Source organism: Pedococcus sp. P1_H8 (assembly GCF_056405175.1).
In genome coordinates this window covers 165,501-222,057 of the sequence record NZ_JBFUCP010000006.1, presented here as the reverse complement: position 1 = coordinate 222,057, position 56,557 = coordinate 165,501, and the positions used below count along the sequence as shown (strand labels likewise).

Annotated in this window: 52 protein-coding genes, 2 tRNA genes, 1 pseudogene and 1 riboswitch (2 of these 56 only partly in view); of the genes and pseudogenes, 31 read left to right on the top strand and 24 right to left on the bottom strand. The window is 70.8% G+C overall.

The window, feature by feature from the left end:
• Positions 1–128 carry the 3' portion of a MarR family winged helix-turn-helix transcriptional regulator gene (locus tag AC1DYG_RS10775; RefSeq protein ID WP_477639848.1) on the top strand. The gene continues 412 nt to the left of window position 1, outside the view, so only the last 128 of its 540 coding nucleotides appear in the window; the start codon falls outside the window, past its left edge; its stop codon occupies positions 126–128.
• Between the two features lie 18 nt (positions 129–146).
• On the opposite strand, the gene ndk is transcribed toward AC1DYG_RS10775, so the two are convergent.
• Complete coding sequence (ndk, locus tag AC1DYG_RS10770) at positions 147–575, bottom strand: nucleoside-diphosphate kinase (RefSeq protein ID WP_477639847.1); 429 nt, start codon at positions 573–575, stop codon at positions 147–149.
• Between the two features lie 43 nt (positions 576–618).
• On the opposite strand from ndk, the gene AC1DYG_RS10765 reads away from it, so the two are divergent.
• The gene (locus tag AC1DYG_RS10765; protein ID WP_477639846.1) at positions 619–1,326 is read left to right on the top strand and encodes a DUF998 domain-containing protein; all 708 of its coding nucleotides are present in this window, start codon (positions 619–621) and stop codon (positions 1,324–1,326) included.
• Here the strand turns inward: AC1DYG_RS10765 and AC1DYG_RS10760 are convergent.
• Positions 1,226–1,624, bottom strand: a complete 399-nt coding sequence (locus AC1DYG_RS10760) for a DUF4233 domain-containing protein (RefSeq protein ID WP_477639845.1) — start codon at positions 1,622–1,624, stop codon at positions 1,226–1,228. The genes AC1DYG_RS10765 and AC1DYG_RS10760 overlap by 101 nt on opposite strands.
• A gap of 228 nt (positions 1,625–1,852) precedes the next feature.
• Here AC1DYG_RS10760 and AC1DYG_RS10755 point away from each other — a divergent pair, with 228 nt between their 5' ends.
• The gene (locus AC1DYG_RS10755) at positions 1,853–1,984 is read left to right on the top strand and encodes a hypothetical protein (RefSeq protein ID WP_477639844.1); all 132 of its coding nucleotides are present in this window, start codon (positions 1,853–1,855) and stop codon (positions 1,982–1,984) included.
• A gap of 30 nt (positions 1,985–2,014) precedes the next feature.
• Here the strand turns inward: AC1DYG_RS10755 and AC1DYG_RS10750 are convergent, their stop codons facing one another.
• Together AC1DYG_RS10750 and ileS are read right to left on the bottom strand one after the other, a co-directional pair.
• Complete coding sequence (locus AC1DYG_RS10750) at positions 2,015–3,400, bottom strand: bifunctional folylpolyglutamate synthase/dihydrofolate synthase (protein WP_477639843.1); 1,386 nt, start codon at positions 3,398–3,400, stop codon at positions 2,015–2,017.
• Between the two features lie 20 nt (positions 3,401–3,420).
• Positions 3,421–6,795, bottom strand: a complete 3,375-nt coding sequence (gene ileS / locus AC1DYG_RS10745; RefSeq protein ID WP_477639842.1) for an isoleucine--tRNA ligase — start codon at positions 6,793–6,795, stop codon at positions 3,421–3,423.
• A 368-nt stretch (positions 6,796–7,163) separates the two neighbouring features.
• Positions 7,164–7,290, top strand: a riboswitch (cobalamin riboswitch).
• 103 nt (positions 7,291–7,393) lie between these two features.
• On the opposite strand from ileS, the gene AC1DYG_RS10740 reads away from it, so the two are divergent.
• The 8 genes from AC1DYG_RS10740 to AC1DYG_RS10705 all read left to right on the top strand — a co-directional run bounded on the left by AC1DYG_RS10740 (position 7,394) and on the right by AC1DYG_RS10705 (position 17,194).
• On the top strand, positions 7,394–9,007 hold the full coding sequence (locus AC1DYG_RS10740; protein ID WP_477639841.1) for a hypothetical protein: 1,614 nt from the start codon (positions 7,394–7,396) through the stop codon (positions 9,005–9,007).
• A complete protein-coding gene (locus tag AC1DYG_RS10735) occupies positions 9,007–9,852 on the top strand; it encodes a hypothetical protein (RefSeq protein ID WP_477639840.1) in 846 nt (281 codons plus the stop codon). Before AC1DYG_RS10740 ends, AC1DYG_RS10735 begins: the two co-directional genes overlap by 1 nt.
• Before the next feature lie 6 nt (positions 9,853–9,858).
• Positions 9,859–10,950 (top strand): energy-coupling factor transporter transmembrane component T, encoded by a 1,092-nt coding sequence (locus tag AC1DYG_RS10730; RefSeq protein WP_477639839.1) that lies wholly within the window; start codon positions 9,859–9,861, stop codon positions 10,948–10,950.
• A complete protein-coding gene (locus AC1DYG_RS10725; protein WP_477639838.1) occupies positions 10,947–12,659 on the top strand; it encodes an ABC transporter ATP-binding protein in 1,713 nt (570 codons plus the stop codon). The genes AC1DYG_RS10730 and AC1DYG_RS10725 overlap by 4 nt, the downstream gene beginning before the upstream one ends.
• A complete protein-coding gene (locus tag AC1DYG_RS10720; RefSeq protein ID WP_477639837.1) occupies positions 12,659–13,501 on the top strand; it encodes an ECF transporter S component in 843 nt (280 codons plus the stop codon). Before AC1DYG_RS10725 ends, AC1DYG_RS10720 begins: the two co-directional genes overlap by 1 nt.
• Positions 13,498–14,853, top strand: coding sequence for an FAD-binding oxidoreductase (locus AC1DYG_RS10715; protein WP_477639836.1), 1,356 nt, complete (start codon positions 13,498–13,500; stop codon positions 14,851–14,853). The genes AC1DYG_RS10720 and AC1DYG_RS10715 overlap by 4 nt, the downstream gene beginning before the upstream one ends.
• A gap of 129 nt (positions 14,854–14,982) precedes the next feature.
• On the top strand, positions 14,983–15,519 hold the full coding sequence (locus AC1DYG_RS10710) for an NUDIX hydrolase family protein (protein WP_477639835.1): 537 nt from the start codon (positions 14,983–14,985) through the stop codon (positions 15,517–15,519).
• Between the two features lie 157 nt (positions 15,520–15,676).
• Positions 15,677–17,194: a hypothetical protein gene (locus AC1DYG_RS10705; protein ID WP_477639834.1), complete on the top strand. Its 1,518-nt coding sequence runs from the start codon at positions 15,677–15,679 to the stop codon at positions 17,192–17,194.
• A 37-nt stretch (positions 17,195–17,231) separates the two neighbouring features.
• Here the strand turns inward: AC1DYG_RS10705 and AC1DYG_RS10700 are convergent, their stop codons facing one another.
• On the bottom strand, positions 17,232–17,975 hold the full coding sequence (locus tag AC1DYG_RS10700) for a lysophospholipid acyltransferase family protein (RefSeq protein ID WP_477639833.1): 744 nt from the start codon (positions 17,973–17,975) through the stop codon (positions 17,232–17,234).
• A gap of 143 nt (positions 17,976–18,118) precedes the next feature.
• On the opposite strand from AC1DYG_RS10700, the gene valS reads away from it, so the two are divergent.
• On the top strand, positions 18,119–20,740 hold the full coding sequence (valS, locus tag AC1DYG_RS10695; protein ID WP_477639832.1) for a valine--tRNA ligase: 2,622 nt from the start codon (positions 18,119–18,121) through the stop codon (positions 20,738–20,740).
• Here the strand turns inward: valS and AC1DYG_RS10690 are convergent.
• The 3 genes from AC1DYG_RS10690 to AC1DYG_RS10680 all read right to left on the bottom strand — a co-directional run bounded on the left by AC1DYG_RS10690 (position 20,671) and on the right by AC1DYG_RS10680 (position 23,106).
• Positions 20,671–21,372 (bottom strand): hypothetical protein, encoded by a 702-nt coding sequence (locus AC1DYG_RS10690; protein WP_477639831.1) that lies wholly within the window; start codon positions 21,370–21,372, stop codon positions 20,671–20,673. The two genes, valS and AC1DYG_RS10690, sit on opposite strands and share 70 nt — an antisense overlap.
• 100 nt (positions 21,373–21,472) lie before the next feature.
• The gene (locus AC1DYG_RS10685) at positions 21,473–22,084 is read right to left on the bottom strand and encodes a TIGR03086 family metal-binding protein (protein ID WP_477639830.1); all 612 of its coding nucleotides are present in this window, start codon (positions 22,082–22,084) and stop codon (positions 21,473–21,475) included.
• Positions 22,081–23,106, bottom strand: coding sequence for a sigma-70 family RNA polymerase sigma factor (locus tag AC1DYG_RS10680; RefSeq protein WP_477639829.1), 1,026 nt, complete (start codon positions 23,104–23,106; stop codon positions 22,081–22,083). The genes AC1DYG_RS10685 and AC1DYG_RS10680 overlap by 4 nt, the downstream gene beginning before the upstream one ends.
• A gap of 156 nt (positions 23,107–23,262) precedes the next feature.
• Between AC1DYG_RS10680 and AC1DYG_RS10675 the strand changes: the two genes are divergently transcribed.
• From AC1DYG_RS10675 to AC1DYG_RS10655, 5 genes are read left to right on the top strand one after another with little or no spacing between them, the layout of a single operon-like run.
• A complete protein-coding gene (locus AC1DYG_RS10675; protein ID WP_477639828.1) occupies positions 23,263–23,997 on the top strand; it encodes a DUF4129 domain-containing protein in 735 nt (244 codons plus the stop codon).
• On the top strand, positions 23,994–24,515 hold the full coding sequence (locus AC1DYG_RS10670) for a hypothetical protein (protein WP_477639827.1): 522 nt from the start codon (positions 23,994–23,996) through the stop codon (positions 24,513–24,515). The genes AC1DYG_RS10675 and AC1DYG_RS10670 overlap by 4 nt, the downstream gene beginning before the upstream one ends.
• Entirely contained in the window at positions 24,516–25,505 is a 990-nt protein-coding gene (locus AC1DYG_RS10665) for an AAA family ATPase (RefSeq protein ID WP_477639826.1), read from the top strand.
• Positions 25,502–26,881 (top strand): DUF58 domain-containing protein, encoded by a 1,380-nt coding sequence (locus tag AC1DYG_RS10660; RefSeq protein WP_477639825.1) that lies wholly within the window; start codon positions 25,502–25,504, stop codon positions 26,879–26,881. Before AC1DYG_RS10665 ends, AC1DYG_RS10660 begins: the two co-directional genes overlap by 4 nt.
• A complete protein-coding gene (locus AC1DYG_RS10655; protein WP_477639824.1) occupies positions 26,881–27,402 on the top strand; it encodes a hypothetical protein in 522 nt (173 codons plus the stop codon). The genes AC1DYG_RS10660 and AC1DYG_RS10655 overlap by 1 nt, the downstream gene beginning before the upstream one ends.
• Before the next feature lie 25 nt (positions 27,403–27,427).
• Here AC1DYG_RS10655 and clpX read toward each other — a convergent pair whose 3' ends face one another.
• Complete coding sequence (gene clpX, locus AC1DYG_RS10650) at positions 27,428–28,702, bottom strand: ATP-dependent Clp protease ATP-binding subunit ClpX (RefSeq protein WP_477639823.1); 1,275 nt, start codon at positions 28,700–28,702, stop codon at positions 27,428–27,430.
• Between the two features lie 237 nt (positions 28,703–28,939).
• Here clpX and AC1DYG_RS10645 point away from each other — a divergent pair.
• Both AC1DYG_RS10645 and AC1DYG_RS10640 read left to right on the top strand, forming a co-directional pair.
• Positions 28,940–29,932, top strand: a pseudogene (locus AC1DYG_RS10645) (serine hydrolase domain-containing protein); the annotation flags it as partial.
• Between the two features lie 53 nt (positions 29,933–29,985).
• On the top strand, positions 29,986–30,141 hold the full coding sequence (locus tag AC1DYG_RS10640; protein WP_477639822.1) for a hypothetical protein: 156 nt from the start codon (positions 29,986–29,988) through the stop codon (positions 30,139–30,141).
• Positions 30,142–30,240: 99 nt separating this feature from the next.
• On the opposite strand, the gene AC1DYG_RS10635 is transcribed toward AC1DYG_RS10640, so the two are convergent.
• The 5 genes from AC1DYG_RS10635 to AC1DYG_RS10615 all read right to left on the bottom strand — a co-directional run bounded on the left by AC1DYG_RS10635 (position 30,241) and on the right by AC1DYG_RS10615 (position 35,612).
• Positions 30,241–32,049 carry a helix-turn-helix transcriptional regulator gene (locus tag AC1DYG_RS10635; protein ID WP_477639821.1) on the bottom strand — a complete coding sequence of 603 codons (1,809 nt, stop codon included), beginning with the start codon at positions 32,047–32,049 and terminating at the stop codon, positions 30,241–30,243.
• Positions 32,050–32,168: 119 nt separating this feature from the next.
• Entirely contained in the window at positions 32,169–32,870 is a 702-nt protein-coding gene (locus AC1DYG_RS10630) for a hypothetical protein (protein ID WP_477639820.1), read from the bottom strand.
• A 41-nt stretch (positions 32,871–32,911) separates the two neighbouring features.
• Positions 32,912–33,589 (bottom strand): ATP-dependent Clp protease proteolytic subunit, encoded by a 678-nt coding sequence (locus tag AC1DYG_RS10625; RefSeq protein WP_477639819.1) that lies wholly within the window; start codon positions 33,587–33,589, stop codon positions 32,912–32,914.
• Positions 33,590–33,600: 11 nt separating this feature from the next.
• Positions 33,601–34,236 carry an ATP-dependent Clp protease proteolytic subunit gene (locus AC1DYG_RS10620; protein WP_477616765.1) on the bottom strand — a complete coding sequence of 212 codons (636 nt, stop codon included), beginning with the start codon at positions 34,234–34,236 and terminating at the stop codon, positions 33,601–33,603.
• A 125-nt stretch (positions 34,237–34,361) separates the two neighbouring features.
• Positions 34,362–35,612 carry an MFS transporter gene (locus AC1DYG_RS10615; protein WP_477639818.1) on the bottom strand — a complete coding sequence of 417 codons (1,251 nt, stop codon included), beginning with the start codon at positions 35,610–35,612 and terminating at the stop codon, positions 34,362–34,364.
• A 72-nt stretch (positions 35,613–35,684) separates the two neighbouring features.
• Between AC1DYG_RS10615 and AC1DYG_RS10610 the strand changes: the two genes are divergently transcribed.
• A complete protein-coding gene (locus AC1DYG_RS10610) occupies positions 35,685–36,779 on the top strand; it encodes a LacI family DNA-binding transcriptional regulator (RefSeq protein ID WP_477639817.1) in 1,095 nt (364 codons plus the stop codon).
• 37 nt (positions 36,780–36,816) lie between these two features.
• Here the strand turns inward: AC1DYG_RS10610 and AC1DYG_RS10605 are convergent, their stop codons facing one another.
• Together AC1DYG_RS10605 and tig are read right to left on the bottom strand one after the other, a co-directional pair.
• Positions 36,817–37,281: a hypothetical protein gene (locus AC1DYG_RS10605; protein WP_477639816.1), complete on the bottom strand. Its 465-nt coding sequence runs from the start codon at positions 37,279–37,281 to the stop codon at positions 36,817–36,819.
• Positions 37,282–37,398: 117 nt separating this feature from the next.
• A complete protein-coding gene (tig, locus tag AC1DYG_RS10600) occupies positions 37,399–38,775 on the bottom strand; it encodes a trigger factor (RefSeq protein WP_477639815.1) in 1,377 nt (458 codons plus the stop codon).
• A gap of 396 nt (positions 38,776–39,171) precedes the next feature.
• Between tig and AC1DYG_RS10595 the strand changes: the two genes are divergently transcribed.
• Together AC1DYG_RS10595 and AC1DYG_RS10590 are read left to right on the top strand one after the other, a co-directional pair.
• Positions 39,172–40,530: a S53 family peptidase gene (locus AC1DYG_RS10595; RefSeq protein ID WP_477639814.1), complete on the top strand. Its 1,359-nt coding sequence runs from the start codon at positions 39,172–39,174 to the stop codon at positions 40,528–40,530.
• Entirely contained in the window at positions 40,422–41,870 is a 1,449-nt protein-coding gene (locus AC1DYG_RS10590) for a dihydrolipoyl dehydrogenase family protein (protein ID WP_477639813.1), read from the top strand. Before AC1DYG_RS10595 ends, AC1DYG_RS10590 begins: the two co-directional genes overlap by 109 nt.
• Before the next feature lie 116 nt (positions 41,871–41,986).
• Here AC1DYG_RS10590 and AC1DYG_RS10585 read toward each other — a convergent pair.
• Positions 41,987–42,060: transfer RNA gene (locus AC1DYG_RS10585), tRNA-Pro, on the bottom strand.
• Positions 42,061–42,145: 85 nt separating this feature from the next.
• Between AC1DYG_RS10585 and AC1DYG_RS10580 the strand changes: the two genes are divergently transcribed.
• Positions 42,146–42,216: transfer RNA gene (locus AC1DYG_RS10580), tRNA-Gly, on the top strand.
• A 168-nt stretch (positions 42,217–42,384) separates the two neighbouring features.
• Here the strand turns inward: AC1DYG_RS10580 and trmB are convergent.
• Complete coding sequence (trmB, locus tag AC1DYG_RS10575; RefSeq protein WP_477639812.1) at positions 42,385–43,059, bottom strand: tRNA (guanine(46)-N(7))-methyltransferase TrmB; 675 nt, start codon at positions 43,057–43,059, stop codon at positions 42,385–42,387.
• 99 nt (positions 43,060–43,158) lie between these two features.
• Here trmB and AC1DYG_RS10570 point away from each other — a divergent pair, with 99 nt between their 5' ends.
• Positions 43,159–43,665 carry a DUF4395 domain-containing protein gene (locus AC1DYG_RS10570; RefSeq protein ID WP_477639811.1) on the top strand — a complete coding sequence of 169 codons (507 nt, stop codon included), beginning with the start codon at positions 43,159–43,161 and terminating at the stop codon, positions 43,663–43,665.
• A gap of 35 nt (positions 43,666–43,700) precedes the next feature.
• On the opposite strand, the gene AC1DYG_RS10565 is transcribed toward AC1DYG_RS10570, so the two are convergent.
• From AC1DYG_RS10565 to AC1DYG_RS10555, 3 genes are all read right to left on the bottom strand, one after another.
• Entirely contained in the window at positions 43,701–44,798 is a 1,098-nt protein-coding gene (locus AC1DYG_RS10565; protein WP_477639810.1) for a SpoIIE family protein phosphatase, read from the bottom strand.
• A gap of 128 nt (positions 44,799–44,926) precedes the next feature.
• Positions 44,927–45,394 carry a ribose-5-phosphate isomerase gene (locus AC1DYG_RS10560; protein WP_477639809.1) on the bottom strand — a complete coding sequence of 156 codons (468 nt, stop codon included), beginning with the start codon at positions 45,392–45,394 and terminating at the stop codon, positions 44,927–44,929.
• 22 nt (positions 45,395–45,416) lie between these two features.
• Complete coding sequence (locus AC1DYG_RS10555; RefSeq protein ID WP_477639919.1) at positions 45,417–46,034, bottom strand: mycothiol-dependent nitroreductase Rv2466c family protein; 618 nt, start codon at positions 46,032–46,034, stop codon at positions 45,417–45,419.
• Between the two features lie 165 nt (positions 46,035–46,199).
• Here AC1DYG_RS10555 and pepN point away from each other — a divergent pair, with 165 nt between their 5' ends.
• The 5 genes from pepN to AC1DYG_RS10530 all read left to right on the top strand — a co-directional run bounded on the left by pepN (position 46,200) and on the right by AC1DYG_RS10530 (position 52,633).
• Positions 46,200–48,749, top strand: coding sequence for an aminopeptidase N (gene pepN, locus AC1DYG_RS10550; protein WP_477639808.1), 2,550 nt, complete (start codon positions 46,200–46,202; stop codon positions 48,747–48,749).
• A complete protein-coding gene (locus tag AC1DYG_RS10545; protein WP_477639807.1) occupies positions 48,742–49,674 on the top strand; it encodes a mechanosensitive ion channel family protein in 933 nt (310 codons plus the stop codon). Before pepN ends, AC1DYG_RS10545 begins: the two co-directional genes overlap by 8 nt.
• Positions 49,674–50,090, top strand: a complete 417-nt coding sequence (locus AC1DYG_RS10540) for a globin (protein WP_477639806.1) — start codon at positions 49,674–49,676, stop codon at positions 50,088–50,090. Before AC1DYG_RS10545 ends, AC1DYG_RS10540 begins: the two co-directional genes overlap by 1 nt.
• Positions 50,091–50,163: 73 nt before the next feature.
• On the top strand, positions 50,164–51,879 hold the full coding sequence (locus AC1DYG_RS10535; protein ID WP_477639918.1) for a glycoside hydrolase family 13 protein: 1,716 nt from the start codon (positions 50,164–50,166) through the stop codon (positions 51,877–51,879).
• A 442-nt stretch (positions 51,880–52,321) separates the two neighbouring features.
• Positions 52,322–52,633 carry a hypothetical protein gene (locus AC1DYG_RS10530; protein WP_477639805.1) on the top strand — a complete coding sequence of 104 codons (312 nt, stop codon included), beginning with the start codon at positions 52,322–52,324 and terminating at the stop codon, positions 52,631–52,633.
• Between the two features lie 81 nt (positions 52,634–52,714).
• Here the strand turns inward: AC1DYG_RS10530 and AC1DYG_RS10525 are convergent, their stop codons facing one another.
• Positions 52,715–53,416, bottom strand: coding sequence for a GAF and ANTAR domain-containing protein (locus AC1DYG_RS10525; RefSeq protein WP_477639804.1), 702 nt, complete (start codon positions 53,414–53,416; stop codon positions 52,715–52,717).
• 178 nt (positions 53,417–53,594) lie between these two features.
• On the opposite strand from AC1DYG_RS10525, the gene AC1DYG_RS10520 reads away from it, so the two are divergent.
• Together AC1DYG_RS10520 and AC1DYG_RS10515 are read left to right on the top strand one after the other, a co-directional pair.
• Positions 53,595–54,389 (top strand): glycerophosphodiester phosphodiesterase family protein, encoded by a 795-nt coding sequence (locus tag AC1DYG_RS10520; protein WP_477639803.1) that lies wholly within the window; start codon positions 53,595–53,597, stop codon positions 54,387–54,389.
• Positions 54,386–55,858, top strand: a complete 1,473-nt coding sequence (locus AC1DYG_RS10515) for an MFS transporter (RefSeq protein WP_477639802.1) — start codon at positions 54,386–54,388, stop codon at positions 55,856–55,858. Before AC1DYG_RS10520 ends, AC1DYG_RS10515 begins: the two co-directional genes overlap by 4 nt.
• On the opposite strand, the gene AC1DYG_RS10510 is transcribed toward AC1DYG_RS10515, so the two are convergent.
• The gene (locus AC1DYG_RS10510; protein ID WP_477639801.1) at positions 55,840–56,499 is read right to left on the bottom strand and encodes a DUF8185 domain-containing protein; all 660 of its coding nucleotides are present in this window, start codon (positions 56,497–56,499) and stop codon (positions 55,840–55,842) included. The genes AC1DYG_RS10515 and AC1DYG_RS10510 overlap by 19 nt on opposite strands.
• On the bottom strand, positions 56,499–56,557 hold the final stretch of the coding sequence (locus tag AC1DYG_RS10505) for an acyl-CoA thioesterase (RefSeq protein WP_477639800.1). Its footprint extends 439 nt past the window's final position; the window shows 59 of its 498 coding nt (coding positions 440–498); its start codon lies beyond the right edge, outside the window; its stop codon occupies positions 56,499–56,501. Before AC1DYG_RS10505 ends, AC1DYG_RS10510 begins: the two co-directional genes overlap by 1 nt.

The following is a 56,557-nucleotide window of genomic DNA, read 5'->3' as shown; positions in this document are numbered from 1 at the left end:
CGGCCGTGCGCGAGGCCAACGTCGTCGAGTCCGACACCCTCGCCGGCCTGACACGCGAGGAGCGCGACCAGCTGGCCGCGCTCCTCGAAGTGGTGATCAGCGGTCTCGACGACCTCGAGACGTCCTAGGGGTCTGGGGTCCCGCAACTAGAGGTTCGGGAACCAGATCGCGATCTCGCGGACGGCCGACTCCGGGGAGTCCGAGCCGTGCACGATGTTCTCCTGGACCTTCTTGCCCCAGTCGCGGCCGAGGTCGCCGCGGATGGTGCCGGGCAACGCAGCAGTCGGGTCGGTGGCACCGGCGAGCGCACGGAAGCCCTCGATGCAACGGTTGCCCTCGATCACGACGGCGGTCACCTGGCCGCTGGACATGAACTCGACGAGCGGCTCGTAGAACGGCTTGCCCTCGTGCTCGGCGTAGTGCTCGGCGAGCTGCTCGCGGGTCGGGGTGGTCACGGCCAGCGCGACGAGGGTGTAGCCCTTCGCCTCGATCCGGCGAAGCACCTCGCCGCTGAGGCCGCGGGCGAAACCGTCGGGCTTGACCAGGACAAGGGAGCGTTCGGTCTGCGTCGTCACGCCCGCCAGCCTACCGACGAACCCCAGGCACTAGCGTCGCGGTGTGCGACAGGTGGCAGGGACGAGCAAGGACCTCACGTATGCCGCGTGGCTGGTCCAGCCTGGCTACGTCGCCCTCGAGATCGCGTTGGCTCTCCTGGCGGGCGTGGGCTACTCGCTGGCCGACGACACGATCAGCGCTCTCGGCACGAGCTGCTCCCCCGACGAGGGTGGGTGCTCGTCGGCTCCGCTGCTGATGAACCTCACGTTCATCCTGTTCGGGATCCTCCAGGCCCTGGGGGCCATCCGGCTGCTCAGGGCGCACGGACGATCCGCCTTCGCGGGCTGGCTGTGGGTCGTGGCCGGGCTGGGTTCGGTGTGCGTGGGACTGCTGCCCGTGGACTCTCATCCCCTGGCTCATTCCCTCGTCGCGCTCCCCGTCTTCGTGGCCCAGCCGCTCGCCCTCCTGCTGCACGCCAGGCTGCTCGCCCCCGGCCGGCTCCGGCAGGTGGGGCTGGGCCTGGCCGGAGTGGCCATCGCCGGCGTGGTCGGCTTCGCGGGGCTGCTCGGCGCCGACCACTGGTCAGGGCTCGCCGAGCGTGCCGCCATCTGGCCGGCCAAGCTGTGGCTCCCGCTGGCCCTCCTGACCGCAGCTCCCGCAGCTGGAGTTGCTACTGCTGCTGGGCGACGTCGGCCTGCTGACGTGCCGCCACCTGGTCCTCCACCCGGCGGCACAGGACCAGCGAGCCCACCCACAGCGCCAGGAAAATGAACCCGACGCCGAGCATGGCGGGCACCACCACCGCGCTGGCGAAGGTCAGCACCTGGATGACCCAGCCGAGCGTCACACCCCACGGCCGACGCATCATCCCCGCGGCGAGCCAGCAGAGCACGGCGAGTCCGACACCGGTCCACAACCAGGCATGGCTGCGGTCGTCACCCTCGGCGCTGGCCAGGCCACGGGCCACCAGCGCACCGAGGAACACCACGACCCCCTGGCTGCCGAGGACGGTCGCGAGCATTCGCCAGGTGAACTTGCCGAGCGCACCGTAGAAGACGATGCCCTTCATCGACCGCCCCGGCCCGAGTCACGGAACTTGGTGAGCAGCCAGAAGGCCACCGCAACGACGATGACGAGGACGATCAACTTCCCGAACATGCTCCGAGGGTATGCCGTGTGGCCGGACTCGAGCCGGACCGGTCCCGTTGGTCGTGGATCTTGGGCGTTCGCGTCGGCGGAGGAGGCGTACTGTCGGGGTACGGAGTCATTCAGGCTTCCTAGCGCTGGGAGCACAGCCATGGCCGACAAGTCACCTCGACAACACCTGGCCAAGAAGGCGGGCAAGTCCATCAAGGAGAAGCGCGCCGAGAAGCACGCCAAAGCCGAAGGCAAGGGCCACCTCGACGTGGGAAACATCGGCAAGAAGTAGCCGCGGCCACCTGCTGTCGGCGCGACCGGTTCAGACGTCGGTCGCGCCGAGCAGCATGCGCACCTCGGCGGCGGTGGTGACCGAACCCGTCGCGAGCACGCCACCCCCGACACCACCCTCGTCGGCGAGTCCCGCCGCGACGTCCAGTGCGTCCGGCAGGTCCTGGACCACCGTGACCCGGTCCTCCCCGAAGATGTCGACGGCCAGCTCACCCAGGTCGTCGGGCCGCATGGCGCGCGGCGAGGTCGTGCGCGAGACCACCACGTGGTCGAGCACCGGCTCGAGGATCTCGAGCATCTCGGTGGCGTCCTTGTCCTTGAGGATGGCGATGACCCCCACGATCTTCGCGAAGTTGAACGAGTCCTCCAGGGCGTCCCGCAGGGCCATCGCGCCGGCGGGGTTGTGTGCCGCGTCCACGATGACGGTCGGTGAGCGCCGCACGATCTCCAGACGACCCGGGGAGGCGACCCGAGCAAGGCCCGCCCGGACGATGTCGGGGTCCAGCCGCTGCTCTCCCCCACCGAAGAACGCCTCCACCGCAACGAGGGCCTGCGTGGCGTTGTGCGCCTGGTGCGCGCCGTGGAGAGGCAGGAACAGGTCCTCGTAGTCGCCGCCCAGACCGCGGATGGCGATCTGCTGTCCCCCGACACCCACGTCCCGTGTCAGCAGTCCGAAGTCGTTGCCCTCGAAGGCGATCCGGGCGCCGACCTCCGTCGCGCGGTCGGCCAGGATCTGTGCGACGTCCGGCTCCTGGACCCCGATGACGGCGACCGCGTCGGCCTTGATGATGCCGGACTTCTCGGTGGCGATGTCGACGACGTCGTTGCCGAGGAAGTGCTGGTGGTCCAGCGCGATGGGCGTGACGACGGCGACCGACCCGTCGGCCACGTTGGTGGCGTCCCAGCTGCCACCGAGGCCCACCTCCACGATCGCGACGTCGACCGGGGCGTCGGCGAACGCGGCATACGCCACCGCGACGAGGACCTCGAAGTAGGTCATCCGCGGACCACCGTCCGCGACCGAGCGGGCGTCGACGATCTCGATGATCGGCAGCACGTCGTCGTAGGCCTCGAGGAACTTCTCGGCACTGATCGGCTCGCCGGAGAAGGCGATCCGCTCGCGCACGCTGTGCAGGTGCGGCGAGGTGAACCGGCCCGTCTTCAGGCCCATCTCACGCAGGAGCGAGTCGATGATGCGGGTCGTCGACGTCTTGCCGTTGGTCCCGGTGAGGTGGATGACCGGATAGGTGCGCTGGGGGTCGCCGAGCAGCTCCATGACGGCGGCGATCCGGTCAAGGCTCGGCTGCAGGTCGTGCTCGGGGGCACGGGCGAGGATCGCCTCCTCGGCCTCCCGCATCGCCTTGATGACCTCGAGGTTGTGCGCGGCCTCGCGCTGGGCGGCGTCAGGAGCAGGCATGGGTTTCAGTCTTCTTTCCGTCAGAGCTTCATGACCTTGATGCGCACCGGCTCACCGTCGCCGACCGTGGCTTCTGCCACGTCGTCGCGCTGGGGCAGCGCGTCGAGCTGGGGGGCGCTGCCGAACTGGGTGGCCAGGGTCTCCTCGACGATCAGCGCCTGGTGGGCCACGGTCGCCTCCCAGACGGCTGGGGACCCGGTGACGGTCAGCGAGATCCGGTCCGACACGTCGAGTCCGGCCTCGCGGCGGGCCTGCTGGACGGCCCGCACGACGTCCCGTGCGAGGCCTTCCTGCGCCAGCTCGGCCGTGACCTCGGTGTCGAGCACCACGAAGCCGCCACCGGGCAGCATCGCCGTGGCCTTGGCCCCGCCCTGCTGCTCCGCGTCGACGACCATCTCGAGGGTGAACTCCCCCTCGACGAGGTCCAGGCCACCCGCCGTCACTGTGCCGTCGGCCGCCACGGACCAGTCGCCGGACTTGCTGCCCTTGATGGCCTGCTGGACGTCGCGCCCGAGCCGCGGACCGGCTGCCCGGGCATTGACGGTGAGCCGCTGGGTGATGCCGAAGTCCGCCTCGCTGGCGTCGCCCAGGTCACGGAGCGTGACCGTGCGGACGTTGACCTCGTCAGCGATGATTCCGCCGAAGTCCTTGAGCGACAAGGCATCCGCCGTGACCACGGTGAGGTCCTGAAGCGGCAGTCGCACGCGCAGCCCGCCGGCCTTGCGCAGCGACGACGCCACGGAACAGACCTCGCGAGCGCGGTCCATGGCCGAGACCAGGTCGTGGTCGGCAGGCAGGTCGGTGTGGTCCGGCCAGTCGGTGAGGTGCACCGAACGACCTCCCGTCAGCCCCCGCCAGATCTCCTCGGTGGTGAGGGGAAGCAGGGGCGCAGCCACGCGGCATACCACCTCGAGGGCGGTGAAGAGCGTGTCGAACGCCTGCTCGGCGCCACCCCGCCCCGACCCCGAACCAGTGCCCGTGCCGGTGTCCCAGAACCGCTCGCGAGAGCGGCGGACGTACCAGTTGGTCACCACGTCGAGGAAGCCACGGGTCGTCTCGCAGGCGTTGGCCACCTCGTAGCCGTCCAGCTGCTCCTGCATGGTGCGGACGTACTCACCCAGCTTGGCCAGCAGGTAGCGGTCGAGCGGGTCGGTGGAGGCCGTCGACCACTTCGCCTCGTAGCCCTGTCCGCCACCAGCAGCATTGGCGTACAAGGAGAAGAAGTACCAGGTGTTCCACAGCGGGATGAGCACCTGGCGCACGCCGTCTCGGATGCCCTGCTCGGTCACGACGAGGTTGCCGCCACGCAGGATCGGGCTCGACATGAGGAACCAGCGCATTGCGTCGGCGCCGTCGCGGTCGAACACCTCACGCACGTCGGGGTAGTTGCGCAGCGACTTCGACATCTTCTGGCCGTCCGAGCCGAGCACGATGCCGTGGCTCACGCAGGACGAGAAGGCCGGTCGGTCGAACAGCGCCGTCGCCAGCACGTGGAGGGTGTAGAACCAGCCCCGGGTCTGGCCGATGTACTCGACGATGAAGTCGCCCGGGAAGTGGTGCTCGAACCACTCGGCGTTCTCGAACGGGTAGTGCACCTGCGCGAAGGACATCGAGCCGGAGTCGAACCAGACGTCGAGGACGTCCTCGACCCGGCGCATGGTGGACTGCCCGGTCGGGTCGTCGGGGTTCGGTCGGGTGAGGTTGTCGATGAACGGCCGGTGCAGGTCCGTGACCTCCACAGCGAAGTCGGCCTCGAGCTCGGCGAACGAGCCGTAGACGTCGAGACGCGGGTACTCGGGGTTGTCCGACTTCCACACCGGGATCGGGCTGCCCCAGAAGCGATTTCGTGAGATCGACCAGTCGCGGGCGTTCTCGAGCCACTTGCCGAACTGGCCGTGCTTGACGTGCTCGGGCACCCAGGTGATCTGCTCGTTGAGCTCGAGCATCCGGTCCTTGAACTTGGTGACCTCGACGAACCAGCTCGAGACGGCCATGTAGATCAGCGGCTGACGGCAGCGCCAGCAGTGCGGGTACGAGTGGTCGTAGGTCTCCCGGCGCAGCAGCACGGTGCCCTCGGTGACCGAACCGGTCTCGCCCTCACCGCGCGTCCGAGCCTTCAGGTGGTCGATGATCATCGCGTTGGCGTCGAAGACCTGGACACCCTCGTAGTCGGTGACGGGGTAGGTGAAGCAGCCGTCGGGGCCGACGGGGATGACCGGCTCGATGCCCGCGGCATCGGTGACGATCTTGTCCTCCTCACCGAAGGCGCCTGCGGTGTGGACCAGCCCGGTGCCGTCCTCGGTGGTGACGAACTCCGCCGGGAACACCCGGTGCGCCCGCTCGTGGCCGAGGTAGTAGGAGAAGGGCGGCGTGAACGACCGGCCGACGAGGTCGCTGCCCTTGAGCCGCTCCACGACCCGCGACTGCGGGTCGACGGGGTCGACGGCGTCGGCGCTGTCAGCCCCATCGGCGCCGAAGAGGTCCTTGGCGTAGGCCGCGAGCCGCGCCTCACCGATGAGGTAGCGCTCGGTCGTCCCGGTGACATCGGACTCCACCACGACGTAGTCGATGTCGGGGCCGACCATGATGCCGAGGTTCGCCGGCAGGGTCCACGGAGTCGTCGTCCAGACGAGGGCGAGCTCACCCGTCTCCAGGCGCAGGCCCACGGTGACGGCCGGGTCCTGGCGGTTCTGGTAGACGTCGTCGTCCATGCGCAGCTCGTGGTTGGACAGCGGCGTCTGGTCGTTCCAGCAGTAGGGCAGCACGCGGAAGCCCTCGTAGACGTAGCCCTTGTCGTACAACGCCTTGAAGGCCCAGATGACCGACTCCATGTAGTCGGGGTTGAGGGTCTTGTAGTCGTTGTCGAAGTCCACCCAGCGCGCCTGGCGGGTGACGTAGTCGCGCCACTCCCCCGTGTACTTCAACACCGACTCGCGGCACTTGGCGTTGAACTTCTCGAGCCCCAGCTCGAGGATCTCGTCCTTGGTCTTGATGCCGAGCTGGCTCATCGCCTCGAGCTCGGCCGGCAGCCCATGGGTGTCCCACCCGAACCGGCGCTCGACCCGGCGTCCGCGCATCGTCTGGTAGCGCGGGATGAGGTCCTTGACGTAGCCGGTCAGCAGGTGGCCGTAGTGCGGCAGCCCGTTGGCGAACGGCGGTCCGTCGTAGAAGACGAACTCGTTGTCGCCGTTCGTGCCGGCCGACCGGTTCTCCACGGACGCGACGAAGGTGCCGTCCTCGTCCCAGTACTTGAGGATGCGCTCCTCGATCTCGGGGAAGCGCGGCGACGCGGGCACGCCGGAGGCAGCGCCCTGCACGTCGCCCTGCACGTCGCCCGGGACGTCGCTCTGCACGTCGCTCGGAACTGTGTCGCTGGAGACCTTCGGATAGGTCATGGTGTCGGCGGTCCTCACATCACTCGTGTTCCCACACGAGGACGACGTCGCCGGGATTCCCGGCGGCACCGCGGTACCACCTCGCTTGCCGCACCCACGCGCCCGAAGGGGCCCGCGGCACACGACCGCTCTTGCTCAAGGTTGTGACGGACCCACCCGTCCGGTTCTAGTGAGCCACCACCCCCCGCGTATGCCGCGTGGTGCCGTGACCGTTCTTCCGGAGGCTCCCCGGTGATGGCCGGTTCACTGCCTGTGCACCCGAGTCTAGCGGGCCGTGACGAAGGGCACGTCCGCACGGCGGGAGGGGCCGGGTCTGCGGTGTAGTCTGAACGACGTTGCCCCAGGGCAACACCACGACGCGACACCAGGGGAAGCCGGTCCAACTCCGGCGCTGACCCGCAACCGTAGGCCGCACTGAACCGCGGCGAGCCGGAACACCTGGATCGCGAAGCGGCTCCATTTCCGTCGAGGTACGCGGGGCGGAGCCCGGACACCAGGTCCGAGGCCGCCCCCCGATGTCGCTGTTGCGACGCCGGGGGACTTTCACGTTCTGGTGCCGGTGCACCCGTCGCGACACCGTTCGCAGTGAAGAGGCACCATGCACCGCACCCTCCGCAGCGCCCGTCCGGCCGCTGCCCTGGCCCTGACCCTGGGGGTCGCCCTGGTCCTGCCCGGCGCGGCGTTCGCCGGCACGACCGAGCCCACCCCGGTCAGCACCACGAGCACGAGCTCCGCCCCCACGAGCACCGCCCCCACGAGCACCGCGACGACGAGCACCGGGACCGGCAGCGCCACGACCGAGCCCAGCGGCTCGACCACGTCGACCACCACGACCCCGACCTCGGGTGACACGTCGACGACCCCGCCCCCCACGGGCTCGACCAGCACAGGCACCGGCACCCTCCCCCGCGCCACGACGACCACGGCCCCTGAACGGGCCAGGACCTCGGCCAAGATCGCTGCGCTGGCCGCGGCCGTCCCCGAGTCGCAGGCCGCTGCTAACTTCATCGCCACCACGTTGGCGGCCAACGCTGACCACTATGCGTACCCCGGCGCGCCCGACTTCTTCGACGGCGGCAACACGATCGATGCGATCCTCGCCCTCGACGCGATCGGGACCCAGTCAGGCCAGGCCGACGCCTCCTTCGCGTATCTCGATGAGCACGCTGGCGAGTACATCGGAACCGACTACGACTCGCTGTACGCGGGCCCCACTGCCAAGGCACTGCTGGCGGCTCTCGCCCACGGCGCCAACCCGCACGACGTCGACGGACTCGATCTCGTCGCCAGGCTGCAGGCAGCAGGGGGCGCCGTCACGCCGGGACGGTTCTCCGACCTGCCCGTGGACTGCGGCTACCCGACCTGTGACTACTCCAACACCATCGGGCAGTCGCTGGCCCTGATCGCCCTGGCTCGCGCCGGCGAACCGCTGAGCGCCGCATCCGTCAACTTCCTTCTCGACCAGCAGTGCGTCGACGGCGGTTTCCGTGGGGCTCTCGAGGGCGCCGGCTGCACCTCTGACCCGGACGCGACGGCTTTCGCAACCCAGGCACTCGTCGCCTCGGGCCTTGCCCTCCTGTGTGGAACGGGAGCAGCCGACCTGCCGACCCAGGCGGCGACGGCGCTGGACCGCGGACTCGACCACCTCGAGGCCCTCCAGGGCGGGTCGGGCGGCCTGGCGAGCTCTGACGGCACCCTCAACGCCAACACGACGGGCGTCGCCGCCCAGGCGTTCTACGCCGGTGGCCGCACCACCCCCGGCGACGCTGCTGCCGCGTTCATCGTGACGTTGCAGTACGACGCCACCACACCGGCCGCCCTGCAGGGCGGCATCGCGTACTCCGCGAGCACCCGTTCCACGACGACCCCGAGCGACACCGACCTGCGAGCAACGCCTCAGGCCGCGCTCGGTCTGGCCGGGGGCTCACTGGTCGATGCCGCAGCCGCTGGTGTAGAGGACGCACCTGCAGCGACGGCGTGCCCGGCGCCTCCAGTGACCACCACAACGACGACGACGAGGCCCGCCACTTCGACGACGACGACCGCAGCAGCACCCGTCCCGGACGACCTCGGCGATCCTGGTTCGGCGACCCCCGGCAACCTGGCCTTCACCGGTGCCGACGTGGCTGCGGCGACGCTCCTCGGGACGCTCCTGCTGCTTGCCGGAGTGGGCGCCATCGTGCTGGCACGGCGCAAGGGCGTGCACGCCTGATGCGGCTGCTCACGCGTCTCGTCGCCGTCGCCGGACTCGCCGTCCTTGGCGGCCTCGCCCTCCCGGGTGGGGCCGCCCAGGCTGCAGCCTGTTCCGGCACTTCCGGGGTCACGGTCGTCATCGACTACGGCTCCACGGGCACGACCTCCTGCGCACCTGACTCCTCCAGCGCCATGGCTGCGCTGCAAGCGGTCGCCTCTGTCACTCAGGTGACGACCCAGCCCGGGTTCATCTGCCAGATCAACGCCTACCCCAAGGCGGATTGCCGCCGGACCCCACCGGCGAGCGCCTACTGGGCGTTCTTCCACGCAACCCGCGGTGGCTCGTGGACCTACAGCAGCACCGGTGCGGGCAGCTACCACCCACCCTCGGGCACCGTCATCGGCTTCGCGTTCGGCTCCGGCGGCGCGCCCAGCAGCGCGCCTCCGGCCGCCAGCTCGAGCACGCCCAAGCCGTCACCGAAGCCGAGCCCATCGTCCAGCTCCTCGAGCAGGCCACCGGCGCCCAAGCCCGCGGGCACCACCCCTGCCGGGCCGAGCAGTTCCAGCACGTCCGGGTCGACCCCGGCGGCCGGCCCCGGCGCCAGCACCCGGCCGGGATCGCCGAGCAGCGTCACTCCCGGCGCCAAGCCGTCGACCACCACGACTGCGCCCGGCACCACCACCTCCACGACGTCGCCGGGCACCACCTCGCCCGGCTACACCGGGAGCGGTGAGTCCGACAGCGCAGCGTCGGCCACCCCCGACGCCGGTTCGCCCCTGACCCTGCTGGCAGGCCTCGGTCTGGTGGGGCTGGTCGGTGCCGGCGCGGCATACCTCGCGGTGCGTCGCCGAGGAACCACGTAGCCGCTCGTGCGCGCAGCAGGCACACCCCTGTCCCGTCACCTGCACCCCGTCGCCTGGTGGGTGTGGGCGATCGGGCTGGCGGTGGCCTGCTCGCGCACGAACAACCCGCTCCTGCTGCTGCTGGCCGTGAGCGTCGCCAGCCTGGTCGTCGCGGCCAGGCGCGGCAGCTCGCCCTGGTCGCGGGCGTTCCGGCTCTACCTCGTGCTCGGCGGGTTCATCATCGTGCTGCGGGTCGTGCTGCACGTGCTGGTGGGCTTCAAGTTCGGCACCATGCGGCTCTACTCGCTGCCCAGCGTCGAGCTCCCCGGCATCACCCTGCTCGGCCCGCTCTACCTCGAAGGGGTCCTCGCCGCCGCCGCCGAGGGACTCCGGCTCGCCAGCCTGATCGCCTGCATCGGGGCTGCCAACGCCCTGGCCAATCCCAAGCGGCTGCTGCGCGCCCTCCCCAGCGCCCTGCACGAGATCGGCACCGCGGTCGTCATCTCCGTGACAGTTGCCCCCCAGCTCGCCGAGAGTGTCCAGCGGGTTCGTCGTGCGAGGGTGCTGCGCGGCGAGGGCGGTGCCGGGATCAGGTCGGTCGGCCGGGTCGCCCTGCCCGTGCTGCAGGACACCCTCGACCGGTCCCTGTCCCTCGCCTCGGCGATGGACTCGCGTGGCTATGGGCGACGCACCGAGCAGTCGGCCGCCACCCGGCGCCTCACCGGGGCGCTGACCCTCACCGGTCTGCTGGGTGCCGGCATCGGCATGTACGGGTTGCTCGACGGCACTGCACCGGCACTCATCGGGATGCCGATGCTCGTCCTCGGGCTGACCCTGTCCGCCATCGGCCTGCGCGTGGGGGGGCGAAGCGTGCAGCGCAGCGTCTACCGGCCCGACCCCTGGGCGCTCCCGGAGTGGCTCGTCGCCGGGGCAGGCGTCGCCGCCGCAGCGCTCATGGTGGTCCAGGCCGGGCGCGCACCCGCCGCGCTGGTCCTGCCGATCCAGCCGTTGGCGGCGCCGGCGCTGCCCCTGCTCGCCGTCCTGGGGATCCTCCTGGCCGCACTGCCGGCGTTCGTGGCTCCCACGCCTCCGTTGGCCCGAAGGAGTGGTGGTCGATGAGCACCGACCGGACCGCGCCGGTCGTCTTCGACGCCGTGACCATCCGGTATGCCGACAGCCCCCGCCCCGCCCTCCGGGAGGCGTCCTTCGTGCTCGAGGAGGGGGAGCTCGTCGTCGTCACGGGCCGGACGGGCTCGGGGAAGACCACCCTCCTGGGCGCTGTCAGCGGCACCGTCCCGCACTTCACCGGCGGCCACCTGTCGGGCCGGGTCACCGTCTGCGGTCGGGACACCAGGACCCACCGGCCCCGCGACCTCGCGGGCGTGTTGGGTGTGGTGCGCCAGGACCCGCTGGCGGGCTTCGTGACCGACACGGTGGAGGAGGAGCTGGCCTACACGCTCGAGCAGCTCGCCCTCGATCCCCCCGCCATGCGGCGCCGCGTCGAGGAGGTGCTCGACCTGCTCGGGATCGCGGACCTGCGTGACGCGCCGCTGCGCGACCTGTCGGGTGGCCAGCAGCAGCGCGTCGCCATCGGCTCGGTCCTCACCGCCAGCCCGCGGTTGCTGGTGCTCGACGAACCCACCTCCGCGCTCGACCCCACGGGCGCCGAGGAGGTTCTCGCGACGTTGTCACGACTGGTGCACGACCTCGGCCTGACCGTGGTGCTGTCCGAACACCGCCTCGAACGCATCGTCGGCACCGCGGACCGCGTCATCGTGGTGGCCGACGAAGGCACGGTCAGCAACGGCCTCCCACGGGACGTCATGGCCACCGCGCCCCTCGCCCCACCCGTCGTCCACCTCGGTCGATGGGCCGGTTGGCAGCCGTTGCCGCTGACCGTCCGCGACGCCAGGCGGGCCGCCATCACGCTGCGAGCAGACCTGGCCCGCGCTCTCCCCCGGCCCGCGAGTGGCCACGACATGCTGGCTCCGTCTGGGAGCCCCCAGCGTGTCTTGGACACTCGACTCCCCACTGAGGCACTCGACCGGGTTGCAGCCGTGGGCCTGGACGTCACCCACGGGATCGTGGCCGCGGTGCGGTCGGTCGACCTGTCACTGCGCGACGGTGAGGTCGCGGTCCTCATGGGTCGCAACGGCTCCGGCAAGTCGTCGCTCCTGTGGGCCCTGCACGGCACGGGCAACCGCAGCGCCGGCGAGGTCAGCGTCCTGACCGCCACAGGTGGCCGGGTCGACCCGGCCACCGAGTCGCCCAGGGTCCGGCGCACCCACATCGGGCTCGTGCCCCAGAGCGCGCCGGACCTGCTCTACCTCGACTCGGTGCGGGCGGAGTGCCGCCAGGCCGACCACGAGGCCGGAGCCGAGCCGGGCACGACCCGCGGCACCCTCGACCGGCTCGCACCCGGCATACCGGACGACCACCATCCGCGCGACCTGTCCGAGGGGCAGCAGCTCGCCCTCGTCCTCGCGATCCAGCTCGCCGCCGCACCGGGAGCGTTGCTGCTCGACGAGCCGACACGCGGTCTGGACTACCCCGCCAAGGCCGTCCTAGGGGGCGTGCTGCGCGACCTGGCGGCCAGCGGCCGGGCCCTCGCGGTGGCCACCCACGACGTGGAGTTCGCCGCGACCGTGGCCGACCGGGTGGTCGTCATGTCGGAGGGCAGGGTCGTCGCCGACGGCCCAGCGGTGGACATCCTCTGCGACTCCCCCGCGTTCGCGCCCCAGGTGGCCAAGGTCCTCGCGCCGGCGCGGCTGCTCCGACTCGACCAGGTGCGGGCCGCGGTCGCAGCAACGGCCGGAGGGGTGCGCTGATGGCCTCGCCGATCAGGGTGATAGCGCTGCGTCCTCGCTCCACCGTGGCGCTCGTCCTCGTGTCGCTGGCCGGGCTGCTCGCGTTCGGGTGGCCGCTGTTCGCCACCGCCGACTCCCGACTCGGCCACAGCGCCGACGCGCCACTCCTCTTCGCCCTGCTGCTGCCACTGCTGATGGCGGTGGTGCTGTTCGAGATCAGCGAGGGCGGACTCGACGTCAAGGCCGTGGCCATGCTCGGCGTCCTCTCGGCCGTGGGTGCCGCGCTGCGTCCGCTCGGCGCCGGGACTGCTGGTCTGGAGACGGTCTTCTTCCTGCTCGTCCTCGGGGGCCGGGTCTTCGGTCCCGGCTTCGGGTTCGTCCTGGGGTCGACCACGCTGTTCGCGTCGGCGCTGATCACCGGTGGCGTCGGGCCGTGGTTGCCCTACCAGATGCTGGGTGCCGCGTGGGTCGGCCTCGGCGCAGGTCTGCTGCCCCGCGTGCCTGCGCGCTGGGAGCTGCTCCTGCTGGCCGCCTACGGCGCCGTGTCCGGGCTCCTCTACGGGGTCGCCCTCAACTTCTCGTTCTGGCCGTTCGCCACCGGACTCGCGAGCGACCTGTCGTTCGTCGCGGGTGCCACGCCGTGGGAGAACCTGCGCCGGTTCGGGGTCTTCTCGCTGGCCACGTCGCTCTGGTGGGACCTCGGGCGAGCCCTCACCAACGTCGTCCTCATCGCGGTCACCGGCCGGGCCGTCCTCGGGACCCTGCGCCGGGCCTCACGGCGAGCCGCCTTCGACGCGGAGGTGGCGTTTGTGGACGAGAACCCGGCGAAGGAGCCAGCCCCGCGGCATACGCTGCAGGGATGAGCACGGACACCTCGCTGCCCATCCGCACGGTCACCGACCCCGACGTCAAGGCCACCTATGCGGTGGACGAGTCGGTGGGTGCCACGGCTCCGGACCAGTTCGAGGTGGTGCGGGCCCGGGACCTCGAGGACGTGGTCGAGGTCATGCGATGGGCCCACGAGACGCGCACACCAGTCGTGCCCCAGGGTGCCCGCAGCAGCCTCACGGGCAGCTCGGTGGCCATCGAGGGCGGCGTGGTCCTCAACACCGAGGGGCTCGACACGATCACCACCATCGACCCGCTCGAGGGCCTGGCGGTGCTCGGGCCCGGGGTCATCACCAAGGACCTCAAGGATGCCGCCGCGGCGCAGGGACTGTTCTACCCGCCCGATCCCGCGAGCTCCGCGTTCTGCACCATCGGCGGCAACGCCGCCACCAACGCGGGCGGGCTGTGCTGCGTGAAGTACGGCGTCACCGCCGACTACGTGCGCGCGCTCCAGGTCGTGCTGCCCGGCGGCGAGGTGATCCGCACCGGCCACCGCACCGCCAAGGGCGTGGCCGGCCTCGACCTCACCGGGCTCTTCGTCGGGTCCGAGGGCACCCTGGGAGTCGTCACCGAGGTGACCACCCGGCTCGTGCCCGCGCCCGACCCCGCGCTGACGGTGCTGGCGACCTTCGACTCACTCGACGCGGCGGGACGCGCCATCGTGGCGCTGCGCCTCGAACGTCACGTGCCCTCGCTCGTGGAGCTGTTGGACCGGGCCGCGGTCGCGGCCGTGCAGTCGCTGGCCGACTACGGCTTCCCGCAGGACTGCGAGGCCGTCCTGCTCGTCCAGTCCGACCGCCCGGACCACACCACCGAGGACGTGCAGCGGTATGCCGCGCTGCTCACCGATGCGGGGGCCGTGGACGTCGCCGTCGCCGACGACCCCACCGAGGCCGACCTGCTGCTCGCCGGGAGGCGGGCGCTCAGCCCGGCCCTGGAGGCCAAGGGCGCGCGCTATCTCGAGGACGTCTGCGTGCCGGTCGGACGGCTCACGGACCTCATCCGTACCGGGCAGGCGATCGCAGCCCAGCACGGGCTGGAGATCGTCATGGCCGGTCATGCAGGCGACGGGAACCTGCACCCGAGCATCTTCTTCGAGCCCGCCGACCCGGTCAGTCGCCAGCGTGCGCACCAGGCCTTCACCGAGATCATCACCGCCGCCTTGCAGATGGGCGGCACCATCACGGGAGAGCACGGAGTCGGCACACTGAAGGCGCCCTGGCTGGCTCAGGAGCTCGGGGAGCGGGAGCTGGAGCGCCAGCGCGCGGTCAAGGCCCTGTTCGACCCGCGCGGGATCCTCAACCCCGGCCGGGTCTACTGGTCCTGACCCGACCTCCCCTTTATCGGGTCTAGGGACTTTGTTGCGCTTCACCCGAGAACGCTTCCTGGGTGATGCGCACCTTTCTGCCTAGACCCGATAAAGGTGAGCGGGTGCGGCGGCTGGTAGAAACAGGACATGAGCAACCTCGATCTCGACCGCAGTGAGTCCTGGTTGACCCGCGAGGAGCTCGATGCGGCACGCGAGCGGTTGCCGATCCTCTATGTCGACGCGGTCCCCGTCCGCGTGGACGAGCGGGGCGCTCTCACCGCTGTCGGACTGCTCCTGCGTGCCTCCGACGGAGCGATCAACCGCGAGCTCGTCTCGGGTCGCGTGCTCTACCACGAACGCGTGCGCGACGCCCTGATCCGGCACATCGAGAAGGACCTCGGCCCGATGGCGCTGCCGCAGATCCCGGCCAGCCCCCTGCCCTTCACGGTCGCCGAGTACTTCCCCACGCCGGGCGTGACACCGTTCCACGACCCGAGGCAGCACGCGGTGTCCCTCGCCTTCATCGTCCCGGTGGCAGGCGACTGCCAGCCGCAACAGGACGCGCTCGACCTGGCCTGGCTCACACCTGACGAGGCAGTGGCCCCCTCACTGCTCGAGGAGATGGACGGCGGCCACGGGGTGCTGCTGCGTCAAGCCCTGGCCCACCTCGGACACGCCGTCTGAACTGGCCGATCTCGGACCCGCCGGCTGACCTGACCCAGCTCCGTCAGCCGTGTGACCTGCGCCTAAGCACGATGACCTAGGGCTACACAAGGGAGATGACCAACTCCGGGCCGAACGGCTGAGGCAGATTGATCGCCAACCGGAGGAGAATGGGCGCGTGCCGTGGGAAATCGCCACATACCTCCTCGGCGCCCAAGGGGGCGTCGAGGACGATTTCTCACGACTGTATGCGGCCACGAACCCGGTGCTCATGCGCTACCTGCGCGTCACCACCGACGCGGACCCCGCTGCCCTGGCAGACCTGGCCCTCAGCGCCTGGAGCGCAGCACTGCCCCAGCTGATGGCCTGCCCTCCCGACGAGGATGCCTGGCTCGAGCTCATCATCGGCTCCGCCCGGGCAGCCGCGGCAGGCAGCCTCAGGACCGACACCGCGAGCAGCCCACCGGAGCCCGCCTCCGCGACCCCCGACGATGTGGACCACGCCATCGAGGCGCTGCGTGCGTGCCCGCCCGAGCAGGCGGAGGTGCTGGCGATGGGGCTGGTCGCCAACCTGGATCGCGATGCCACGTCCCGACTGACCGACCATGAGCCCACGGACGTGCTGGCCCTCGTGCAGAGTGGACAGGAGCGCCTGGTGATGTCGCTCGGGGAGCTGACCGCGGCCCTCCGCGCGCCGGGCCGCGACGGCGAGGTGGCCGACGTGCGGCTCGTCACCCCGCTCATCACGGCAGCCCTCACGGGTCCCGCACCGACTGCGGATGTTCCCACCCGCGCGGCGCCGGCCACCACCATCGCGACGGCCACACCCGCGGCGGTCGGGGCGCTGGCCGCGCCCTCGGTTGGTCCCTCGGAGACACCGTTGGCCCAGCTCCTGGGGCTGGAGGCAGCCACCGCCGCATCCTCCCCGGCGATCGCTCCGACGATCTCCCTGGCTGCTCTCGGGTCCGCGACGGGGGCCCTCAGCCGGCCGGCGCGCGTCGGCGTGGGGGTGGGCGTCTGGGGGCTCGCCGTCGGCGGCGTGGGCATGGCGGCCGCGATGAGCGGTCTGGTCACCGTGGCCATCGATGGCCTCTTCGGCGATCAGCGCGGGGGTCCGCTGGTCACGGCACAGGGTCCGGCCCGACCGGGGACACCGTCCTCGGGTGGCGGCGTGACGACGGACAAACCCACGGTCGCACCAGCGCAGCCCGGCACGAGCCAGCCACCGGGAACGAGCAGCGGCAGGACACCTCAGTCCGTGACGGTGTCGGGACGGTCGACGGGTATCGCGATCGTGCTGGCGTCGTTTGTCCCCCAGAGCCCGACACCGTCGACGCCCACCGAGGTCCCGACTCCCCCGACCACGCCGCCGACCACTCCACCCACCACCCCGCCCACCACCCCGCCGGTCGCCCCGCCGCCGGTGAACGGCCCAGGGGTGTCAGAAGGCAACTCCCACGGCAACGGCACTGCCACGGCGCGAGAAGCCCGCAAGGTCATCCGCCAAGCCAGGGCGACCGCCAGGGCCACCGACAAGGCCGCCAACGCCGCTGCCAGGGCCGAGCGCAAGGCCACCGACAAGGATCACGGCAAGGGCAAGAAGCTGGGCCACGACAAGGCCAAGGCCAACGGCAAGGCCCTCGGGCACGACAAGGCCAAGGCCAACGGCAAGGCAGTCGGCCACCAGAAGTCCTGAGCCCCAGGCACCGACGACGCCCGGAGCCGCACGACGGTCAGGTCGCGCGGCGACGACGGCGGTCGGCGACGTCCATCGCGTCGGCCTCCTCTGGGGTCGGCGCAGTGCCGCCCAGGCGGGTCGGCAGCAGGTGTCGCTCGGAGTCGGGCCACGCGGGATAGACCGCTTGGTCCGCGCGCAGCTGGGCGTCCATGACTGCCCTGACCCGGGCCGTGGCCTCCACCGCGTTCTCGTCGGGGCCGACCACGATGGGAGGGCCGACAGTGATGAGCAGCGGGATGCCGTGCCGGCCCATCCGACGGGGCTGACCCTTGGTCCAGACCCGCTGCGAACCCCAGATCGTGGTCGGCAGGACCGGCACGCCGGCCTCCTGCGCGAGCCGCACGGTGCCGGACTTGAAGGCCTTGAGCTCGAACGACCGCGAGATCGTGGCCTCAGGAAACACCCCGATGATCTCGCCGGCGCGCAGCGCGTCGCGCGCAGCGTCGAACGAACCCAGGCCCGCGTCGCGGTCGACCGGGATGTGGTGCATCCCCTTCATCAGGGGGCCGGCCACCGGGTTGGACCAGATGGACTTCTTGGCCATGAACCGCACGTAGCGCCCGGCGTGGACACCGGCCAACCCGGCATAGGTGAAGTCGAAGTAGCCGGTGTGGTTGATCGCCAGCACCGCTCCCCCGTGCCTCGGCAGGTGCTCGGTGCCCTTGACGGTGATCTTGAGGCCCTGGGCGGCGAACAAGAGGCGGGCGAACCCGATGACAGGGGTGTAGACGGGTTCCATGGGGCAACCCTAGGGGTGGGGCGGGTGAAGCAGGCCCGCGGAGCGGGCAGGGCGAGCGGTCGTGGGCCGCGCACGCGTCGCTCACCCCGGCATACCCGCAACCAGTTGGTCACCCGGTGTGGGGGGATGGGAAGATTCACGCCATGACCGATGCACTCACCACGTCCGGCGCCGCCACGATCCCCGACAAGCCCTCGATCGACGGGCTCGAGGACAAGTGGGCGCAGGTATGGCGGGACCAGGGCACCTACGCCTTCGACCGGGTGACGGCGCTCGGAAAGGGTCGCGCGGCGGTCTTCTCGATCGACACCCCGCCCCCCACCGCGAGCGGCAGCCTGCACATGGGGCACGTGTTCTCCTACACCCACACCGACTGCATGGCGCGCTACAAGCGGATGCAGGGCCTCGAGGTGTTCTACCCGATCGGCTGGGACGACAACGGCCTGCCCACCGAGAAGCGCGTGCAGAACTACTACGGCGTGCGCGGCGACGCCTCGCTTCCCTACGCCCCGGACTTCGAGCCGCCGCACCGCGGTGACGCCAAGAGCCTCAAGGCTGCCGACACGCTGCCGATCTCGCGGCAGAACTTCATCGAGCTGTGTGACGAGCTCACCGTCGAGGACGAGAAGGCCTTCGAGTCGCTGTTCCGGCGGATGGGCTTCAGCCTCGACTGGGACATCAGCTACCGCACCATCGACGACCACTCGCGGGCCACGGCCCAGCAGGCGTTCCTGCGCAACCTCGCGCGTGGTGAGGCCTACCAGTCCGAGGCACCGGGACTGTGGGACGTCACCTTCCAGACGGCGGTCGCCCAGGCCGAGCTGGAGGCGCGCGACTACCCCGGCGCCTACCACCGCGTCGCCTTCCACGGCGCCGACGGTCCGATCTACATCGAGACGACCCGGCCCGAGCTGATCCCGTCCGCGGTCGCGCTGATCGCCCACCCCGACGACCAGCGGTATGCCGGCCTGTTCGGCTCCACGGTCCGCTCACCGCTGTTCGGGGTCGAGATCCCCGTGGTCGCCCACCCGGGCGCCGAGCCCGACAAGGGCGCCGGTATCGCGATGTGCTGCACGTTCGGCGACCTCACCGACGTGCTGTGGTGGCGCGAGCTGCAGCTGCCGACCAGGTCGGTCATCACCCGCTCGGGCCGGATCCAGGCCGAGGTGCCGCAGTGGCTGGTGGGTGGTCCGGGCGAGCAGCTGTTCGCCGAGCAGGTCGCGACCAAGACCACCTTCAGCGCGCGCGAGGCGATCGTGGCTGCGCTGCGCGCGTCCGGGGACCTCGACGGCGAGCCGAAGCCCACCCAGCGCAAGGCCAACTTCTACGAGCGGGGCGAAAAGCCGCTCGAGATCGTCACCTCGCGGCAGTGGTACATCCGCAACGGGGGGCGCGACGCCGAGCTCAACGCCGAGATGATCGAGCGCGGACGCCAGGTCTCGTTCCACCCGGCGTTCATGCAGGCCCGCTACGAGAACTGGGTGAGCGGGCTCAACGGCGACTGGCTGATCTCGCGCCAGCGGTTCTTCGGGGTGCCCATCCCCGTCTGGTACCCCCTCGACGACAACGGCGACCCGGTCTTCGACAAGCAGCTCGTGCCGGCCGAGGACCAGCTGCCGGTCGACCCGGCGGCCCAGGCTCCCGAGGGCTACGACGAGTCCCAGCGCGGTCAGGCAGGTGGCTTCGTCGGGGATCCCGACATCATGGACACCTGGGCGACATCCTCGCTGACGCCGCAGATCGCCGGCCGCTGGCGCGACGACCCCGAGCTGTTCGCGGGCGTCTTTCCCATGGACGTCCGACCCCAGGGGCACGACATCATCCGCACCTGGCTGTTCTCGACCGTCGTTCGGTCGCACTTCGAGTTCGGCTCGGTGCCGTGGCGCAACGCCGCCCTGTCCGGGTGGATCCTCGACCCCGACCGCAAGAAGATGAGTAAGTCCAAGGGCAATGTCGTCACGCCCGAGGACGTCGTGAAGGAGCACAGCGCCGACGCCGTGCGCTACTGGGCGGCCAGCGGTCGCCTCGGCGCCGACGCGGCCTACGACACCGGCCAGATGAAGGTTGGCCGTCGACTGGCGATCAAGATCCTCAACGCGACCAAGTTCGCGCTGTCGTTCGGGGATGTTTCGGGCGACCTGCAGGCTGCCGTCACCAACCCGCTCGACCGGGCCATGCTGGCGCAGCTCGGTGACGTCGTGGCGAAGGCGACGGCAGGGTTCGAGGGCTGGGACCACACGCGCTCGCTCGAGGTGAGCGAGACGTTCTTCTGGACCTTCTGCGACGACTACCTCGAACTCGTCAAGGACCGCGCCTACGGTGGTCAGGGCGACGCGGAGGCCGCGTCGGCCAGGGCCGCCCTGCGCATCGCCCTCGACGTGCTGCTGCGCCTGTTCGCGCCGATGCTGCCCTACGTCACCGAAGAGGTGTGGTCGTGGTGGCACGAGGGTTCGGTCCACCGTGCCTCCTGGCCAGCGACCGCGGACGCCTCGGCCGGGGCCGGTGGCGACGCCGGCCTGCTGACGGCCGTCGGAGAGGCCCTGGCTGGCGTGCGCAAGGCCAAGTCGGAGGCCAAGGTCGGCATGCGTGCCGAGGTCGCCTCGATCGTGCTGGCCGGCTCGAGCGAGTGGACCGGGCGGGTGCGCCTCGCCGAGGCCGACCTTCGAGCGGCGGGCCGGATCACCGGCACCGTCGACTACGCGGAGGCCGAGATGCCCGAGGTGCGCGACGCCGAGCTGATCCCGGTGGAGAAGCCGAAGGCCTGAGCTCGACGAGTTCCGTTCGGCTGCACCGTGATCCAGGGAACGTCCCACCCCGCGATCCGCAGCTCACGGCTGGCGAAGCGTCCCTCGTCGAGCATGGTCACCTGACCGGTCGCGGGGTCGTAGACGTCCAGGACGCGGTCACCGTCACCCGGCAGGACGAGGGTGACGTGTCGCGGCAGCAGACCGTTGCCGATGTAGAGCAGTCCGGGCTCACCGTCGGCCACGACCTCGACGAGCCGCGCGTGCGCGTCTCGTAGACCCCCGCTGGTCAGCTGCCGCACGGTTCGCTGCTCGTAGTCCGTGCCCTTTCGCGAGGCCCCGAACTCCAGCTCCTTGCGGGCGCCCCACGGGGGCGTGCCCAGCGCGCGCGGCCAGGGCACGTTGAGACGACCGCCGCCGGAGAACAGGCGGTTGGTGCGCCGCATGACGACGCGCTCGTAGGCCGCGAAGCGCTCCTGCTCGGTCGCCCCGGCCGGTGCGTCGCCCCGCGGGCCCTCGCCCGTGGTGATCCAGCGGGCAAAGGCCGGGTTGACCAGCATCCGGGCGACCGTGAGGCAGGCGGATCCGCAGGTCACCGGACTCTGCTGGATGGGGCCGATGTCACCGCTGCGCAACCGGAACCCCGAGGTCATGGCCCCATCCTCGCGGGTGGGGCCGCAAACTTCTACCGGGCCGGCTCCCACCCCGGGCGCCAGCACGGGCGCCGGCTCGGCCGCCCGCACTGGTCGGGGTTCACCACCGTGCCGACCGGCCGGAGTGGGCCAGCAGCCGGGTCGTGGGCGTCGCCCAGTCCGATACCTCCACGGGCACACCGAAGCGGAACGGACGGTCGGCGGCGGTGATGTGGTCGCGTGCCACCGGCCACAGATCCATGGCCAGTTCCGGCGGGATCGCCCTCGGTCGAGCGATCGCCTCGGCGACGTCCCACCCGTGGAGGGTGATCTCGAGAGCCCCAACCGCCCCGAGCAGCTCACGGGGCAGGCTGACCTCGGCCAGGTCGATGGAGAAGTCCGCGGCCCCGCCGCGCACCGGCTGCCAGTGGCCGAGCAGTCCCCGCGCCCGGAGGCAGATGCTGTCGAGGAGGTCGGCGCCCTCGGTCGGCGGTTCGGAGGGCACCAGGCTGAGCGAGGTGGCCCGGGCTGCGGCCGCCATCGCCTCGAGCGAGTCGTCCATGTGGCCCAGCAGCTCTCGCAGCAGCCACCCGTGGCAGGGCGTCGTCCGGTCGAGGTCGCCTTCGGTCACCAGGACGAGGCTGGCGCGCGTGTACGCGATGGCCCGTTCGAGCAGCTCCACTGCGCTGGGCGGCCGGCTCTGACCGGTCGCGGCGGGCATCTGCGGCCTCACGAGGGACCGGTGTAGCCGGCCGGTAGCGAGGCGGGCAGGCCGAACTTCTCGAACAGGGCGGCGTCGAAGAACGCCGCGACGTGGCTGACCTTGCCCGCTCCATCGAGCGTGAGCACCTGGAGGTGGAACGGGGTGAACGAGCCATCGGGCTGACGCATGTAGAGACCGAACGCCGGCTGGCCGTTGGCGCTCGTCGCGACCATCGGCATGTCGTGCTCACCACCGGGGCACTGCGTGTCGATCAGCCGACCGATGTTCTCGGCCCCGAAGTACCAGCCCGTGAACGGCGGCATCTCCCACACCGCATCTCGCGTGAGCATGCCGACGATCGCGGTGATGTCCTTGTCCCAGAACGCCTTCACGTAGCGGTCCAACATCTCCTGCTGCTGCGGGTCGAGCTCCGGCTGCACGTCGTCCTGGGTGACTCGAGCCTTGGCCAGCTGGGCGTGGGCGCGCTGCAGCGCGCTGTTGACCGCGGCCTCACTCGTCTCGAGGGCCTCGGCCACCTCGGAGGCCTTCCAGCGCAGGACGTCGCGCAGGATGAGCACTGCGCGCTGGCGGGCCGGGAGGTGCTGGAGGGCCGCGACGAACGCCAACCGGATGCTCTCGCGCTGCGCGACGATGGCGGCCGGGTCGGACGTCTCCCCCGCAACCAAGGGGTCTGGTGCCGGCTCCAGCCAGGACACCTCGGTGGACTCCACCAGCTGGTCACCGGCATTGCTCGAGGGGGTCCCCAGGCCCGCAGGCAGCGGCCGACGGTCCTTCCCCTCGAGCGCCGTGAGGCAGACGTTGGTGGCGATCCGGTAGAGCCAGGTCCGCACGGACGAACGCCCCTCGAACGCGGCATAGGCCCGCCACGCCCTCAGGTAGGTCTCCTGGACGAGGTCCTCCGCGTCGTGGATCGACCCCGTCATGCGGTAGCAGTGGGCCGTGAGCTCGCGCCTGAAGCCGTCGGTAGCCTCGGGAAAGTCCTCCACGGCAGGCCGCTCGCGCACCTCGGTCATCGGGTCCCCTTCCGTCATCCGACCAGCCATGATCCGACCGGCTGGTCCAGCCTAGGCACACCAGTGCCACATGGGGACAGACCCGGCGGGGGTGCAAAACTCATCGCCGCGTAACGAAGTGTGCACGGATTGGGGCGGTTCGCTCGCCACCGAACGCGAGGATCCCTAAGGTCGATGACCGTGACGCGACGTGGACTGGGCCTGGGCGTGGGGACGGTGGCAACGCTGTTGCTGGCGGCCTGGGTGTCCGCGGCAGGACCGGTCGGGATCTTCGCGCGGCAGGACTTCTCGGGCCCCGAATCCAGTGCTCCGGGCGAGGAGTACGGGCCCGGACCCATCCCCTCGGCCACCAACCAGGGACTGAAGGCCGCGCCTGTCCGGACGAGCGACCCCTGGCTGGTGAGCCTGGTCAGCTTCGCCATGAAGCTGGTGCTGGCGGTGGTGGTGATCGTCGTGCTGGTGGCCATCGGACGGGCGCTGCGCGATCGCTGGACGACCCGGGCCGATGCCACGGCCCCGCAGGGCACGGTCGACGTCCTCCCCGAGGTGCTGCTCGAGGGCGCCCGTGAGGGCGTCCAGCTCCTCGCGCGAGGCACCCCTGCCAACGCGGTGATCGCCGCGTGGGTGGCCCTCGAGGACGCCGTCCGCAGCGCCGGGGTGAGGGACGACGACTCGCGCACGTCCGCCGAGCTCGTCAGCACGGTCCTGCGCTCCTACCGGGTCGACCGAGCGCCGCTGGACGCGCTGGCCGCGCTCTACCGCGAGGCGCGGTTCTCCCGTCACCCGATCACCGAGGACCAGCGCACGGCGGCGCGCGAGGCCCTCGTCCAGGTGCAGTCAGAGCTCCAACGGACCGTGGCCCAGCTCGCGCAGGCCACGGCCGACCGAGCCAGGGCGACCGCACGGTGATCCGCCGACTGGCCAACCTGGCGCCCGCCCGGCTGATTCTCGTGCTCCTCGCGGTGTGCGTGGCAGTGGGCGCCCTCGCGGTCTCCGTGCCGGCGCTCGGCAACGCGGGGATGCTCCTTGCCGCGCTCGGCCTGCTGGCGGCCCTCGCCGTCCTCGCCCAGTGGCTGTGGCAGTCACGGCAGTCGACGGACTGGGACAACTCGTTCACCGAGTCCGCCCCGCCGCGCGGCGCCGACTCGCGGATCAGCCGGCTGGCAGTCGACATCCGTGATGCGGGTTCGGGCGATTCCGCCTCCGCCACCCGACTCCATACCGCGCTGAACGCCCTTGCCGTGGAGAGACTTCGGGACCGCCGCGGCCTCACCCTCGCTGACGGCCGCACCGCTGAGCACGCAACCGGCGACGACGCCACCACCGCGCTGGGACCCCAGCTCGCGGCATACCTCGCCGGGTCCCCGACCACTCGCGTCACCGCCGCCCAGCTCGCGGCGTTCATCACCACTCTGGAGGAGCTCTAAGTGACCCTGACCCTCGACCAGGTCGCCACCCGCGCGACCGCCATCCTCGCCGAGGTCGAACGCGCCGTCGTCGGCAAGCGGCAGAGCCTGGAGATCGTCCTGTCCGGCATCCTGGCCGGTGGTCACGTGCTCATGGAGGACTTCCCCGGCTTGGGCAAGACGCTGGCGGCGCGGTCCTTCGCGCAGGCGCTGGGGCTGGACTTCGCGCGGGCCCAGTTCACCCCCGACCTGCTTCCCAGCGACCTGACCGGGTCCTTCCTGTATGACCAGCGCAGCCACGAGTTCTCGTTCCGCAAGGGACCGCTGTTCACCGGGCTGCTCCTGGCCGACGAGATCAACCGGACACCCCCGAAGACGCAGTCGGCCCTGCTCGAGGCCATGCAGGAGGGGCAGGTCACGGTCGAGGGCGAGACGTTCGCGCTCCCGAAACCCTTCCACGTGCTCGCGACGGCGAACCCCGTCGAGTACGAAGGGACCTATCCCCTGCCGGAGGCGCAGCTCGACCGGTTCCTGCTGCGGGTGAGCTTCGGCTATCCCAACGCGGCCGACGAGTGGGAGGTGCTGAAGCGACGGATGGCGCGCCAGCAGGAAGCGCAGGAAGTCGCCGCCGTCACCGACGGGGCCGGGCTGATCGAGATGCAGCGGGCGGTCGAGACGGTCACCGTCGACGAGGGCGTCGGCCAGTACTGCGTGCGTCTGGTCGCGGCCACGCGCACCCACCAGAACCTCCTGATGGGCGCCTCACCCCGCGCCTCGCTCGCGCTCCTGCTGACCTCGAGGGCGTATGCCGTGCTGCGTGGCCGTGACTACGTCACGCCCGAGGACGTCAAGGCTGTGGCCCACGCCTGCCTCGACCACCGCGTCACCGTCCGCCCCGAGCTGTGGATGAACGACGTCTCCGCCGCCAGCGTCGTCGACAGCGTGCTGTCCTCGGTGCCCACGCCGACGGCCACCGCAGTGGGGCCGCGGACCGGTTTCGAGCGTCCGTGACGCCCGCTCCCGGACGACGCCTGGAAGCGCGCTGGCGAGTGACGTCGGCGCACCTCCGGGCGCTGCTCCTCGGGCTGCTGCTCGTCGGCGTGGGCGTCGTGCTGCGCCGACCCGACGCCTTGGTGCTCGGGACGCCGCTGCTGCTCGTGGGGCTGTGGTCGACCGCAGGACGACCGGCAGGGTCACCTCTGGTGCACGCCACCGTCGCCCATCCGTTGCTGCGCGAAGGCCAGGCCACGAGATGGGTCGCGACCATCACGCCGGGCCCCGGCGTCGAGGAGGCGGGCCTGGTCCTGCTGCCGACGCCACACACGACGTACACCCCCGGATTCCGTGCCGCTGCAACCGCGTTCGACGCCCACAGTGCTGGGCCGACGTCCCTCGAGGTCGTCTGCCAGAGCACTCGCTGGGGTCATCGTCCGCTGGGGCCGGCGACCGTGGCCGTGAGCGGGGCGTTCGGCGCCTTCCGCTGGGAGCCGGAGGCCGTCTCCCTGCCGGCGATCCCCACGGTGCCACTACCCGACACCTTCACGGCCCGCGTGCCCGTCCCGCGTCCCGACGGCCTCGTCGGACAGAACCGCTCGCACCACCCGGGTGAGGGCGGCGAGCTCGACCAGATCCGCCCGTTCCGCTTCGGCGACCGGTTGCGCCGGGTGCACTGGCCGGTGTCGGTGCGCACCGGAGAGCTGCACGTCACCGCGACCCACGCCGACCAGGACAGCGAGATCCTGCTGCTCGTCGATGCCATGAACGACATCGGCCGCAGCGAGGGAATCGGCGGGTCGAGCAGCAGTCTCGACAACGCCGTCCGGGCAGCCGGGGCCATCGCCGAGCACTACCTGCGGACCGGTGACCGGGTCGGGTTGCTCGTGCTCGGCGCCAAGGACCTGCCGCACGTCAAGGCCGCCGCCGGGAGCAACCACCTGCGCCGCCTCCTCGACATCCTGGCCCGGGTCCGCGTTGCCGACAGCACGGTCAGCGACGAGAAGCGGTTGCGCTCGCAGCTGCGCCACCACGTGTCAGCCGGGACCCTCGCGGTCATCCTCACGCCCGCCATCTCCCCTGCGATCCTGGCCCACGCGGTCTCCCTGTCACGGCGCGGGATCTCGGTCGTCACCGTCGACACGTTGCCGGCCGACCTCGCCCGACCGGACATCCCCGAGGCCTGGCTCGCACAGCTGTCGCAAGCCGCCGGCGACCAGCCCACCGAGACCCGCCTGGCCTGGCGGCAGCGGCTCCTCGAACGCAGCCACGAGATGAGCCGGGCCCGTCAGACGGGTGTGCCGATCGTTCCGTGGGCCGGCCCCGGGACCCTCGACCTCGTGCTGCGCGACCTCGACCGCCGCTCCCGCGCGCCCAGGGTGGTGAGTCGCTGATGTCACGTTCCCAGCTCGTGCTCCGTGGGGTGCTCGCCGTCGCCTCGCTGGCCCTGCTCGCGCTGACGCTGGCCGCGTCCCCCCATCCGATCGTCGTGGCCGCGGTGGTCCTCATCGCGCTGACGGTCTACGCGGCGGTCGAGCCGGACTCCGGGCTCGTGACGGTCCTGCTCGGTGGCCACGCCCTGCACTGGCTCGCGGCCGTACCCGTTCCGGGCAGCACAGCGGCCTGGCTGGGCCTGCTCGCCGCAGCCTGGGCGGGCCTGGTCCTGCACCTCACCGCGAGCCTGACCGCCAGCCTGCCCGGGGCCGTACCCGTCCCGAGCCTCAGCCTGCGGCGGTGGGCCCGTCGTGGCGCCATCGTCGTCGCCGCGACGCTCCCCTTCTGGGCCGTGGCGATGCTGTCCGGCCAGGAGGCGGTGGAGGGCGAGGTGTCGCTGACGTATGCCGCGATCGCAGCAGTCGCGCTCCTCACCTTCAGCGTCTGGCTGCTCAGCCGCGAGGACAACCCCCGCCCCTGACCGGTGGTGGCCCGGGCGGGCTGGATCAGGCGGAGCGCTTGCGGGTGCGCTTGGGTTCCTCGTCGCGCCGCACGATCGTCGGCAGCACGTTGTCGAGGACGACCTCGCGGCTGACGACGACGCGGGAGATGCCCTCGTCGCTCGGGACGTCGAACATCACCGGCATCAGCACCTCCTCCATGATCGCACGCAGGCCACGGGCGCCGGTGCCGCGCTTGAGGGCCTGGTCGGCGATGGCCTCGAGGGCGTCGTCGGTGAACTCGAGCTCGACGTTGTCGATCTCGAACATCTTCTTGTACTGCTTGACCAGCGCGTTGCGGGGCTGGGACAGGATCGTCACGAGGGAGGCCTGGTCGAGCGGGCTGACCGTGGTGATGACCGGGAGACGGCCGATGAACTCGGGGATGAGCCCGAACTTCATCAGGTCCTCGGGCATCACCTCGTGGATCGAGTCGGCCAGGTCCTTGGGGTTGTGCAGCTCGGAACCGAAGCCGAGGCCCTTCTTGCCGTTGCGGGACTCGATGAGCTTCTCGAGGCCGGCGAACGCACCACCCACGATGAACAGCACGTTGGTCGTGTCGATCTGGATGAACTCCTGGTGCGGGTGCTTGCGACCACCCTGGGGCGGGACCGAGGCGGTCGTGCCCTCGAGGATCTTGAGCAGCGCCTGCTGGACGCCCTCGCCGGAGACGTCGCGGGTGATCGACGGGTTCTCGCTCTTGCGGGCGATCTTGTCGACCTCGTCGATGTAGATGATCCCCGTCTCGGCCTTCTTGACGTCGTAGTCCGCGGCCTGGATGAGCTTGAGGAGGATGTTCTCGACGTCCTCGCCGACATAGCCGGCCTCGGTCAGGGCGGTCGCATCCGCGATGGCGAAGGGGACGTTGAGCATCTTGGCCAGCGTCTGCGCGAGGTAGGTCTTGCCACACCCTGTCGGCCCGATGAGCAGGATGTTGGACTTGGCGATGTCGACCGACTCGGCGTCCTTCTTGCCGCCCGCCTCGCCGGCCTGGATCCGCTTGTAGTGGTTGTAGACCGCGACGGCCAGGGACCGCTTGGCCACGTCCTGGCCGACCACGTAGTTCTCGAGGAACTCGAAGATCTCGCGCGGCTTGGGCAGCTCGTCGAGGCCCAGCTCGGAGGACTCGGCGAGCTCCTCCTCGATGATCTCGTTGCACAGGTCGATGCACTCGTCACAGATGTAGACACCCGGACCGGCGATGAGCTTCTTGACCTGCTTCTGGCTCTTGCCGCAGAACGAGCACTTCAGCAGGTCGCCGCTCTCTCCCATGCGTGCCACGCGAAGTCCTCCGGTCTGTCTGACGAATCTGCCTGGCGGTGCACCGTCCACCTCGGACGGGCGACGCTCCGACGCTACAGCGCGAAGGACCGCCTTCGCTCCATTGAAACCGCCGAGTCGGCTGTTCGTCGCCCTTGTCCGCTGAGGGCGGACAACACGCCCGCCGGTCCCGGCCGCCCTGTCAGGGGCGGTTCCCGGTCCGCGGCATCACGCTCGGGCTTGTAAGGGATTCTCCCGATGTCGACCCGGTCCGGCGCCGTCATCCTCAGGCGCATGGACCACCCACGAAACGCGCCAAGCCGTTGGCACGCGACCGCCACCGGCCTTGCCCTGCTGCCTGTGCTGCTCACAGTGCTGTCCACTACCTCATGCTCCGGCGGCGCCACCCCCACCACGGCTCCCACCAGGTCGTCCACCTCGAGCAGCCCCGCCCTGGTCGCCGCACCGACGTCGGCGCCGCCCGCCATCTCAGGGTCGGGCGCCACCGGGGTGGACGCCATGGCCGCCGCGGCGACCGCCAGGGCCAAGGGGCTCAGCCAGAACCCCGGCATGCAGATCTACGTGCGGCAGGGCAAGGACGAGCGCAACCTGGCGTTCGGCAAAGCCGTCCTGACCCCGGCGCAGCCAATGTCCCCGAACGACCGGTTGATGGTCGCGAGTGTCACCAAGCCCATGGTCGCGGTAGCGGTGATGACCCTGGTCGAGCGCGGCGTGGTCAAGCTCGACGACCCTGTGGAGAAGTACCTCGGCGACGCAGTGAAGCCCGGGACCGGGGTCACCGTCGAACACCTGCTGTCGATGACGAGCGGCCTGCCTGACTACGGCGACGCACCGAAGTACAAAGGGCCCGGGACGACTACCGGCCGCGACCTCGTAGCCCTGGTGAGAGGTGAGCCGCTCGACTTCGAACCGGGTGCGCAAGGCAGCTATGTCAACACCAACTACGCAGCCCTCGAGGTCGTGCTGGAGAAGGCCGGCGGCAAACCCCTCGGCGTGGCACTCGAGCGGTCCGTCTTCGCCCCCGCCGGCATGAAGCAGTCCACCCTGGGTGGTGAGCCGTCCGCCCGCGGCTACCTCGACGACACGGACGTGACGCCACCCGCTCCCCCGCACCCCTCGGCGGCTGCCGGTGTCGTCTCCAACGCCCGCGACCTGGGCCGGTTCCTCACCGCGCTCACCGCCGGCAACCTGGTCCAGCCGGCCACCCTGGCCACCATGGAGCGCGAGCGGGCCAAGGTGGAGGACGGGGGTTACGGTCTGGGCCTGGTCCGGTACAGCGTTCCGTGTGGGGGGCCCCGATCGGCCACTTCGGTCGGAACGACGCGTATGCCGCGGCAGCCTTCGCCCTCCCGGAGACGGGACGGATCGTCGCAGTCACGGCGAACTCGAACGCCAACGACGACCTGCAGGCAATCATCGGTCTGGCTCTCTGCGCGTGACAGGACCTCCGGCGAGCTCACCAGGCCCACCACACGGGCCCGGCGCAAGGACCAGCGCGCAGGGGTGGGTGCAGGGGGCCAGCGCCCAGGGGCGGGTGCTCAGGCCGAGCTGGTCAAGGCAACCAGGTCGTCAGGATCGAGGATCCCCAGTCGAAGTGCCGAGGCCACGGCGGCCCCACGGTTCGCCGCACCCAGCTTGAGCAGGATCCGTCCGACGTGGACCTCCACCGTTCGCGGCGAGATCCGCAGCAGGTTGCCGACCTGGACGTTCGAGGCACCCCTCGACAGGACGCGCAGGACCTCCACCTCGCGGCCCGTGAGGGCCTCGCTGGGCCCTCGGTTCGACCCGAGCAAGGCAGTCACCCGTGCCAGCTCGGGCACCAGGAGGCCGAAACCGCCGCGGGCGATGGCGCTCGCGGCTCTCTCGTGGCAGACCCGAGCACGAGCAACGGCTCCGTGCTCGACCAACACCGATGCGGCGGTGAGCGAAACCCGCGCCGACCAGGACTGCGGTCCGTTGCTGGCCTCGAACGCAGCCTCTGCCGCGACCCAGGCCCGGCGGGGGTCGGCACCGGATGCCGTTGCCTGCTCGGCACGGTGCAGCTCCCGCCACCGGTGGGCAACGAGGGAATGCATCGTCGGCAACGCAGCCCAGGCACGGTCGATCTGACCCCACAACCCGCCTGTGCCCGGCCCGGCCAGACGAACGGCTCGAGAGGCGAAACAGAGCAGCTCGGGCACAGCGGCCGGATCCACCGCCAGGACGGCCCGAGCGCCTTCGAGGGCGATCGCCGCCGCCGACCGGGCTGGCCTGGTGGCCGCGGCCACCTCGGCCCTCAGCAGGGCAAGCGCGACCGCGGCCGACATCGGGAGCTCGGCGGTTCCGACAGCAGCGTCCACGGAGTCGAGGGCGGCCGAGGCCCCGGCCAGATCACCTGCTAGCAGCACGGCCCGGCCTCGGACGGACTCCAGCCACCACTGGTCCCGTCCGGTCGACGGGGATGCCATCCAGGGGCCGATGGTGGCTCGGGCAAGCGTGAGGTTGCCCGCGCTCAGCAGGGCCTCGCCCGCCGCAGCAGCGAGGTGCGCCCCCGTGGTGCGTCGCAGGCCACGCTCCGCGACGAAGTCCAGGCCCTCGAGGGCCAGTGCCGCCGAGTCCTCGTACTTGCCGGCAACGGCGCGGCCGTAGGTGGCGTTGACGTAGTACCGGAGCATGAGGGCGGGTTCGTCGTGGACGAGCGCGGCCGCCGCCAGCCGGGACTGTTCGAACGCCGCCTCCGACGCCTCCGGGTCACTGGCGGCCAGCTGGGAGCCGATCGTGTTGGTCGCGATGGCCTCGACGGCCGACGCACCCCACCGGCGCGCGCGCTCGGCCGAGGTGGCGCTCGCCGCGACCACCGTGTCCCGGTCCCCGAAGTTGCCCAAGGCACCCGCTGCCAGGGCCACGAGGCGGGCGGACTCCGGTGTGTCCGGGAGCGCCATCGCCTTCGCGAGGGCAAGTTCGGCGGTGGGGTGGGCCTCCGGGTCGCCCAGCTCGGCGCTCGCTCCGGCCAGCTCGGTCAGGGCGACGGCCTCGGTGACGCCGTCGAGGGTGTCGTCGTCGAGCGCTGCGCGACACCGGTCCGCTGCGGCGCCCCCCGCACCCGCGTACCGGTGGGCGCGAGCGGCGCGCACCAGCACCACGGGACGCGAGCAGCCCGCTGCCTCTGGGACCCCGGGACGGTGCCACCAATCGCTGAGCTGGTCCAGCAGCTCTGCTGCCCGAAGGTGCTCGTCGTCGGCCCGCGCCTCGTCGGCAGCGGGCAGGGCCCACCGGGCGAAGCCCACCGCGTCGCCCGCAGCGAGCCAGTGCGCCGCGATCAGCCCCGCGCCTCCCGCCGTCCGATCGGCCTCGAGGGCAGTGGCCATCGCACGGTGGGCGACCCTTACGGCACGGCCGGGATCCGGTGTGGCCATGGGCCCATCATCGCGCGTCGCCGAGCGCATGGCCCCAGGATTTCGATGGCCCGCTCTGGGGTGGTCGGCTCTCAGCGCTGGCGGCGGCCGCGGCGCAGCACCACGACCAGTGCACCGACGAGCAGGAGCGCGAGCACGCCACCGCCGACCAGGGGCACCAGCCAGGCTCCCTCGCGGGCTTCCGCGGCGGCGCCAGGGGGCCGTGCAGCCTCGTCCACGAGACCGGCTCGCACAGGTTCGTGGCCCGGGCCGGTGACTTCCCGCACGTCCGCGACCAGCCCGCCGGCCGTCGTTGCCGTCCCGCCGCACAGGCCGGCCCAGAGCGTGTCGCCGCGGGCCTGGGCGAACACGACGTACTCACGCCCCGGCAGCAGGCCCTCCAGCCCGCACGACGCCCCGTAGGCACTCGAGCTCACGTACGTCGTCTCCATGGCTTCACCGCGGAACACCTCCGAGACGGCGAACCGGTAGGTCACGCTGGGATTGCTGGGCTGCAGCACCGACGGCCCGGACGGCTCGTCGACGTCCTCGAGCGTGCCCCGCAGCACGACGTCGGACCGATCCACCCACTGCGCCGGCGCCGCGGAGGCGCACGAGCACGCCCACGCGGGCGCGCTGGGAAGCACCAGCAGCGCGGCGAACATCAGCGGGACGACGAGCAGCACGCGCTTCATGGCGATCGGACGCACCTCACCGGTGTGCCGTTCCGGGACACGGCTTGTTCGTGCCCCCGGACGCGGGTATGCCGCCCGCTCGAGGTGAGCGGACGGCATACCGGGTGGTGCGTGGTCGAGGACAAGGCCCCCGGTGAGGGTCAGTCCTCGAGGGTGCCCTTGCGCGAGGCGAGGACCTCGTCGATGAGGCCGTACTCCTTGGCCTCCTCGGCGGACAGGATCTTGTCGCGCTCGATGTCGTTGCGGACCTGCTCGGGCGTGCGGCCTGAGTGCTTGGCCCAGGTCTCCTCGAGCCAGGTGCGCATCCGCAGCACCTCGTTGGCCTGGATCTCGATGTCGGAGGCCTGCCCGCCCATGCCGCCTTCGAGGGCCGGCTGGTGGATCAGGATCCGGGCGTTCGGCAGGGCGAAGCGCTTGCCCTTGGCACCGGCCGACAGCAGCACCGCGGCCGCCGAGGCAGCCTGGCCGATGACGAACGTCTGCACGTCGGGACGGATGTACTGCATCGTGTCGTAGATCGCGGCCATCGCGGTGAACGAGCCACCCGGGCTGTTGATGTACATCAGGATGTCGCGGTCGGGGTCCTGGGACTCCAGCACGATCAGCTGGGCGATGACGTCGTCCGCGGACGCGTCGTCGACCTGCACCCCGAGGAAGATGATGCGGTCCTCGAAGAGCTTGGTGTAGGGGTCCAGCCGCTTCATGCCGTAGGAGGTGCGCTCCTCGAACGACGGCAGGATGTAGCGGCTCGACGGCCCCGGCACCTGCAGGCCGCCCTGGCGTCCGCCGTGCATGGAGGGGTTGATGTTGGCGTTCATGTGTCGATCCCTCACTTGTCCCCGGTGACCGGGTTGTCGTCGCTGCCGCCGCGGCCACCGGCCTGGGCGGCACTGCTGAACACGTGGTCGACGAAGCCGTACTCCTTGGCCTCCTCGGCGCTGAACCAGCGGTCGCGGTCGGAGTCCTTCTCGATCTGGTCCTTGGTCTGACCGGTGTGCTCCGCGATCAGCTCGGCCATCTGCTTCTTGACGTAGAGCATCTGCTCGGCCTGGATCTTGATGTCGGAGGCCGTGCCCCCGATGCCACCGGACGGCTGGTGCATCATCACGCGGGCGTGCGGCGTGGCGTAGCGCTTGCCGTGGGTGCCTGCGGAGAGCAGGAACTGCCCCATGGAGGCGGCCATGCCCATCGCGACGGTGGCCACGTCGTTGGGAATCCACTTCATCGTGTCGTAGATCGCCATGCCCGCGGAGATGGAGCCGCCGGGGCTGTTGATGTAGAGCCAGATGTCCTTGCCCGGGTCCTCCGCGGCGAGCAGCAGCAGCTGTGCGCAGATCGCGTTCGCGTTGTCGTCGCGCACGTCGGAGCCGAGGAAGATGATCCGCTCCTTGAGCAGACGGTTGTAGATGTGGTCGTCCAGACCACCCTGCGGGCCCTCGCCCGCGGCGACAATCTCGTTCACCATGTCTCCATCACTTGAGGTCCTTGCCTGTCAGTGACCCTAACGCGGTCGTGGTGGGCAGAAGTCCCCGATCCGCACCATGTTCGCCCTGAGCGCACAGGACTCAAGCCGAGCAACGCCGCCGTGACTCAGCCGGTCGGGCGCTTGGCCAGCTCCCGCGTGGCCGGGATGACGAGCATGGCGAGCGCGACCATGCCCGTGACCGCCATCAGGGCACGGAGCACCGTGAAGTGGTCGCCGAGGAAGCCGAGCATCGGTGGGCCTGCGATGAAGGCGGTGTAGCCGATCGTCGCGACGACCGACATGCGGGCAGCGGCGCGGGCCGGGTCGTCCGCCGAGGCGCTCATCCCTACAGGGAAGCCCAGCGAGGCGCCGACGCCCCACACGGCAGTGCCGGCGTAGGCCATCCATGCCGGTCCGAAGATCACCATGAGCGAACCCACCGCAGCCATGGCGAAGGTGGCACGCAGGACCGGGACGCGACCGTAGGTGTCGAGCAACCGCGTGCCGACCAGCCGGCCCAGGGTCATGAAGGACAGGAAGGAGGCGAAGGCGAGCACGCCTGCCCAGGCCGGGACGTCGTGGCCCTCGACGAAGGCGACCGAGATCCAGTCGTTGGCGGTGCCCTCGGTGAACGCCGCCGCCAGGACGACCAGACCGATCATCAGGGTGCGCGGCTCCAGCCAGGCCGACCGAGGTCTGGTGCCGGCCGACTCTGCGGTCCGCTGCTCGTCCGCCTCGGAGACCTCGGCCTCGGGGGGCAGGAAGGAGCGCAGGGCCCAGACCCCGAGCACGGCGGACACCACGATGGCGATGGTGAAGTGCACGAGCAGCGGCACGTGACCCCACGACATGCCTGCGCCGACCAGCGCGCTGAGCACGGTCCCCCCGGAGAACGCAGCATGGAAGTGCGGCATGACGGTCTTGCCCAGCACCTGTTCGACGGCGGCGCCCTCGAGGTTCATCGCGACGTCCCAGACCCCGACGCCCATGCCGAGCAGGTAGAGGCCGACGGCCATGACCCACCGCGACTCGAACAGGTCGACGGCCCCGGCGATCACGACCAACCCGGCGAAGCCGAAGACCATGCCCAGCTGGATGGTCCGGGAGGCACCGAGCCTGCCCGCGATGCGACCTGCCGAGGGTAGCGCCGTGAGCGAGCCAGCCGATATGGCGAACAGAGTCAAACCCAGCTCACCCGCAGTGAGCCCCAACTGGACCTTGGTGTCCGCGATCCGCGACGCGAAGGTCGCGAACGCGATGCCTGCCAACGCGAAGACGACGAAGACGGCGTTGCGGGCCCGGACGGCCCGGGCGGTGGCAGAGGTGGTCGAAGGGGTGGCCCCACGGCTGGTGTCGGGGGCGGTCGGCTGGCTCACTGCGTGCTCTCTCGGGATGGTTTCGGTGCGGTCGAATCGATTCGGTCGAATCGATTCGATAGTGTCTCCCCCATGAGTCGTGCTCGTCAACTTCGACCGACCCTGCGCGCCGTTGCGCAGGCCGCCGGGGTCTCGACGTCGACGGCCTCCCTCGCCTTCAGCGGCAAGGGCCCCGTGGCGCCCGACACCGTGGCCCGCGTGCGCGCCGCGGCCGAGCAGCTCGGGTATGCCGGCCCGGACCCGCTCGCGTCGTCGCTGCGGCAGGGCCGGTCCGGGGTGGTGGGCGTGGTCGTCGAGGGTCGGCTGCTGCACGCCTTCCGTGACCCGTTCGCCGTCAGTGTGCTGGACGGGCTCTCCCAGGTGCTGGACGAGATCCCGGCCGGGATGCTCCTGATCGCCCAACCCGCGGGCACGCCCGAGCGCGCGATCACCCAGCTGTCGGCGACGGCCCTCGACGCCGTCGTCTTCTCGCTGTGCGGCCCCGACAGCAACCCTGCGGTCGACCACCTGGCCGCCCGCGGCATACCGATGCTGGGAGACGGATCACCCGCGGACCCCCGCGTCGCGCAGCTCTCCCTGGACAACCGCGGCGCCACGGTGGTGCTGGGGCGCCACCTGACCGACCTCGGCCACCGGCGCGTCGCCCACTTGATGATGCCGCTGCGACCCGGTTCCCCCACCGGGCTCGCGACCCTGGACGACGTGGCTGCGGCCGGGTTCGCGGACACCAGGGACCGCGCGCTCGGGTTCCTGGACGTCTTCGGTACCGGCAGCGGCGACACCGGCGCGACGCCGCGGCTCGCGCAGACCTCCATCCCCGACGTGGAGCAGGGCGCGATCGCGGCACGGCTGCTGCTGGACCTCCCCGCGGCGCTGCGCCCCACAGCGATCGTCGCCCAGTCGGACCTGCTGGCGATGGGAGTTGTTCGGGCTGCGGGAGAGCTCGGGCTGAGCGTGCCCGGCGACCTCAGCGTGACCGGGTTCGACGGGGTAGAGCTGCCGTGGTTCGCCGGCACGCTGACCACGATCGACCAGCACGGCCTCGCCAAGGGACGGCTGATGGGCGAGATGTTGCGTCAGCTGCTCGACGGCCAGCGCCCCGACGACGAGGTGCAACCGACCGACCTGCGGATCGGGACGACGACGGCGCGCCCGGCGACCCGTTGACCGGACCCGACTCAGACCCGCCTCGGCCCGGACCGGCTCAGCCTCGGGCCGGCTCTGCTTCGGCTCCCACCGGCGCCGCTGCGTCGTCGGCCTCCTGGCGGGCCGCGATGGCGTCCTTGGTCGCCGCAGACGGCTCTGCGACCACATGGACCGTGACGTAGTGGCCGCTGTTGTCCACCGTCACCGCGCCCTCGAACTCCATCAGGGTGTCGGTGCACCCGATCGTGTGGGCCTCCCACGGCACCTCCGTGGTGACGGACAGCCAGAGCCGCTCAACCCCCATGCCAGCCTCCCAGGGCAGCACGTCGTCGGCGCAGCGGCAGACCCCGATCACCATCTGGGTCGGGTCCTCGGTGTGCCCGAACTCGATCTCGTCGAACAGCCGGCTCGCAGTGAGGGCTGTGTGCAGCGAGTGGCGGAGCCGGGTTGCCGTGAGGTCGTCCGCCGGGTTGGCGTTCTCCTGCACCGCGGTCCGCAACTTGTGGAAGGCAGTGATGTCCATGCCTCATCGTCGGGTGTGGCGGCGCTGCTGCGGGTCACCCAAATGACGTATGCCGCTCACCCTCCGAAGGGGTGAGCGGCATACGAATAGGGCTGTTATGACACCGTTCTGGGTCGATCAGGCGTGGTCGTGGCCCTCGTGGTCACCGTGGTCGTGACCCTCGTGGTCGTGGCCCTCGTGGTCGTGGCCCTCGTGGTCACCCTGGAACAGCTGCGAGGCGACGTCGGTGGCCGTGACCTCGTTGAGGTCCACCGGCTGACCGGCCGTGTCGACGACCGTGGCCTGCTCGAGGACGGCGGCGAGCGCCTTGCGCCGAGCGACCTCGGCCACCATCGCCGGCACCTGACCCTGCTGGTCGATGGCCTGGGCGAACTGGTTCGGGTCCATGCCGTACTGCTGGGCGGACATGACGAGGTACTCGATGAGCTCGGGCTGCTCGACCTTGACCTCGGTCTTCTCGGCGATCGCGTCGAGGAGGAACTGGGCCTTGAGCGCCTTGCGGGTGTTGGCGTCGACCTCGGCGCGGTGCTCGGCGTCGTCGAGGCGGTTCTCGCCCTCGAGGTGCTGGTTGACCTCTGCCTCCACGACGCCGTCCGGCACCGGGATGTCGATGGTGTCGAGGAGGTGCTCGAGCACCTTGTCGCGGGCCTGGACGCCCTGCTCGAACTTGGCAGCCTGGTCGGCCTGCTTGGTGACGTCCGCGCGCAGTTCCCTGAGCGTGTCGAACTCCGAGGCCAGCTGGGCGAAGTCGTCGTCGAGCGGGGGCAGCTCGCGGACCTTGACCGACTGGACGGTCACGACCACGTCGGCGTCCTCGCCCTCGCGGTCGCCGCCGGCGAGGGGCGCGGTGAAGGACTTGGTCTCCTCGGCGGCCATCCCGGTCAATGCCTCGTCGAGCCCGTCGAGCATGTTGCCCGAGCCGACCTCGTAGGAGATGCCGGTCACCGAGTCGATCTCGTCCTCGCCGATGCTGGCCTTGAGGTCGATGGAGACGAAGTCACCGTTCTCGACGGCGCGCTCGACGCCCTTGAGGGTGCCGAACCGCTCCTGCAGCGCGATGAGCCGGGCCTCGACGTCCTCGTCGGACGCCTTGGCCTCGTCGACCTCGACAGTGATGCCGCTGAAGTCCTCGGGCAGCTCGACCTCGGGGCGCACATCGACCTCGACCGTGAACTTGAGGTCCTGGCCGTCCTCGGCCGGCACCTCGGTCACGTCGACCTCGGGCTGCCCGATGGGGCGGACCTTGTTCTCCTCCACGGCCTGGCCGTAGAACTGCGGCAGCGCCTCGTTGACGGCCTCCTGCAGGACCGCGCCGCGGCCGACCCGCTGGTCGATGATGCGCGAGGGAACCTTGCCCTTGCGGAATCCAGGCACCTGGATCTGCGAGCCGATGGTGGCGTAGGCGGCGTCGAGGCTCGGCTTGAGCTCCTCGAACGGCACCTCGACGGTCAGCTTGACCCGGGTCGGGTTGAGGGTCTCGACGGCACTCTTCACTGCGGGATACTCCAAGGTCGTGGGGGGCGTGGTGCGTGCTTGCGGTGCGGGGCACTGCTGGTCACCTCGCGGTGGGGCAATGCGAAGGCCCGCTGCGCCGGCTGTGACAGGCGGCGACCGGGCCAAAACCTCATGGTAGCCGCTGTGCGCCCGCGCTCCGAACCGGCGGCACACCAGCCTCAGGAGTATGCCGGGCGGGACCGCCGCCACACGGGTCGCCCGAGTGCCCATGACATCCGTCACGACTTTGTGTCAAGGGTCTCCCCGGCGCATCCCAATTCTTCGCCAGCAGCGAGGTTGGCCGCCGAAATCCATTGCCAGACAATGCGTTCGAAGTGAGTCTTCGACGCGTGGGGCGGTAGTGGCCGCCTCCTTCCACGTCAGGAGACACTTCGAATGCGCACGCAGATCCTCTCTGTCGCGTTGGCGGCCTCGGCATCCCTGGGGCTCGTCACGACCGCGGTCACCGCCGCTTCGGCAGCCCCCTCCCCCGTCGCGCACGCCCAACGCGTGTGCGCGACGCCGAGCTCACCCACCGTCGCGGCGTGCCACGCCCTCAAGCTGGTCGACGCCGAAGGCCGGGCAGTCAGCCCCGCAGGCAATCCGGTCACCCCGCATGCCATCTCGGGCAAGACTCCCACCGACATCCAGAGCGCCTACAAGGTGACCGGGCTGTCCGCCGGAGGTCGCACCGTCGCGATCGTCGACGCCTACGGCTACCCGAACGCCGAACGCGACCTCGGCATCTACCGCGCCCAGTGGGGCCTGTCCGCCTGCACCACGGCCAACGGCTGCCTGCGCATCATCAACCAGACGGGCGGAACCTCCCTGCCCCGCTTCAACGTCGGCTGGGCCGGCGAGCAGGCGCTCGACCTCGACGCCGTCTCGGCGACCTGCCCGGGCTGCAAGATCGTGCTCGTCCAGGCCAACAGCGCCAGCCTCACCGACCTCGGGACGGCCGTGAACACCGCAGCCCAGCAGGCCGGCGTCGCCGCCATCTCGAACAGCTATGGCGGAGGCGACCTTTCCGACAGCTCCTACGGCGCGGCCTACAACCACCCCGGGATCGCCGTCACTGCGTCGACCGGAGACAACGGGTACCAGGGCGGCAGCTTCCCGGCGTCCTCGCACTACGTCACGGCCATCGGAGGCACCTCCCTGGTCAAGGACTCCAGCGCCCGCGGGTGGTCGGAGTCGGCCTGGAACGGGGCCGGCTCGGGTTGCACGACCCTCAACGCCGCACCGGCCGGTCAGACCTCGGCGATGACCAGCTGCAGCGGGCGTGCCATCGCCGATGTCTCGGCCGTGGCCGACCCAGCGACGGGCCTGGCCACCTACGCACCGACGTCGAGGACCTCGTCGTCGTGGGCGCAGTACGGCGGCACCAGCCTGTCCGCCCCGATCGTCGCCTCGGTCTATGCGCTCAGCGGCAACACCAGCGGCTACGCGAACACCCTGCCCTACGCCAACCCGGCCGGCCTGTTCGACGTGACCTCGGGATCCAACGGGACGTGTGCCTCCTGGTGCACCGCCAAGGCCGGCTGGGACGGCCCCACCGGTCTGGGCACATCTTTCCCGGGGCCGTCGGCGACAGGGCCACACCGTGCCGCCGAGCACACCCCCGACTCGCCGTCTACGTTGAGGACATGCCAGATCAGAGCCTGCCCACCCCGCCGCAGGAGTGGGACGTCATCGTCGTCGGGGCCGGCGCCGTCGGTGAGAACGCCGCCGACCGCGCCCACAAGGCCGGACTGACGGTCGCGATCCTCGAGAAGCACCTCGTCGGCGGCGAGTGCAGCTTCTACGCCTGCTCCCCCAGCAAGGCGCTGCTGCGGCCGATCCACGCGACCCGGGCCTCGCAACGGGTCCAGGGCTCCGAGGGCGCCCACCTCGACCCGCAGGGGGTGCTCGCCCGCCGCGACTCGTGGATCAACCGGGTCGGCACCAGCGACACCTTCGACGACAGCGGTCAGGTCGGCTGGCTCGACCACGTGGGCATCACCCTGCTGCGCGGCGAGGGCCACCTCGTCGCCGAGCGGACCGTGGAGATCGAGGGACGCACGATCCGGGCGCGTCAGGCCGTGATCCTGGCCACCGGCACGGCTCCCACGATCCCGCCGATCCCGGGACTGCGCGAGTCGAACCCGTGGACCAACCGGCAGGCCACCACCAGTCGCCGGATCCCCGAGCGGCTCGCCGTGCTCGGCGGTGGCGTCGTGGCGTGCGAGCTCGCCCAGGTCTTCGCCGCGCTGGGTTCGACGGTGACCATCATCGAGATGAACGACGGCCTGCTCGGGGGCAACGAAGCCTTCGCCGGCAAGGCGGTCGCCGAAGCCCTCGAGCGAGATGGCGTCGACGTCCTGCTGGGGACCAAGGCAGAGTCCGTCTCCCGCCTCGGCCCGACCGGCGAGATCACCGTCGACCTGTCCAGCGGCACGCGTGTCGTCGCCGACGAGCTGCTCGTGGCTGTCGGCCGGACCCCTGCCACCGGGGCACTCGGCGTCGAGGCAGTCGGAGGCCAGCTCGACGAGGCGGGCTACGTCCGCGTCACCGAGCGGATGGAGGTCGAGGGCGTCGCCGGCGACAAGCCCTGGCTGTATGCCGTGGGCGACGTCAACGGGCGGGTCCTCCTCACGCACATGGGCAAGTACCAGGCTCGCGCGGTCGGTGACCTCATCGGCGCCCGCGCGGCGGGGCGCGAGCCCGACTCCGACCGGACCACGCCGTGGGCAGTGGCGGCGGGGTCACCCCAGGTGGTCTTCACCGACCCGGAGGTCGCCTCCGTGGGGCTGACCGAGGAGCAGGCGAGGGGGCGCGGGCTGCGGGTCCGGGTCGTGGACCTGCCGATGGACTCGGCCGCAGGCCCGGGGCTGCAGGCGGAGGGCTACCAGGGCCAGGCGCGGATCGTCGTCGACGAGGACGCCGGTGTCCTCGTCGGGGCCACCTTCGTCGGCCAGGACGTCGCCGACCTCGTCCACGCGGCCACCGTGGCGACCGTCGGAAAGGTGCCGCTGACGACCCTGTGGCACGCGGTGCCCTCGTATCCGACCATGAGCGAGATCTGGCTGCGGCTGCTGGAGGAGTACGGCCTGTGACCGTCGGGGTAGCCGGACGCCGCCGTCGCGGTAGCGCCTCGTTCCTCGGCGCGTGCGCTCCGGCTCCCAGCATCCGGCTCCCCCGACGAACAGGGGTCGCAAGCTCCCCTGTTTCGTCGGGGTAGCCGGATTTGAACCGGCGGCCTTCCGCTCCCAAAGCGGACGCGCTACCAACCTGCGCCATACCCCGTCGACGGCGAGCCGATTTCTGGCCACACGATCGCGGGCATTAGGCTAACGCCTCGAACCTGACGCCCCGACGGCGGCCGGTCCACGCGGGCGTAGCTCAATGGTAGAGCCCTAGTCTTCCAAACTAGCTACGCGAGTTCGATTCTCGTCGCCCGCTCAGACGTGAGGGACCCCGGACACGCTTTTTCGTCCGGGGTCCCTCACGTCTGTCCGGAACCAGGCGGAGAATCGGGAGGAGCCCCGCCGCGCGAAGCGCCCCTGGCGACGGATCTCGTCGCCCGCTCAGACGTGAGGGACCCCGGACACGCTTTTTCGTCCGGGTCCCTCACGTGCCCAGGGTGGCGCGGAACTCACTCACCCGTCGCCCGGCCTCCAGCCCCTTGGCCTCGAAGCCGTCGGTGGGTCGCCACGACGGCCGCTCACCCTCGGCGACCACGAACCCACCCTGCGCCGCGAAGGCCGACCGCACGTGCGCGGCATACCCGTCGTGGTCGGTGGCCACGAGCAGGCCGCCACTCGGGACCAATCGTGAGGCGATGAGGTCGAGCGTCTCGCGGGAGATGAAACGCCGCCGGGCGTGCTTGGCCTTGGGCCACGGATCGGGGAAGAAGACATGGACTGCGGCGAGCGATGCGGCTCCCACCCGCTCCGCCAGCAGCTCCACGGCGTCCCCACGGTGCATCCAGAGATTGGTCAGGCCGCGTCGGTCCGCTTCGGCCAGCATCCGGGCCAGGGCCGGGGTGAAGACGTCGACAGCGAGCAGGTCGTGCTCAGGGTGGGCGGCGGCGTAGGCGAGCGCCGCGGCCCCGTGGCCACAGCCGATCTCCAGCACCACGGGGGCGACCCGGCCAAAGGCCTCCTGCGCCGCGAAGGGCCCGTCCGCGTCGATCGAGTGACGGGGTCCCAGGACCTCCAGGCGTTCGAGGGTGAGCGCCGAGAGGCGGCCCCTGCGCGCGTTGTAGGAGCGCACCCGCCCGTCACCCTTCACGACACCGTCCACGGCACCAGCCTAGGCAGCCCGTCACGGGGCGACAGGGGCGCGTCTTGACCTGCGACACACTGGTCGATAACCAGTGCTTATGTAATCCATAATGTGTTCATGCGCATCTCCCGGTTCCCCAACATCGTCGACGACGTCACCGTCCGTCTCATCGCGGCCGTCGTGCTCGTGCTGGGCGTCGTCGCCCTCGCCGCCCACCAGTGGTGGCTGTATGCCGTGCTCGCCGCTGACTTCGTGCTGCGCAGCGGCTGGGGGCCGTCCGCCAGCCCGATAGCGATCCTGGTGAACCGCTGGGTCCGGCCGAGGGTGTCCGCGAAGCCCCGCTACACCGCTGGCCCGCCCAAGCGTTTCGCCGCTGCGGTGGGGGCGGCGTTCACCACGGCAGCCACCGTCCTGTGGCTCGCCGGCACGACGGTCCCCGTGGTCCTGATCGGCGTCGTGATGGTCGTCTTCCCGGCGTTGGAGGCCCTCGCAGGGGTGTGCGTGGGGTGCATCGTGTTCGGCTGGTTGATGCGGCTGGGTGTGATTCCCGAGTCGGTCTGCCTCGAGTGCGCCGACATCACCCGTCGAGCCGCCCAGCGCCAGGCAGCGACCGCGACGAGCTGAGAGGCCAGGGCGCGCGGAGGGGCCAGGGCGGCCGCTCAGCGCCGCCAGACGAGCACGGCCGCCCGGTCGTCGGTCTCACCCGCGCGGGCCGCTGCGCACATCTTGGCCGCCATGCCCTCGAAGCCTCTGCCGATCATCCGCTCAGCGGTGCCGAGCATGCGGTCGATCCCGTCGCGCAGGTCACGGTTGCGGACCTCGATGACACCGTCGGTGTAGAGCAGCAGCGCGTCACCGCGCCCCAGGTGGCCCTGGATCCGCGGAAAGGCCAGGCCTTCGGTGACACCCAGGACGGGACCTTCCTCGCCCTCGAGCACCTCCCACCGGCCCGAGCCCGCCGAGAAGCGAACACCGGGTGGGTGCCCGGCGGAGCCGAGGCTGAACTCACCCGTGGTCAGGTTGATCATGGCGTGGGCCGCGGTGGCGAACCCCTCGTCCCAGGCCTGGCGCAACAGGTAGCTGTTGGCCGCCGGGAGGAACGTGTCGTAGGGCATCGATCCGAGCAGGCCACCGAAGGCGCCGGACAGCAGCAGCGAACGGGTCCCGGCTGCGATCCCCTTGCCCGAGACGTCGACGAGCACGACCTCGAGGATGTCGTCGGACTTGCTCGTGACGAGGAAGTCACCGGAGAACGAGTCGCCGTAGGCCGACAGCACCGACAGCTCGGCTCCCCAGCCGGAGGGGAGCTCGGGGAGCTCGCCCTGGGTGCGCAGCCGGTCGCGCAGGTCGACGAGCATCGACTCCCCGAGGTTTCCCTGGACGCCGAGCCTGGCCCGCGACGTGGCGACCGAGAACATGATGATCATGACGCTGGTGAGGACCGCGTAGGCGCCCAACAGGGCCGGCTGGGTGGTGTCCCTCTCCCAGATGGAGTAGGCCCCGGCGACGAGGATGCCGACGTCCACGACCGCCAGCACCCGCGGCGTGAGGAACAGTCCGGCCAGGACGGCCAACGGCACGAAGGTCGAGAACGGGACGTAAGTCGTCCACACCGACATGGCCCAGGTCAGGCCGACAGTCACCACGATGACGCCGATGGCCGTGACGGCCTGTCCCCACCGCACGAACCTGCCCCGGCTGCGCTGGACGCGGGACATGACCGAGCGGCGAGCGAGCACCGTCCTGTCGATGTCCACGAGTGAAGATCCTTCGGCAAGGCAGGTGCGGGGGCACCCTTGGCGTCTGCTGGGTGGGCCGGCCCCTGTTCCAGCCCGTCCTCAACAGTAGTCGGAGCTCACCCCGTCGCGTGCACCATCCACCCAGATCAGGGCTGCGGGGGCAGGGTGCCGTCGTTCTCGTAGGCGCTGACCATCTCGATGCGCCGTTGGTGGCGCTCAGCGCCCGAGAACGGGGTGGCGAGGAAGGCGGCGACCATCGCCTTGGCCTCCTCGACCGTGTTCATCCGGCCGCCGATCGAGATGACCTGGGCGTTGTTGTGCTCGCGTGCGAGCGTGGCGAGCTCTGCGTTGTAACACAGGGCCGCGCGGACGCCCTTCACCTTGTTGGCTGCCATCTGCTCACCGTTTCCGGAGCCTCCGAGCACCACACCCAGGGACTCGGGGTCGGCCGCGACGGCCTCCGCGGCCCGGAGCACGAAGACGGGATAGTCGTCCTCGGCATCCAGGGCGTGGGGCCCGTGGTTGGTCACCTCGTGGCCCTCGGCCTCGAGGAAGGTGACCAGCTCGCCGAGCAGGTCGTATGCCGCGTGGTCGCCGCCGATGTGTACGCGCATGGTGTGCTCCTCAGTCGAAGATTCAGTCGAAGATCGGGCCGACGTTGCGGGACCGCTTGAGCTCGAAGAACCCGGGAGTCGCGGCGACCAGGACGCAGCCGTCCCAGAGCCGTCCGGCGTCCTCACCCTTGGGGGCCGGGCTCACCACAGGTCCGAAGAAGGCCTGTCCGTCGACCGCGATCACCGGGGTGCCGACCTCGTCGCCGACCAGGTCGATGGCCCGCTGGTGGCTGGCCCTGAGCTCGTCGTCGACGACGTCGCTGTCGGCGAAGTCAGCGAGCTCGGGCGGCAGACCCACTTCTTCGAGAGCTGGTCCGATCACCTTGGCGTAGTCGCGCTCCCCCTCCAGGTGGATCCGGGTGCCCATCGCGTCGTAGAGCGGCTTGATCACCTTGTCACCGTGCTCGCGGGCGGCGGCGATGATCACCCGCACCGGACCCCAGCCGCGATCCATCATCGCGCGGTACTCGTCAGGCAGGTCGCGGTCCTCGTTGAGGACCGACAGGCTCATCACCGACCACGTGATGTCCACCGGGCGAACCCGCTCGACCTCCATGCCCCAGCGGGAGGTCATCCACGCCCAGGGGCACAACGGGTCGAACCAGAACTCGGCGGACGTCAGTGCGTCGGCAGTCTCGATGGTCTCGAAGGTCTCGGCGTTCTCGGCAGTCTCGGCGACGGTCACGCCGGCAATCCTGCCATTGGCCCCCGACGGCCGCGCAAGCGGTGGTCCCCCGCCGCCCGGGCCGTGCGAGGATGGCGGCCGAGCATTTCGAACACACCCCGAACCTCCGCAGGAGCACCGTTGCCTGGCAAGAACCTGACCCGCGACGAGGCCACCGCCCGCGCCGCCGTCATCGCCGTCGACCACTACGACGTCGTCCTCGACCTCACCACCTCGGACACCACGTTCCGCAGCACGACCACGGTGACGTTCACGAGCGCCGAGCCCGGAGCTGCGACCTTCGTCGACCTCATCGCACCCTCGGTGGAGGCAATCACCCTCAACGGCGAGGCGCTCGACCCCGCCACGCACTTCGACGGGCTGCGCGTCCAGCTCCCCACCACGGCGGAACACAACACGCTCACCGTCGACGCCACCGCGGCATACATGAACACGGGTGAGGGGCTGCACCGCTTCACCGACCCGGTCGACGGCGAGGTCTACCTCTACTCGCAGTTCGAGGTCGCCGACTGTCGGCGGATGTTCGCCGTGTTCGAGCAGCCCGACCTCAAGGCGACCTTCGGGTTCACCGTCACGGCACCGGACCACTGGCAGGTCGTGTCCAACTCCCCCACGCCCGAAGCCACCGCGGCCGGCGAGGGCGCCGCCACGTGGGCGTTCGGCACGACGCCGCGGATGTCCTGCTACATCACCGCCCTGATCGCCGGGCCGTACGCCGTCGTGCGCGACGAGGTCGAGACGCGGCGGGGCACCGTGCCGCTCGCGATCTTCTGTCGCCAGTCGCTGCTGGAGCACCTGGACGCCGACAACATCTTCGACTGCACCAAGCGGGGCTTCGCCTTCTTCGAGAACGAGTTCGACTGCGAGTACCCGTTCGAGAAGTACGACCAGCTCTTCACGCCCGAGTACAACATGGGTGCGATGGAGAACGCCGGGGCCGTGACCATCAGCGAGGTCTACGTCTTCCGCTCCAAGGTCACCGAGGCCATCGTCGAGCGCCGGGCGCTGACGATCCTGCACGAGCTCGCCCACATGTGGTTCGGCAACCTCGTCACGATGAAGTGGTGGAACGACCTGTGGCTCAACGAGTCCTTCGCCGAGTGGGCGTCGACGACCTGCCAGGCCGAGGTCACGCAGTGGGCGAGCGCCTGGACGACGTTCGGCACCTCCGAGAAGGCGTGGGCGTACCGCCAGGACCAGCTGTCCTCCACCCACCCGATCGTCGCCCCGATCCACGACCTCGAGGACGTCGAGGTCAACTTCGACGGCATCACCTACGCCAAGGGCGCGTCGGTGCTCAAGCAGCTGGTCGCCTATGTCGGGCGTGAGCCGTTCACGGCCGGCCTGCGGGCCTACTTCGCCAAGCACGCCTGGGGCAACACCACCCTGGCCGACCTGTTGCACGAGCTGGAGCAGACGTCCGGTCGCGACCTGGGCACATGGTCCAAGCTGTGGCTCGAGACCGCCGGCGTCAACACGCTGCGCCCCGAGATCGAGACCGACGACCAGGGCCTGATCTCGGCTGCGTCGATCGCCCAGACCCATGCCCCTGACTTCGCGACGCTGCGCCCGCACCGTCTCGCGGTCGGCCTCTACTCCGTCGAGGGTGACACGCTCGTGCGCACCGACCGGCTGGAGCTCGACGTCGACGGGGAGTCGACCGACCTGCCCGAGCTGATCGGTCGTCCCGCGCCGGACCTGCTGCTCGTCAACGACGACGACCTGGCCTACGCCAAGATCCGCCTCGACCCGCGCTCGCTCGCGACGGCGCTCGCGCACCCTCGTGGGTTCACCGACAGCCTGCCGCGCGCCCTGGTTCTGGGGGCCGCGTGGGACATGACCCGCGACGCCGAGATGGCCGCCCGCGACTTCGTCTCGCTGGTGCTGGCCTCGCTGCCCGGCGAGACGGACTCCACGCTGCTGCGCACGCTGCTCGGCCAGCTGTCGACCACCCTGCGCCTCTACGTCGCGCCACAGCACCGGGCAGCCACGGGCGCCGAGGCCGTCGCCGCCCTGCGCGGACTGGCGATGTCCGCTGCCCCGGGCAGTGACGCCCAGCTCCAGCTGGTGGGCGCGTATGCCGCGCACCAGGGCGGCGGTGACGACGCGGCATACCTCCGTGGTTTGCTCGACGGGACCGAGGTGCTCGACGGTCTCGCGGTCGACACCGACATGCGCTGGACGCTGCTCACCTCGCTGGCCGCCTGCGGCGACGCCACGACGGAGGACGTCGACGCCGAGCTGCAGCGCGACAACACCGCGACCGGCCGCGAGCGGGCCGAGCAGGCGCGCGCCGCCCTGCCCACCGCCGAGGCCAAGGCCACCGCGTGGCGTCGCGGCGTCGAGGAGGACGGCCTGCCGAACTCAGTGCTCGAGTCCCTGGCCGCGGGCTTCGGGAACGTCCACGACACGGGCCTCCTCGAGCCCTATGTCGAGAGGTACCACGCGATGCTCGACACCGTGGAGACCAAGACGTCGCACGCGATCATCGAGATCCTCGTGCGGGGCTTCTATCCGACGGCGCTCGCCGACGCCCGCCTCCACGAGGCGACGGAGGCGTGGTTGACCGCCCATGCCGATGCGCCGGCGGCACTGCGTCGACTGGTGGTCGAGAACCGCGACCCGATCGCGCGCGCGCTGCGTGCCCAGCAGCGGGATGCCGATGCCTGAGGCAGTCGCGTTTCTGGAGGCCCTGAGCAAGGTGACTCCCCAAGGAGTCTGGGACTGGTTCAAGGGGGCGCCGCTCGCGGTCGTGATCACGGTGCTCGGCGCGATCGTGCTCCGGTGGTTGATGCTGCGCTCGATCGGACGCGTCGTCGACGCGACCATCGCGAAGTCCGACGCGCGGCGCACCGGCGACACCTCTCGAGCCAGTCGGGTGCTGGCCCACGCCACCGGCGCGGCCCACGAGCGACACCGCCAGCGCACCCTGACGATGGGCTCGCTCCTGCGCAGCATGGTGACCTTCATCGTCGCGCTCGTCACCATCCTCACGGTGATGGGCATCGTGGGGATCAACCTCGCCCCGGTGCTGGCGACCGCGGGGGTCGGGGGCGTGGCCCTGGGGTTCGGGGCGCAGAGCCTGGTCAGGGACTTCCTGTCCGGGATCTTCATGATCCTCGAGGACCAGTACGGCGTCGGCGACGTCATCGACACCGGCGAGGCCACCGGCACGGTCGAGGAGGTCAGCCTGCGGGTCACCCGGCTGCGCGACGGCTCGGGAGTGGTCTGGTACATCCGCAACGGCGAGATCGTCCGCATCGGGAACAAGAGCCAGGGCTGGTCGACGGCGCTCGTGGACATCCCCGTGGCGTACTCCGAGAACCTCGACAAGGTGATCCCCCTCATCCGCTCCGTGGTGCACGACCTCGACCAGAACCCCGACTGGCAGGACAAGCTCCTCGACGAACCACAGGTGGTGGGCGTCGAGTCGATCACGGGTTCGGTGGTCACGATCCGCGTGATCGCCAAGACCGCACCCGAGGAGCAGTACGGCGTCTCGCGGGAGATCCGTGAGCGGGTCAAGGAAGCCTTCGACGCGAACGGCGTCACGGCGCCCGTCATGACGCCCTTTGGTCCCGCAGGCGGCGCCTGATGAGCACCCTGCTGCCCCAGACGCCCGGCGGTGACCAGTCCGGCAGCTTCTACGACCAGGTCGGCGGTCACGAGACGTTCCGCAAGCTCGTGCACGAGTTCTACCGGGGCGTGGCGCAGGACGAGCCGCTCCGGGCGCTCTACCCCGAGGCCGACCTAGGGCCCGCGGAGGAGCGGTTGCGCATGTTCCTCGAGCAGTACTGGGGCGGACCGGGCACCTACTCCGAGCAGCGTGGCCACCCGCGGCTGCGGATGCGCCACCACCCGTTCAAGGTGACCCCCGCGCAGCGCGACCGCTGGCTGCTGCACATGATGGCGGCCGTGGACACCCTCGACCTCCCGCCGGCCAACGACCTCCTGCTGCGCGACTACCTCGAGCGCGCGGCGCAGTCCATGGTCAACTCCCTGGAGGACTGAGCCTGCGCGGGGTTCCGCTGGGCAAGACGGATGGGGGCCGGTTTCCCCGAACGCGTTCGATGCGTCAGCATTGTTGACCGTGACGACGACCCTCTCCACCCACCTCATCCACCCCGCTGCCTCGGCTGACGCCGCTTGGTGGCGCCATGCCGTGATCTACCAGATCTACCCACGCTCCTGGGCGGACGCCGACGGCGACGGCATCGGCGACCTGCCCGGAGTGACCGCCCGGCTCGACTACCTCAAGGCGCTCGGCGTCGACGCGGTCTGGTTCAGCCCCTTCTACAAGTCCCCCCAGGCCGACGCCGGCTACGACGTGGCCGACTACCGCGACATCGACGGCTTGTTCGGCACGCTTGCCGACTCGGACGCCATGGTCGCGAAGGCCCACGAGCTCGGTCTCAAGGTGATCGTCGACCTCGTGCCCAACCACACGTCCGACGAGCACGAGTGGTTCAAGGCTGCCCTGGCCGCGGGTCCGGGCAGCCCCGAGCGCGACCGCTACATCTTCCGCGACGGCCTGGGCGCCGACGGCAGCACTCCCCCCAACGACTGGCACTCGGTCTTCGGTGGCGACGGCTGGACCCGGATCACCGAGGCCGACGGCCAGCCCGGCCAGTGGTACCTCCACCTGTTCGACGTCAAGCAGCCCGACCTCAACTGGGACAACCCCGAGATCGGCGACGAGTTCGAGTCGATCCTGCGCTTCTGGCTCGACCGTGGCATCGACGGCTTTCGCGTCGACGTCGCGCACGGCCTCATCAAGGAGGAGGGGCTGCCCAACTACGACGCCGAGCTGCACATCCTCGACGGCGAGGTGAAGCCCGGCGCCCCGATGCCGCCGATGTGGGACCAGGACGCGGTCCACGACGTCTACCGCCGCTGGCACAAGGTGCTGGCCGAGTACGGCGAGCCCGACCGCATCCTGGTCGCCGAGGCCTGGGTCCGCCCGCAGGAGCGCGCGGTGCGCTATGTCCGCCCGGACGAGATGCACCAGGCGTTCAACTTCGACTTCCTGCAGTCCCAGTGGCGCGCCGCCGACCTGCGCGAGGTCATCGAGTCCTCCCTCGCGGCAGCCGACTCCGTGGGCGCACCGAGCACCTGGGTGCTGTCCAACCACGACGTGGTGCGGCATGCCTCGCGGCTCGGCCTCCCCGTCGGCGAGCGTCGTCCCAACGGCATCGGCGCCGAGGACCCGCAGCCCGACCGTGCACTCGGGCTGCAGCGCGCGCGTGCGGCAACTCAGCTGATGCTGGCGCTGCCGGGTGGGGCCTACCTCTACCAGGCGGAGGAGCTCGGCCTGCCCGACTCGACCGACATGCCCGGCGCGTCCCGGCAGGACCCGACGTACCTGCGTTCGGCCGGCAAGGAGCTGGGTCGCGACGGGTGCCGGGTGCCGATCCCGTGGGAGAAGGACGCCCCGTCCTTCGGCTTCGGGCCCTCCGACCAGACGTGGCTGCCGCAGCCCGAGATCTACGGCGAGTACGCCGTCGACCAGCAGGACGGCGTGGACGGCTCGACCCTCGAGCTCTACCGAGCACTGCTGCGGACCCGCCGCGAGCGCGACCTCGGCACCGGTGGTCTCCTGTTCGCCGAGGGGTTCGACGACGACGTGATCGCCCTCGTCAACACCGGTCAGGGTGACGACACGGGCGACACCCTGGTGGTGACCAACTTCGGCACCGAACCGGTCGCCCTCCCGGACGGCGCCTCGGTCCTCGTGACCTCCGGTCCGCTGACCGACGACGGCCTGGTGCCCACCGACACCACGGTCTGGGCAGCGCTCTGACAGCCCGCTCCAGGAGGGGTATGCCGCGTGGTCACCACGCGGCATACCCCTCCTTCCGCGTCGCGTCATGACGGGCGGGCAACAAGTCGCGAGCCGCTCCGACTTGTTGCCGGCAGGTGGTCACCGAGGGCCTCATAACCGCCGCCCGTGACCACGGGCGGGCAACAAGTCGCGAGCCGCTCCGACTTGTTGCCGGCAGGTGGTCACCGAGGGCCTCAAAACCGCCGCCCGTGACCACGAGCGGGCAACAAGTCGCAGGGCCTGCTCGCTGAGCTAGGTCGGCCACCGTGTCCCAAATGCGGTTTTTTGTCACCAAAGGGTGCGCATCTGCGCAGGTCAGCCTATGATCGATGGGTCGCCACCCGGGGCGGGGGACGACGAAACCACGACTGCTCTGGACCGCACGGCAGTGCCCTGTCGGCACGCCCATGCGGAGGTAACCGTGACCCAGCAGCTCGAGAACCACACCCAGCCCCAGGCCGAGTCCCAGGCCCCCCGGACCGAGTCCGTGCGGTCGCCAGCCCCTCTTCCGCCGGCCCGCCACCTGCCGTCCGAGACGGTTCGGGCCCTCGTGGCCCACCTGACGGAGGCGGAGGACGTGCTGCGCGAGCTGGAGCCGTTCGTGCTCCGGAACGGGCGGCTCGTGGTGAACCCGGCGCGGCAGCCCTGGATCGCCCGGGAGCGTGCGCTGGTGGCCGAACTGAGGTCCAGGCGAACCGCCTGGCGGCGCGGCGACCTCCCCGGCCTGGTCTGACACCCCGCAGTTCCACGCAGTGACCCGCGAGCCTCAGCTCAGGGCCCGTCAGCTCAGGGCCCTTCGGGTCAGGCCGTCACGTCAGGGCCGAAGACCGTCCTCGACCACCTGCGCAGCCACGGTGTGCAGCGGGGTGTTGTGGTTGCGCGCCCAGACGCGGATCCGCTGGAATGCCTCATCCACGCTGACACCTGCCGCCTCGGCGAGCACGCCCTTGGCCTGCTCCACCACGACCCGCGAGGTCAGGGCGCGAGACAGCTGTTCGGACAGGTCCACCTGTTGCTGGAGCCGCGACGCGTTCGCGAGGTAGGCCGTGGCCATGTCAGCCAGCGCCTGTGCAGCGGCCAGGTCCTCGGCGGACCATTCGCGCACGTCGGCCGCGTAGAGGTTGAGGGCGCCGATTCCCTTGCCCTTCAACGTCATCGGAATGCCTGCCACCGCATTGATTCCTAGCGCAAGGGCGACCTGGGTGTAGTCGCCCCATCGGCCCTCGGCATCCCTGACGTCACCCACCGCGACCACGACCCCCGAGTAGCAGGAGTCGACGCAGGGCCCCCTCTGGAGCGATTCCTGCAGGCGCTCAAGCTGCGCCACCGGACCGGTCACGGCCGACACGAAGGACAGCCTGCCGTCGACGTCGAGGGAGACGCCGCTGCCGGCCAGGTCCAGGACTTCGGTGACGCGCTCGGCGAGGTTCTCGAGCATGTCCTCCATGTCGTAGTCACTCACCAGGTCTGCGGTGAACGCCGAGAGCGTCCGCAGGAGGTCGAGCTGGTCGTGCATGGTGAGACCCCCCTCCGCGGCGCCCCCGTCGGCACCGCTGAGGCAAGTGTATTCCTGCAGGTCAGAGGCGTGCGGTGAAACAGGACGGCCAGTTTCGCCAGCTCGTCCCGCGTGGGCCGACGCGCAGTGGTGGGACCCGGCGCCGCCGCGCTGGCACGACTCCGGGAACAATGGGCCGGTGAGAGCAGCGGACTTCGCCTTCTTCGACGCACCGACGCCCATCGGGCTGGCCCACCGCGGTGGCGCCAAGATCCAGGCGAACCTGCACCTCGAGAACACCCTGGCCGCCTTCCGCGAGGCTGTCCGGATGGGCTATCGGTACCTCGAGACGGACGTGCACGCGACGGCCGACGGCGTGCTGCTGGCGTTCCACGACCTGCGTCTCGACCGGGTCACCGATCGGCACGGCCGGATCGCCGAACTCCCTTACGCAGCAGTGCAGTCCGCACGGATCAACGGGACCGAACCCATCCCGCTGCTGACCGACCTGCTGGAGGAGTTCCCCGACGCCCGCATCAACATCGACGTCAAGGCCCCCGGTGCCATCGAACCCCTCGCCGAGGTGATCCGCGCCCACGGTGCGATCGACCGGGTGTGCGTGGGGTCGTTCTCCGACCGTCGCCTGCGGGCCGTGCGCCGCCTGCTCGGGCCGGGGCTCGCCACGGCGACGGGGCCGACCGAGGTCGCTGCCCTTCGCCTTGCCCCCCAACGGATCGCCGGCTGGCTGCGCTCCCCCGCCGCGGTCCTGCAGATCCCCACCGGGCACGTGGTCGGGGGGCGCCGACTCGACCTGGTGACCCCGGCGCTTGTCGAACGTGTCCACGCGATGGGCAAGCACGTCCACGTCTGGACCATCGACGACGCGGCCGAGATGCACCGGTTGTTCGACCTCGGCGTCGACGGGATCGTGTCCGACCGCATCGACACCCTTGCCGAGGTGCTCGCCGAGCGCGGCGTACCGTTGAGCCGGTGACCGGCCCGAGCCCGCCTCCCTCGCACGAGGAGCCGGCCGGCGGCACCACCACACACGGCACCGCCACACACGGCACCACTCTGGGCGGGACTCCGGGCGAGGCCCGCCCAGGCGTGTTCCACCCGCGATACCTGCTGCTGTCCATCTCGCTCCTGGCCCTGATCACCGTCATCGCCTTCGAGGGCATGGCGGTCTCGACGGCCATGCCGGACGCGGCACGGGAGCTCGACGCCGTGCGGTCCTACGGACTCGCCTTCTCGGTGATGCTGACGACCCAGTTGCTGGGCATCGTCCTCGCAGGGGTGTGGTGCGACCGCTCCGGCCCCCTGCTCTCCCTCTTTGCCGGACAGCTGCTCTTCGGCGCCGGGTGCGCCCTGTGCGGCGGCTCCCAGGCCTTCGGACCGTTCCTCGCCGGACGCGGGGTCGCCGGGCTCGGCGCCGGGCTCATCATCGTCGCGGGCTACGTCGTCATCGGTCGCGCCTATCCGGAGTCGTTGCGCCCCAAGGTGTTCAGCGCCATCTCGGCCGCTTGGGTCCTCCCCTCGCTGCTCGGTCCGCCAGTCTCCGCGTGGGTCACGACCACGTGGTCGTGGCGGTGGGTGTTCTGGCTCGTGGTGCTCCCGGTCGTGGTGGCGTTCGCCATGGTCTTCGCCCGCCGAGGACAGATCGCGAGGGCCAGCGATTGCATCGACGGCTCCAGCCGCGACCGGCGACAGCACGTGCGGGCCGCGTGGTTCGGCGTGCTCATCGCGGCCTCCGCCGGGGCGCTCCAGTGGGGCACCCACGACCTGGAGTTCAGCTGGTCGGTCAAGACCGTCGTCGCCCTCCTCGGCGTCCTGGGTATAGCCGCCATCGCTCCGCTGCTGCTGCCGCGTGGCACCTGGCTGATGCGCCGCGGACTGCCGTCGGTGATGCTGGCCCGGTTCCTGCTGACCTGCTCGTTCTTCGGCACCATCACCTACATCCCGCTGATGCTCGTCAACGAGCGCGGGCAGACCCTCGGCACCGCCGGCACGATCCTCGCCGTCGGCTCACTCGGGTGGTCCGCCGGGTCCTGGGTCCAGGGCCGCGACCGCTGGGCGGGGCGCCGCCACCTGCTCGTCGTCGCCGGAGGTGTGCTGCTGACGTCGGGGCTGCTCGGGGTCGTGGCCGTCACCCACTTCGACTGGCACCCGTGGTTCGTCGCGGTCGCCCTCGTCGCGTGTGGACTGGGGATGGGTCTGGGCACCGCGAGCCTGTCCGTGCTCTCGCTCACGCTGACCCCCGCGTCCGACCACGGCTCGACGTCGTCGTCGCTCCAGCTCGCCGACGTCCTCGGGTCGGTGCTCGGCATCGCCGCCGCCGGCGCGGTGTTCGCGGCCCGACACACCGCCGCAGGGCAGGACGTGCCCGTGTTCGTCACGATGTGGCTGGGGCTCAGCGTCGTCGCGTCGCTGGTCGCCGTGGCCGGTCAGCGGATCAGGACATGACCCGCGGGCGTCGAGAGCCGCGTCCAGCGGCCGTGCGCCCACACCGTCACCTCTGAGCCCGGCGCGGCACCATCACTCGGCGCGACACCGTGACTCGGCGCCACGAAGCCCAGCACGTATGCCGCGAACGCACCGCCCGCGGGCACCGGCGGGGTCGTGCTCGTGAGGCGGCCCCACACCTGCTTGCGCAGGGCTGTCACCGCTGCACCACCCGCGTCGGCGGGCGCACCGGAGGCGACCTCTTCGATGCCTTGGCGCGCCACGGCATACACCTCGTCGGCGGTGAGGCCACCGACGCGTTCCCATCCGCCACGCGGTGGCGCCATCGCCGCCCAGGCGACGTTCACCGTCATCGGCGGGAGGGGCAAGGTCGTGTCGGACCCCCGGGCCAGCCGGTCGCTGATCGCACTGAGGGCGACGGTGACGTCGACGTGGGCCGGCACGGCCAGGGGCATGGCCCGCAAGCCGATCACCACGCCCTCGGCCATCAGGCCGCTCCCCGGCAGCACGCCGACATAGGCGGCGAGGGTCTGGCCCTGGGCCTGCAGTCGGATCGCACCGTCCTCGTCGGCCGCCTTGGCGCGCGCGACATAGGTGCGCAGGTCGTCGAGCCCCTGGAGGTCCGGGAAGGTCAGCCCCATCAGCGTCGTCGCCAGCGGAACGGGACGGGGTCGCCCGAGTGCTCCTCGAGCATGGCGC

Coding starts and splice junctions, on each gene's coding strand:
- AC1DYG_RS10620 (WP_477616765.1), bottom strand. CDS start 34,236: ATGGTGAACGAGATTGTCGCCGCGGGCGAGGGCCCGCAGGGTGGTCTG.
- AC1DYG_RS10590 (WP_477639813.1), top strand. CDS start 40,422: ATGCCAGATCAGAGCCTGCCCACCCCGCCGCAGGAGTGGGACGTCATC.
- AC1DYG_RS10720 (WP_477639837.1), top strand. CDS start 12,659: ATGGCCTCGCCGATCAGGGTGATAGCGCTGCGTCCTCGCTCCACCGTG.
- ileS (WP_477639842.1), bottom strand. CDS start 6,795: ATGACCTATCCGAAGGTCTCCAGCGACACAGTTCCGAGCGACGTGCAG.
- AC1DYG_RS10545 (WP_477639807.1), top strand. CDS start 48,742: ATGCCTGAGGCAGTCGCGTTTCTGGAGGCCCTGAGCAAGGTGACTCCC.
- valS (WP_477639832.1), top strand. CDS start 18,119: ATGACCGATGCACTCACCACGTCCGGCGCCGCCACGATCCCCGACAAG.
- AC1DYG_RS10700 (WP_477639833.1), bottom strand. CDS start 17,975: ATGGAACCCGTCTACACCCCTGTCATCGGGTTCGCCCGCCTCTTGTTC.
- AC1DYG_RS10635 (WP_477639821.1), bottom strand. CDS start 32,049: ATGGCCACTGCCCTCGAGGCCGATCGGACGGCGGGAGGCGCGGGGCTG.
- AC1DYG_RS10630 (WP_477639820.1), bottom strand. CDS start 32,870: ATGCCGTCCGCTCACCTCGAGCGGGCGGCATACCCGCGTCCGGGGGCA.
- AC1DYG_RS10605 (WP_477639816.1), bottom strand. CDS start 37,281: ATGGACATCACTGCCTTCCACAAGTTGCGGACCGCGGTGCAGGAGAAC.
- AC1DYG_RS10560 (WP_477639809.1), bottom strand. CDS start 45,394: ATGCGCGTACACATCGGCGGCGACCACGCGGCATACGACCTGCTCGGC.
- AC1DYG_RS10655 (WP_477639824.1), top strand. CDS start 26,881: ATGTCACGTTCCCAGCTCGTGCTCCGTGGGGTGCTCGCCGTCGCCTCG.
- AC1DYG_RS10760 (WP_477639845.1), bottom strand. CDS start 1,624: ATGAAGGGCATCGTCTTCTACGGTGCGCTCGGCAAGTTCACCTGGCGA.
- AC1DYG_RS10725 (WP_477639838.1), top strand. CDS start 10,947: ATGAGCACCGACCGGACCGCGCCGGTCGTCTTCGACGCCGTGACCATC.
- AC1DYG_RS10735 (WP_477639840.1), top strand. CDS start 9,007: ATGCGGCTGCTCACGCGTCTCGTCGCCGTCGCCGGACTCGCCGTCCTT.
- AC1DYG_RS10525 (WP_477639804.1), bottom strand. CDS start 53,416: ATGCACGACCAGCTCGACCTCCTGCGGACGCTCTCGGCGTTCACCGCA.
- AC1DYG_RS10740 (WP_477639841.1), top strand. CDS start 7,394: ATGCACCGCACCCTCCGCAGCGCCCGTCCGGCCGCTGCCCTGGCCCTG.
- AC1DYG_RS10610 (WP_477639817.1), top strand. CDS start 35,685: ATGAGTCGTGCTCGTCAACTTCGACCGACCCTGCGCGCCGTTGCGCAG.
- AC1DYG_RS10715 (WP_477639836.1), top strand. CDS start 13,498: ATGAGCACGGACACCTCGCTGCCCATCCGCACGGTCACCGACCCCGAC.
- AC1DYG_RS10675 (WP_477639828.1), top strand. CDS start 23,263: ATGACCGTGACGCGACGTGGACTGGGCCTGGGCGTGGGGACGGTGGCA.
- AC1DYG_RS10510 (WP_477639801.1), bottom strand. CDS start 56,499: ATGGGGCTGACCTTCCCGGACCTCCAGGGGCTCGACGACCTGCGCACC.
- AC1DYG_RS10570 (WP_477639811.1), top strand. CDS start 43,159: ATGCGCATCTCCCGGTTCCCCAACATCGTCGACGACGTCACCGTCCGT.
- AC1DYG_RS10540 (WP_477639806.1), top strand. CDS start 49,674: ATGAGCACCCTGCTGCCCCAGACGCCCGGCGGTGACCAGTCCGGCAGC.
- AC1DYG_RS10755 (WP_477639844.1), top strand. CDS start 1,853: ATGGCCGACAAGTCACCTCGACAACACCTGGCCAAGAAGGCGGGCAAG.
- AC1DYG_RS10625 (WP_477639819.1), bottom strand. CDS start 33,589: ATGAACGCCAACATCAACCCCTCCATGCACGGCGGACGCCAGGGCGGC.
- AC1DYG_RS10680 (WP_477639829.1), bottom strand. CDS start 23,106: ATGACGGAAGGGGACCCGATGACCGAGGTGCGCGAGCGGCCTGCCGTG.
- AC1DYG_RS10595 (WP_477639814.1), top strand. CDS start 39,172: ATGCGCACGCAGATCCTCTCTGTCGCGTTGGCGGCCTCGGCATCCCTG.
- AC1DYG_RS10750 (WP_477639843.1), bottom strand. CDS start 3,400: ATGCCTGCTCCTGACGCCGCCCAGCGCGAGGCCGCGCACAACCTCGAG.
- AC1DYG_RS10710 (WP_477639835.1), top strand. CDS start 14,983: ATGAGCAACCTCGATCTCGACCGCAGTGAGTCCTGGTTGACCCGCGAG.
- AC1DYG_RS10690 (WP_477639831.1), bottom strand. CDS start 21,372: ATGACCTCGGGGTTCCGGTTGCGCAGCGGTGACATCGGCCCCATCCAG.